The sequence below is a fragment of the Nocardia shimofusensis NBRC 100134 genome (genome assembly GCF_001613125.1).
GTDB lineage: Bacteria > Actinomycetota > Actinomycetes > Mycobacteriales > Mycobacteriaceae > Nocardia > Nocardia shimofusensis.
Window position 1 is genome coordinate 115,344 of the sequence record NZ_BDBT01000007.1, and the last position, 57,671, is coordinate 173,014.

Genomic DNA, 57,671 nt, shown 5'->3' on the forward strand with positions numbered 1-57,671 from the left:
GGTGTTGGAGGTGACGCTGCGGATCTGTCGTTCGCGGAACAGATGGCGTTGGTAGTTCAGCGGCGGAGTATCGGTCAGGTGGATGCCCGCCAAGGCCAGGGTGCCGCCCGCGTCGAGCGCTTCCAGCGCCACCGGCACCAGCTCGCCGGCCGGGGCGAACAGGATCGCGGCGTCCAACGGTTCCGGCGGGCGGTCCGCGGCTTCTCGGGCCGACGCCGCGCCCAGTTCCAGGGCGAGTTCGCGCGCGGCTGCCCCGCGGGTCATCACATGCACCCGCGCGCCGCGCGCCGCGGCCACCTGCGCGGTGAGGTGCGCGCTACCGCCGAAACCGTAGATTCCCAGCACCCCGCCTTCGGGCACCTCGGCACGCACCAACGCGTGGAAACCGATGATGCCCGCGCACAGCAGCGGCGCCAGTTCCTCGTCGCTGTATCCCGAGGGCAGCCGAAGCGCGAAATCCGCCGGCACGGTGGCGTATTCGGCGTATCCGCCGTCGGCGTCCCAGCCGGTGTACAAGGAGTTCGGGCACAAGTTCTCCGCGCCGCGACGGCAGTACCGGCAGATGCCGCAGGTGTGGCGCAGCCACGGGATGCCGACCCGGTCGCCGGGAGCGAAGCCGTCCGCGCCGGTGACGACCTCGGCGACCACCTCGTGCCCGGGGACCACCCCGGCACGGTGCACCGGCAGATCACCCTCCACGACATGCAGATCGGTCCGGCACACGCCGCACGCCAGCACACGGACCAGCAGCTCGCCCTCGGCCGGGGCGGGCACCGGTTCGATGCCCGACCGCATGGGTCCGCCGTCGACCGGTCCCGGGGCGGCGACCCGCCATGCCCGCATCGTCTGCTCCACCGCCATCTGGGGCTCCTCGTCGTTCTTCGTGGCCGGATTCGGTGCGGGAATGTGCTCGAGCTGGGGTCGATTCCGCGCCGGAGACGCCGTCAGCGCTGCGACTCGAGGTCGGCTGCTCGCGCGGTAGGGTGCGCCGGTGGGTTCGGATCGATTGTTGCAGACAGTGGGTACGGCCGCCGCACATGCCAGCTTGAATGTGCCTGTGGCGGGTGTGGACGACACCGTCGGTGAGGTGCTGGCGCGGATGCGCGGCCCGCGATATGTCGAGGCGGGGATCGTCGCGGTGTGCACAGGGCGGAAACCGACCGGGGTGGTGACGATCGAAAGCCTGCTGGCCGCGGACGATTCCGCGCGTATGTCCTCGCTGATGGACGCGGACTTCCCGGTCGTGGCAGGGCAGCAGGATCAGGAACGAGCCTTGTGGAAGGCATTGCACCACGACGAGTCCGCTCTTGTGGTGGTCGACGCGGCGGGCAACTTCCAGGGCGTCATCCCACCGCACCGTCTGCTCGCGGTCCTGCTCGAGGAGCACGACGAGGATGTCGCGCGGCTGTCCGGTTATCTGAAGTCGGCGGCGGGCGCGCGGACGGCGAGTACCGAGAGTGTGGGGCGGCGGCTGTGGCATCGGCTGCCCTGGCTCATGGTGGGATTGCTCGGCGCGATGGTGTCCGCGGGCCTGATGGACGCCTTCCAAGCGCAACTGGAGCGCCAGGTGCTGGTCGCGTTCTTCATCCCCGGCATCGTCTACCTGGCCGACGCTGTCGGAACCCAGACCGAGGCGGTCGTCATCCGTGGCCTGTCCGTCGGCATCGGCGTCGAGCGGATCGTGACACGGGAGATCATGACGGGGCTGACGATCGGGGTACTGATCGCCCTGATGTCCTATCCGGTGACGTTGCTGATGTGGCACCAGAGCCAGGTGTCGGCGGCGGTGTCGCTGTCGTTGTTCGCCGCGTGTTCGGTAGCGGTGATCGTCGCCATGGCGTTGCCGTGGGCGATGTCGAAGTTCGGGGTGGACCCGGCTTTCGGCTCCGGGCCGCTGGCAACGGTCGTGCAGGATCTGCTGTCGATCCTGGTGTACCTCACCGTGAGTACCGCACTGGTGGGGTGACATCGTCGAGCCAGGTCGGGCCGTCCTCGTTCCACACGCGCCTGGCCAGCACGGCCGTGCCGAGGCCGAGCGCGCCGAACGTCGGCTGCAGCCAATGGAAACGGCCGATGATGAACGGCTGGACGGTGACCCATCCCGTCAGCAGCAGACCGCTGCCGACGCCCACCGGGCCGGCCAGCGATCGTGACCGGCCCGCCAGCACCGCGGTCGCGGTCATCGGAATACCGACCAGCGCGGCAAGCGCCGCCCCCGCGAACACCGGGCTGCGGAACGGCAACCGTGCTGTGACCTCGCTGCCAGGGTCCGCGCCGCCGCCCGCGAGACCGACCGCCCCGGCGAAGGCCCAGAAGGCGACGAAACCCGACGTTCCGGTGAGAGCGGCTCGCAAACGTCGACTCTGTCGGCGCTGCGCTCGAGATGGGATCACTGGCCCTCCATTTCCGCCATACTCGGTTGATCGGCGTCTACCCGATTCGGACCGACGAACACCGGAATGAGGTGCTGTCCATGGATACCGAATACGAGTCCGGTTATCCGTTGTCCCTGAGGGGTGACCTCGACCCGCCGCTGTCTCGCTGGCTGTGGCTGATCAAGTGGCTGCTCGCGATCCCCCACTACATCGTGCTGTTCTTCCTGTGGATCGCCTTCTCCGCACTGACACTGGCCGCGGGGGTGGTCATTCTGTTCACCGGCCGCTACCCGCGTGCGATCTTCGATTTCAATGTGGGGGTCATGCGCTGGAATTGGCGGGTCCAGTTCTACAGCTACGCCGCGCTCGGCACCGACCGCTATCCGCCGTTCACCCTCGGATCGGTCGAGTACCCCGCCGACCTGCAGGTGGCCTACCCGCAACGGTTGTCGCGGTGGAAAGTCCTGGTGAAATGGTGGCTGCTGGCCATCCCGCACTACCTGGTCGTGGCCGCGATGACAGCGAGCGGACCGAGCTTCCGCTCCGAGGACGGCGGCGGCTCGATGCTGAGCATCCCGCTGCTCGGCATCCTGGTTTTGATCGCGGCGGTGATATTGCTGTTCACCGGCCGATACCCGCGGTCGGTGTTCGACTTCGTGCTCGGCATCGATCGCTGGTTCTACCGCGTGCTCACCTACGCGGCGCTGATGCGCGACGAATACCCGCCCTTCCGGCTCGATCAAGGGCCGCGGGAACCCACGACGACGGTGCGCGCCGACTGAATACTCGGCCGGCGACCATCCGAGGACACGGAGTCGGTCGTAGGTGACGCACAATGCCCGGGTGAAGTCGGTGCGTGTGTTTCCCGGTCTGCGGCAGTTACAGGGGTACCAGCGCGCCTGGTTGCGCGCGGACGTGCTGGCGGGCGTCACGGTCGCGGCGTATCTGGTGCCGCAGGTGATGGCGTACGCGACTGTCGCCGGACTGCCGCCGGTCGTCGGCCTGTGGGCCGCGCTGGGCCCGCTGGCCGTGTACGTGCTGTTCGGAACCTCGCGTCAGCTGTCGGTCGGCCCGGAGTCGACCACCGCGCTGATGACCGCGGTCGCGCTCGCGCCGCTGGCGGCGGGTGACCCCGCTCGATACGCGGCGCTGGCCGCGATGCTCGCCGTGGTCGTTGGCGTGCTCTGCCTGCTCGCGGCCCTGGGCGGGCTCGGGGTGCTGGCCGACCTGCTGTCCAAGCCGGTGCTCGTCGGTTATCTGGCCGGCACCGCGGGCATCATGATCGTCGGGCAACTCGGCGGGGCGACCGGTGTGCCGGTGGACGGCGAGACCATCCCGGCCCAGTTGCGCTCGTTCGCACAGAATCTGGAGCGCTGGCATCCGCCGACCGCCGCATTGGCTCTGTGCGTGCTGGTCGCGTTGCTGGCGGCGGCGCGGTGGTTGCCGAAGCTGCCCGGGCCGCTGCTGGCGGTACTGCTCGCCGGTGCGGTGGTCACCGTGTTCTCGTTGCGACGCTATGGCATCGAGACGGTCGGGCCGGTGCCCGCGGGCATCCCCACCCCGGGTTTCGCGGCGGTCGATCCGGCCGACCTGGTGCAGCTGGTTCTGCCCGCCGTGGGCATCGCCGTGGTCGCATTCTCCGACAACGCGCTCACCGGCCGCGCGTTCGCCTCTCGGCACGGTCGCCACATCGAGGCCGACGCCGAACTGGCGGCCCTCGGCGCGACCAACCTGGCCGCCGGGGCGCTGCAGGGCTTTCCGGTCAGTTGCAGCGGAAGCCGCACGACCATCGCCGATGCGATGAATGCCAGGACACAGCTCTACTCACTTGTCACGCTCGGCACGGTGCTGATCGTTCTGGTCGGCGCGTCAGGGGTACTCGCGGTGTTTCCGACCGCGGCGCTGGCCGCGCTGGTGATCTACGCGGCGCTGCGGCTGATCGACCTGCCCGAGCTGCGCCGGATCGGGCGGTTCCGGCGCAGCGAGCTGGTGCTGGCCCTGGCCACATTGTCGGCGGTACTGACGCTCGGCGTGCTCTACGGCGTGCTCGTCGCGATCGCCCTGTCGATCCTGGATCTGCTCCGGCGCGTCGCGCGCGCCCACGACGCCATCCTCGGCTTCGTGCCGGGGCTGGCGGGCATGCACGACATCGATGACTACTCGCTGGCGCAGCCTGTCGCCGGGCTGGTGATCTATCGCTACGACGCGCCGCTGTGCTTCGCCAATGCCGAGGACTTCCGGCGGCGCGCGCTGGCGGCTGTCGACCAGCAGACCGAGCGAGACGGAGTCCCGGTGCGCTGGTTCGTGCTCAACGTCGAGGCGAACGTGGAGGTGGATCTGACCGCCTTGGACGCGGTGGAACAGTTGCGCGGCGAATTGACCGAGCGGGGTATCACCTTCGCGATGGCGCGGGTGAAGCAGGATCTGCGTTCCGCGCTGGACGCGTTCGGACTCACGGCCCGCATCGGAGCGGAGCATCTGTACCCGACGTTACCCACCGCGATCGAGGCCTATCGGGCGGTGACCGGCTCAGGGGCGTGAGCGGGCGCTATCCTTCGACCTCCGGTCTCCGGGCAGCTTCCGCCGCCTGCATTTCGGTGGCCGCGAGATGTTCCCCCCAGGCTCGGGCCCGATCGATCTCGCCGTCGACCACAGGCCCTGGCGTTCCGGCGACGAAGAAGTCCTGCGGATCGTCGGTCAGCTGATATCCCAGTGCTTTCAGCCGTTTGCCGATTCCCCGTGCCGCCGAACCCGGCAGCCATGGCGGCTTGCCGACCTTGGTGCCGAACGCCGCGGCGCGTGCCCCCTCGGGAGCGGGGGACGCGTCCTGCAACCACTCGCGGATGCCGATCTCCGTCTCGACCGGTTCGTCGGTCTGCCCGGCGGCATCCAAGCGGGTGCGGGCGCGACTGAGGCCGAAGGCATGGGTGGGGCCACCGACGATCAGCAGATCCACCGGAAGGTCGGGCAACTCCGAGGCCGCGACCACGCCCATCACCTGCACCTCGGCGCGCCCGTCGAAACCCTGGGCTATGGCTTCGGCCACCTCGGCGGTGTTGCCGAACATCGATTCGTAGACGATCCGTACCTGCATCTGGTCGATCCTTCCCGGTCGGGATCTGGTCTGCATGCTGTACCTCCGCGCATCTGTACCGAAACGCCGCCGTAGCGGATCATCGATGGCATGCCGCACAGCGCCGACACCGGCAATCGGACGATTCCGCAGGATTCCCCGTGGCCGCTCCCCCCTCCGTCCGATGCGATACCCGCCGGCGACAGCGTCGCGATCCTGTCGGGAAAACGGCTGTGGCGCCGGTGGTTCGCTCTGGTGACGGTCGGGGAGCTCCTCGGTTTCCTGACACCTTCGGTGGTGGGCGCGCTGGTCGTGGATCGCGTCGACCTGCTCGCCGCCGGCGCGCTGCTCGTGGCGGGAGCGGTGGAGGGCGCGACACTGGGCTGGTTCCAAGCTCGGGCGCTGCGACCGGCGCTGCCGGGATTGCGGAGTTCGCGCTGGATCATCGCGACCGTCCTGGGGGCACTGGTCGCCTGGTCGGTGGGTGCGTTGTTCGTCGTCACCGACGGACTCTCCGGATGGGCGCGGGGGGCGCAGGTGGCGGGATTCGGGGTGGGCGGACTGGTGATTCTGCTGTCCATCGGGGTGGCGCAGTGGGCGGTCCTGCGCGCGCACACCGACCGTGCGGCGCGCTGGATCTCGGCGAACGCCCTGGCATGGCTGGCAGGATTGACCGTCTTCACCGCGTTCACCAGTCCGCTCTGGCAGCCTGGACAAGCGGCGGCCGTGGTGGCGGTCATCGGTGTATTCGGCGGCTTGCTGATGGCCGCCGTGATGGCCGCGGTCACCGGCCTGTTCCTGGTCGGACTGGTGGAAAAGAGTAGACGATGAGCGAACTGGGCCCCCTCGACGCGGGTTTCCTCGAACTGGAGGACACCGATCTGCACGTGAGCGCGCGCATCGGCGTAGTAGCGATTCTCGCGGGCAGTCCGGGAGATCGCGCGGACTTCGAACGCCGGCTCGCGCGCCGCATCGAAGCGAATCCACGAATGCGGCAGAAGATCCAGCGTGGCCGCTGGGACATCACCGCGCCGGTGTGGGTGCCCGATTCCGCGTTCGATCTCGGACACCACCTGACGTGGGCAGCGCTGCCCCGGCCGCGGGACGAGGCCGCGCTGTGGGAGTTCACGGCGAACACGATGGGGCGGCGGCTGGACCGGGATCACCCGCTCTGGCACTTCACCGTCGTCGAGCAACTCGAGGGCGACCGCTGGGCGGTGATCCTGGCCGCTCATCACAGCCTGGTCGACGGCGTCTCCGGGGTCTCCTTGCTGCGGAGCCTCTGTGACTCGCCTGCCGAGGATGCCGGCGCCGCCTCCGCGGGAAGCGGGGCGAGCGAGCCGCCCGCGGAGAGCGCGGACGGTACGACAGCGGACTGGCAGCGCCTGTTACGCGGTGGACTGGAGTTACCCCTACGAGCGCCCGGACTGTTGGCGCAGGCGCCGCGCGCGGTGATCCGTACCGCGCGCGGGATGGCGCCATTGCTGCAGAGCGTGCTCGCCCCGCCGCGTCGCGGCTCGTCGCTGAACGGGCCGATCGGCAGGCAGCGCCGTTACGCGGTCGCCCGCGTCGGGCTCGACGAGATCGACCGGGTGCGGAAAGTGTTGGGCGGCACGGTCAACGACGTGGCGCTGACAGCGGTCACCGCGGCACTGCGCGCCGTCCTGCTGGCGCGCGGCGAGCAGCCGGGGCCGGACTCCGCGCGTGTGCTCACCCCTGTCTCCACGCGGTCGGCGCGCGCCTCGGGGAAGTTGGACAACCGGGTGTCGCTGATGTTGCCCGCTCTCCCGGTCGATCGCGAGGATCCGCTGGATCAGTACACCGCGGTGCGCGAGCAGATGGACAGCCTCAAGAGCGGCGGCGAGTCGGGTGCGGGCCGGATGCTCATCTCCGCGGCCGGGCTCGTGCCGTTCGCGCCGCTGGCATGGGTGGTGAAGACAGCGCTGCGCTACCCGCAGCAGGGTGTCGCAGCCCTGGCCACGAACGTGCCGGGACCGACGCAGACACAGCACCTGTTCGGCGCCGACGTCCTCGAAGTGTTTCCGTTCGCCCCGATCGCGATGCGCTTACGCATCGGCATCGCCATGCTGAGCTATGCGGGCACCCTGAACTTCGGCATCACCGGCGATTACGACGGCGCGCCCGATATCGACTTGGTCGCCCGCACGATCCCGGCCGCAGTGCATCGACTGCTCGAGCGCGCAGGCGTGTGAAGGCGTTCGAGCAGGTATCCGCCACCACCGCATGCCATCGAACGTCGTGCCCTCGTCATGCGCGGCGGTGGGCGAGGTGCTTTCGCACCGCGGTGATGATGCTGCCGGCGCAGACCAGGATCACCGCGATGGCGCCGATGCCGATGGCGATGTCGAGTGCGCGACCCAGATCGCCCTCCTGGCCTTCCTGCAGGTCGGCCAGGAACTCGTCGGAGAAATACGGCCGGTGCACCAGGATCGCGGCGGCAGTGGTGACGGCGAGCAGATCCGCGACGACAGACAGCGCGGTGACCGGCAGAGTCCAGGCGCGCACGACCAACTGCGCGATGGCCACGATCACCCACAGCGCGGCGACGACCGCCGCCAACGGCAGCAGCCGATCGACGATGCCGGGATCGAGATTCTCGGCGGTCTCGGAAAGGAAGGAAGGCGCCAGCGCGGGAGACAGGCACAAGGTCGCGATGAGCACCGCGGTGCCGAACACCAGGTCGGCGATGGCGTCACCGAGCGGGATCTCGTGCCCGCGCGGTACCGCGGGCAGGTCGTCGGGTCGCCACTCGTGCAGGACCGCACCCGGAGCCGTGCGCTCGATGACGGCGAATACCACCGTCACCCAGACGGCCGCGTACACCGCACCGGTGAACGCGGAGGTGAGCGCCTCCTCGAGCACCCCGCCGATCGTCGTCGTCTCGTCGTCGACCACCGCGCCCAGCAGGCTCAGCCCGCCCACGACGCCCGCCACCACACGGATCGCCGGCCACAGCACGCGCAGATAGGTGTCATACAGGCGGGGCCCGATGAGCTGGCGTGGCGCTCCCCGGAAACGGCGCGCCTGATCCTCGGGCGGGCCGAGTTCGACGAGTACCTCACGCGTCGGGCGCCCGGAGGATTCCTTCGCGATCCGTGCCCGGAGTTCCTCGGTCGCCGTCTCCCGCCGCGACTTCGGCAGGTGCGTGAGCACACCGTGCACGTAGCGGTCGATCAGTTCGTCGTCGGACAACGTGTCGGTCATCATCGCTCCCAATTGCCGGTCGGCACGCGTCCTTCGGAGGCGCCACGGCCATCGCCTGGCACTCACATCCGGGCGCGCGTCGCCAGGTTATACCGAACGGGCCGCCGGCACCTGACAAGGTATACGCAGGAAAGGGGCTCCGGTCTGTCCCCGGCCCGCCTTCATCGGATCGAATCCAGGCATCATCGATCGCAACGGCGGAAAGGGGCGTACAACCGAGTCGGAGCAGGCGACATGCGTGACGGAAGGGTGTGTACCGAGTGCGGCTGAAGAATCTGCCCACGTCGTGGGGTCGGACAGCCGACGACCACGGCGCGGTGATCTTCGATATGGACGGCGTGGTCACCGACACCGCAGCGGTGCACGCCGCGGCGTGGAAGAGACTGTTCGACGAGGTTCTGCCCGAACTGGGCCAACCGGATCGCAGCTTCGACGCCGACAGCGACTACCGCGTATATGTGGACGGCCGTAGCCGCGAGGAGGGCGTGCGCGCGTTTCTGGCCTCGCGCGGTATCACCGTCCCGGAGGGCAGCCCGGACGACGCACCCGGCACGCCGACCGTCGCCGGTATGGCCCGGCGCAAACAGGAATTGTTCGGTGACGAGCTCACCCGCGTGGGTGTGCGTGTCTTTCCCGACGCGGCGGAACTGCTCGCCGGGCTGCGTGCGGCCCGGATACCGACGGCACTGGTGACGGCCAGCCGCAACAGCGTCGCCATTCTGCGCACCGCCGGACTGGAAGATCTGTTCACAGTTCGCGTCGACGGCACCGACGCGCTTCGCTTGCAGCTGCCGAGCAAGCCCGACCCCGGCATGTTCCTCGAGGCGGCGCGACGGCTCCGGCTTCCGCCGATCGACATCGTCGTACTGGAAGACGCGACGAGCGGCGTGCGCGCCGCGGCCGACGGCGGTTTCGGGCGCGTGATCGGGGTGGACCGGCACGGCGCGGCCGCGGCGTTGGCGGCCGCGGGCGCCGACCTCGTCGTCACCGATCTGACCCGGCTCGAGCTGACCGGGCCGCTGCCCGGTGTCGACGCCTCGGCGGCAGATCGATGGGGTGGCGGGGCCACCGTCGCGGGACCGGATGGATGGAGCCTGGTCTACGACGACTTCGTCGCGGTCCAGGAAGGTACGCGGGAAGCGTTGTGCACCACGGGCAACGGATACTGGGCCACCCGAGGTTCGGTGCCGGGCAGCGTGAACGACGCGGTGCACTATCCCGGCACGTACATCGCAGGCGTGTACAACCGGTGCATCTCCGACCTCGGTGATCGGATCGTGGAGACCGAGCACCTGGTCAACACCCCGGACTGGACGTTTCTCACCGTGCGTCCGATCGACGGGACGGTATTCGAGCCGGACTCGCCGCAATCCACCTCGCACCGCCGGGAGCTGGATCTGCGTACCGGTGTCACGACCTTCGCCGACACCTACCAGGACGGTGAGGGCCGCCGGACCCGTGTGGTGACGCGCCGCTTCCATTCGTTGTCCGACCCGCACCTGGCCGCGCTCGAGCTCACCGTCGAAGCCGAGAACTGGACCGGAGACGTGGTGATCGCCTCGGCGATCAACGCCGACGTCGCGAATCGAAATGTCGACGCGGACAGTCTCTTGTGCTCGAACCACCTGGGGGCGGGCAGGCATCGTGAACTCGACCGGCACACCGTGCTGTACGAGACCACGACCGAGCAATCCGGGATCACGCTCGCCTTGGCGGCGCGCACCCGTACCGAAGCGCCGGTGTCACACCGCCGAGTACTGCCCGAACGTCTGCGTCCCGGAAGTGAACTGACCGTACAGCTCAAACCCGGTGCGCCGATCGTGGTCGAGAAGATAGCGGCGATCGCGACCTCCCGCGATCGCGGCATCTCCACCCCTGCCCTGGATGTGGCAGCGCGGATCGGGCGCGCCCCGCATTTCCAGGCTCTGCTGGCCGCTCAGGTCGATGCTTGGGCGCGGCTGTGGGAGCGTTTCGGGATCCGGCTCTCCGACGGCAGCACATCGCAGTTGGCGCTCAACCTGCACGTGTTCCACGTACTCCAATCCGTGATCGATGCCGGACCGGATCGCGACGCAGGCGTTCCCGCGCGCGGACTGCACGGCGAGGCCTACCGCGGGCACATCTTCTGGGACGAGATCTTCGTCCACCCGATGCTGACGCTGCGCCGGCCCGAACTCACCCGAGCGGCGCTGTGGTACCGCTATCGACGACTCGACCGCGCACGCGTCGCGGCCAGCACAGCAGGGTGGACAGGTGCGTTGTTCCCGTGGCAGAGCGGAAGTGACGGGCGCGAGGAGACTCCGACCGAATTGTTCAACCCGCGCACCGGCCGGTGGATGCCGGACAACTCTTTTCGCCAGCGCCACGTCGGGCTCGCCCTGGCCTACAGCGTATGGCAGTACTACCAGACCACCGCCGACCAGCGTTTCATGATCGATTGCGGCGCGGAGATCGTGGTGGAGGTCGCGCGCCTGTTCGCCGCGATGGCCGTTCTCGACCCGGCGTCGGGCCGGTTCGACATCGACGGTGTGATGGGCCCCGACGAATACCATGACGGCTACCCGGAGCGACCGGGACGAGGGGTTCGCAACAACACCTACACCAACGTTCTGGCCTCGTGGGTGCTGACGCGAGCGCAAGATGTCGTGCGGCTGATCGACGGCGCCGACTGCGCACCCCTGCGGCAGCGTCTTCGCCTGGGCGCCGACGAGCCGACCCGATGGGATCACATCAGTCGTAAGCTGCGCGTGCCGTTCCACCGCGACGGCATCATCTCCCAGTTCGACGGATACGAGGATCTCGAGGAATTCGACTGGGATCGCTATCGTGCCGACTACGGCAATGTGGAACGGCTCGACCTGATCCTGAACGCCGAGGGCGACAGCACCAACCGGTACAAGCTGTCCAAACAGGCCGATGTCCTGATGTTGTTCTACCTGTTCTCCGCCGAGGAACTCCGCAGGGTGTTCGCCCACCTCGGCTACGCCTTGCCCGGTGAGCTCATCCCGCGAACGGTTTCCTACTATCTCGCCCGTACCAGTCATGGATCCACCTTGAGCAGGCTCGCACATGCCTGGGTGCTGGCCCGAACCGATCGCGCCGCGTCGTGGCAGTTGTTCAGCCAGGCCCTGGCCGCCGATCTCGACGACACGCAGGACGGCACAACGCGGGAAGGCGTGCACCTCGGGGCCATGGCCGGAACGGCCGACATGATCATGCGCTGCTACGGCGGCCTCGAGACACGCGACGACATGCTGCTGCTGCACCCGGTGTTGCCCGTGAAGTTGAAGGAAACGGAATTCACCATCTCCTTCCGTGGCCAGCCGGTGACGATCGTGCTCACCCACACCGACATCGTGCTGCGGCTGCATCCCAGCACCGCGGCGCCGATCCGAGTCTGCGTCGAGGGCGTGGAGCGGGTACTCGGCCCAGGACAGACGTGGACGTTCACCTCGGAAGGACAGGAACGACCTCCCGCCACGGCGGAGTCGCTACCGATGACCGGACAGTGACCTTCTGCTCTGCCGAGTTGCGCCGATCGGTTCGAAGATAGGGAAAGGGCATCGCAGAACCGAGAGGAAGGCAGACAACGACATGACGACTGCATCCGAGATCATGCGACCCGATGTCGCATACATCGGCATCCGAGACTCCATGGAAACAGCGGCGGAGCGCATGCGTCGACTCGGCGTCGGCGCGCTCCCCATCTGTGATGGCGAGAGGCATCCCGTCGGGATCGTCACCGATCGCGACATCGTCGTGAAAGTCGTCGGTGTCGGGGCGAATCCGAAGTCGACGATGGCGGGCGAGCTTGCGCAGGGCGCCGAGAGCATGCACACCATCGATGTCACCGCCGAAGTCGACGACATTCTGGGCACCATGGAGCGCAATCAGGTGCGGCGCCTGCCCGTCCTGGACAACGGTGTGCTCGTCGGTATCATCACCGAGGCCGACCTGGCTCGTCATCTGCCGGGAAGCACGGTGGGCGAATTCGTCGAAGCCGTGTGTGCCGATTCCCTGCCTGCCACCGAGCCCGCCTGAACAACATCGATCCGGAGGGCGGGCCATTGGTCACCGTCGGCCAGAGCATCACGACTCTGCCTGGAGACCTCGCGCAGCGGGGACGCTGAGATGATGACACCGACACCTACGCAGATCGCGGTCCTGTACGCGACCGAGCAGGGATCGACCCGCGACATCGCGGATTTCATCGCCGAGGACCTCGCCGCTCGTGGCGGCGAGGTCGAGGTCAGCGAGGTCACCCACGCTCCGGAGCTGAGCCGATTCGATGCTGTCGTACTCGGCAGCGCGATCCACAACATGAACTTCCTGCCGGAAGCTCAGAGCTATATCCGTGCCCACGACCAGGAACTGCGAGACACCGAGCTGTGGCTGTTCGGTGTCGGTCTCGGCCCCGCCCTGCGCGGCCCGATCGGGCGACGACTCGGTCCCGTCGTGCCACCGGAGATCGCGCGGCTGCGTGATCTGGTCGCGCCACGCGATTATCGGACCTTCGCCGGGGTGTACGAGCGAGCGGGCGTGCCGCTGTCGGCTCGCGTGCGGTATCGGTTGCTCGGTGGTGGCAAGTACGGCGATCTGCGCGACTGGCCGTCGATTCGCGCCTGGTCCGACGAGATCGCGACCACACTGGGACTGCGCTCGGTGTCGATCGACACCGAGCCGAGCACGCACACCCCCTGAGGAGCCGAGATGGGCGAGCGCTATGTGGCCGGGTTCGACGGCCTTCGACTCGGCGATGCCGATCGCGCCGGTGGAAAAGGCGCGAACCTGGGCGAATTGGTGGCCGCGCGGCTGCCGGTTCCGCCGGGGTTCGTCGTGCTGCGTTCCTGCTACGAGCAGTTCATCTCGGGCACGGCGGGCGCGGAGCTGGACAGCCTGCACCAGCAGGCCTTGGAGGCCGTGTCCGACACGACCCGGGTAGCCGACCTGTGTTCCCGGATGCGTGAGATCGTGCATCGGGTCGCGCTCGGCGGCGACGCCCGCGCCGAGATTCTCGACGCCTATCGGGCACTCGGCGACCGTGCGCGCGTCGCCGTCCGCTCGTCGGCGATCGGCGAGGACAGCGCGTCGTCGTCGTTCGCCGGCATGAATCTCACCCTGACCAACATCAGCGGCGAGCCGGAACTCCTCGAAGCGATCGTCGACTGCTGGGCCTCGCTGTTCACCCCGCGCGTGGTGACCTACCGCGCGCGGCGCGGCATGCGCGACCGCCCGGTGATGGCCGTGGTCGTGCAGCGCATGATCGCCTCGATCACAGCGGGAGTCGCGTTCACCGCCGATCCGGCCACCGGGCGGCGCGACCGGGTGGTCGTCGAAGCTGCTCGCGGTCTGGGCGAGGTCGTCGTCTCCGGCAGCGTCGAGCCCGACACCTACGTGTTCGACGCCGCCGGTCCGACACTGCTGGAAACCCACAGAGGCGCACAGAATTTCGCCATCGTCACCGGGCCGGAGGGCGATCGGCGGGTCACCCTCGACGAAGCCGACGTCGCGGCTCCGGTGCTCGACGACGAGCAGGCCACCGCGGTGGCCGCGCTCGCGCTCGCCGTGACCCGGCACCACGCGGGCATTCCGCAGGACGTCGAATGGGCATTCGACGATCAGGCGCTGTGGCTGGTCCAGGCCCGTCCGATCACCACCACGATTGCCGGGCACCCCGCCGAAGCGGCGCCCGTCACGCAGCGGAGCCGGCCGCTGGTTCGCGGTCTGGCGGCCGCTCCGGGAACAGCCTCCGGACCGGTGCGCGTCCTGTCCTCCCCGGCCCAGGCGGCCGAATTGCAGGACGGGGACGTCCTGGTCGCCGCGATGACGAATCCGGACTGGCTGCCGGCCTTTTCGCGCGCCGCGGCCGTCGTCACCGACAGCGGAGGGATCACCTGTCATGCCGCCATCGTCGCCCGCGAACTCGGCGTGCCGTGCGTGGTCGGCACGCGAACGGCGACCACCCAGCTGACCGACGGTGCCATCGTCACAGTCGACGGCACCGCGGGCGAAGTGCGCGCGGGCCGGGCTCCGGCGCCGCAGGTCTCGGCCACCTCGACGGCCGCCGGCGCGGGTGCCGGTACGGGGCGGGCGAGTTCGAACGAAGCGACGGCGACCCGGATCTATGTCAACCTCGCACTCCCCGAGGTCGCCGAGCGCGTCGCCGAGACCGATGTCGACGGCGTCGGGCTTCTGCGCGCGGAGGTTCTGCTCACGCAGGCACTGGGCGGCAAGCACCCCCGCGAGCTGCTCGCGCACGGAGAGCAGCGCCGATTCGTCGACAGCATGGCCGAGTCGCTGTTGCGCATCACCACCGCCTTCGCGCCGCGGCCGGTCGTCTACCGCGCCACCGATCTGCGCAGCAACGAATTCCGCGCACTCGCCGGGGGCGCGGAATTCGAACCGGACGAGCGCAATCCGATGATCGGGTACCGCGGCTGTTACCGCTACATTCGCGATCCCGAGGTCTTCGCCCTGGAGCTGCAGGCGCTGGCACGGGTGCGGGAGCGAACGCCGAATCTGCACCTGATGATCCCGTTCGTGCGTACCCGCTGGGAACTGGAGGCGTGTCTGGAACTGGTCGACGCGAGCCCGCTCGGCCGTCAGCGCGGTATGCACCGCTGGGTGATGGCCGAAGTCCCCTCGGTCGTACACTGGCTGCCCGAATACGTCGGTCTCGGCATCGACGGCGTGTCCATCGGAAGCAACGACCTCACCCAGCTGATGCTCGGTGTCGACCGGGACTCCGAGGAGTGCGCCGAGCTCTTCGACGAATCCGACCCCGCGGTCATGGACGCCATCGACCGCATCATCGGTGCCGCTCGCAAGCACGGCATCACCTCGTCGCTCTGCGGACAGGCGCCCTCACGCCGTCCGGATTTCGCCGAGCATCTGGTCCGGATGGGCATCACCTCGATCTCCGTCACCCCGGACGCCGTTCCGGCAGCCCGCCGGGCGATCGCCTCGGCAGAACGCCGGCTGCTGATCGAGCACGCGCTGTCGGCGAACGCCGCTGCCACCCGCTGACTCGGCGACATCGGGAAGGTTTCTCTGCAGCCATTCGTGGCACACTGGTCACACGGGAAAGACAACAACATCTGCCACGATCCGGGATAGCGACACAGGAGGCTGACCATGGATTGGCCGACAGCAGCAGTGATCATTGCCGTGATATTCGCACTGATGGTGATCATCACCAGTTATTTCGCCTCGCGGAAGTCCGGGTGAGTGAGTGGTGTGAGCGGGTCGGCGGGGATCGGGATCTTCCTCGTCGACGATCACGAAATCGTCCGTCACGGAGTGCGTGAGCTCATCGACGCGGAGCCAGATCTCGATGTCGTGGGCGAGGCGGGCGACTGTTCGCAGGCGCTGTCCCGGATCCCCGCGCTCCGGCCGGATATCGCTGTTCTGGACGTGTTGCTGCCCGACGGCAACGGCGTCGAATTGTGCCGGGAACTCCTGCAGTCGGTTTCCGGCTTGCGGTGTTTGATGCTCACCTCGTTGACCGACGAGCAGGCCATGCTGGACGCGATCCTCGCCGGGGCGAGCGGTTACGTGGTCAAAGACGTCAAAGGCTTCGCGTTGGTCGAGGCGATCCGCGAGGTCGGAGCGGGGAAATCCCTGCTGGACAGCCGCGCCGCCGCGGCCCTGATGGCGAAGCTGCGCAACGAGGCGAACGACGACGCCGGTCCGCTGGCAGATCTGACCGGCCAGGAACGCGCCCTTCTCGCATTGCTCGGTGAGGGGCTGACCAACCGGCAGATCGCCGATCGGATGTTTCTCGCCGAGAAGACTGTGAAGAATTATGTATCCCGTTTGTTGACCAAACTCGGAGTGGAACGCCGGGCGCAAGCCGCGGTGATCGCCACGAAGTGGATCGACGCGTACTAGTGCCGCTCGGCTCATCCCGGTGGCCCGGTGACAATGGTCCGGTGGAGCGCATCTCCGAGATCGTCGATGTACGTGACCGGATGGATCGCCTCATGGAGGCGATGCTGGTCGTCACCACCGGACTGGACATCGACAACACACTGCGCACCATCGTGCACACAGCGGCGGAATTGACCGACGCCCGATACGGTGCGCTCGGTGTCAGGGAGAGCGATGAGGCATGCAGCGAGCTCGCCGCATTCGTGTACGAAGGCATCGACGACCGCACTCGGGTGCTCATCGGTGACCTGCCGCGCGGGCACGGCGTGCTGGGACTGCTGATCCGCCATCCGGAGACCATTCGCTTGACCGATCTCCACGATCATCCGTCCTCGGTCGGCTTTCCGCCGAATCACCCCCCGATGCGGACATTCCTTGGTGTGCCGATCCGGGTGCGCGAGGCGGTGTTCGGCGATCTGTACCTGACCGAGAAGGCGAACGGGCAGGAATTCACCGAGGACGACGAAGTCGTCGTGGGCGCGCTGGCCGCCGCCGCGGGTATCGCGATCGAGAATGCCCGGCTCTACGAGCAATCGCGAATGCGTGAACAGTGGCTGGAAGCGACCAGGGACATCAGCACCGAACTGCTGGCCGGAGGCGAGCCGAACGAGGTCCTGGAACTGCTCACCCGGCGAGCGCTCACGCTGACCCATTCGGCCTGCACGTTCGTGGCGCTGCCCGAAGACCCCGAGATTCCGAACGACGAAGTGGCCGAACTCGCCGTGGTGGCTGCCGCGGGCATCCACGCTGAGCAGGTCACCGGCCAGCGCCTTCCCGTGGAGGGCTCCCAATTCGGACGGGCCTTCCGCACCGGCGAATCCGTTGTGGCCGAGAAACTCACCTACGACCTCTTCGCCCACTCGCGCGCCCGTTTCGGCCCCGTTCTCGTGCTACCGCTGCACGCCCGCAACCAGGTGATCGGCGTCCTCACCACCCTGCGCCCGCCCGACCTCGAGCCGCTCGACGCCTCGGAGCAGTCGATGATGGCCGCCATCGGAGATCAGGCTGCCCTCGCCCTGCAACTGGCCGACAGCCAACGACGTATGCGCGAGCTCGACGTCCTGTCCGACCGGGACCGCATCGCACGCGGACTGCACGATCACGTCATCCAGCGGCTGTTCGCTCTCGGGCTGTCGTTGCAGGGCAGCGTCCAACGCGCACGATCACCGGAAATGCAGGCCCGGTTACTCGGCACCATCGATGACGTCCACGACATCATCCAGGGCATCCGGCACTCGATCTTCGATCTGCAGAGCGTCAACGCGACCGATTCGGCCGAGTTCCGCAAGCATCTGCACGAGATCATCATCGACACGACCGCCGAGAGCGACCTGCGCACCACGGTCCGATTCTCCGGGATCCTCACCATCCTGTCCCCCGCGCTGGCCGAGGACATCCGGGCGGTGCTGCGGGAAACGGTGAGCAATGTGGTCCGCCATGCCGAGGCGACCTCGGTCTCGGTCGACCTGAAGGTGGACGAGGACACGGTGACCATAGAGGTCGGCGACGACGGCGTCGGTGTCTCCTCGGGCTACTCGCCAGGCACCGGATTGGCCAACCTCACGGCACGCGCGCAGCGGTACCACGGAACCTTCACCATCGGTGCCCGGCCCGAGGGCGGCACAGTGGCCTCGTGGTCGGTCCGGCTACCCGAATATCCCTGACCGCCGCCGCCGATCGGATGCGCGCGGGTCAGTCGGGGTCCGAGGGAAGCAGCAGTTCCGCGACCGGCCGCCGCGGGGTCATCGGCAGCGGATGGGCGCTGGTAGGCGCCCATCCGACGCGCAGGAAGGCCTGCGGGAAGGCGGTGTCGTGCAATACCTCCACGCGCAGCGCAGTGCGCTGGGCCGGGATTTCCAGCGGCTCGGTGACCAGGCAGGTGGCCAGACCGATGTTGGTCGCCGTCAGCAGAATCGCGCTGATCGCCTCGCCGGCGCGCAATTGCGAGAGCCGGTCGTCGGTCGATGTGCCGATCATCAGCAACTCGGCGTGATCCGCCTCGACGGCGGGGTCGGCCAGCTCTGATCCGGCGAACACGCGGGCGGGAAGCTCGTCGCCCGGCCGCGGCGCCGTCGTACTGTGCGCGGGTACTCCGTCCGCACTGGAATGCCTTCCTGTCCACATCGCGAGCTCGAACCGATAGGACTCGTCCTCGGAATGCAGCCTGGCGGCCTCTCTCGCCGCCGCGACGATGTGCCGCCGCTCGCCCGCGTCCACGACCCGCACCACCGCGCCCAGCGACCCGGCTCGTTCGCTGAACAGGCTCAGATGGCCCGGTGGGATGGGCCAGGACGTGAAGTGGCGGCGATCTGTGCGGCGGCGGGGAATGGCTCTGCTGAGTGCGACGTCCTGCTCGGTCGGCCGATGCGGGACCAGGGTCACCGCCGCGAGGTGGTCGGGATCGTCCGGGTTCGGCAGCCGGTTGACCACCGCCGCCCAGCCCAAGGCGGTGAACGCGACGGCGAGATGATGCAGTGCGGCGCCGCAGCTCAGCATGATGTCGCGCAGGTCCGGGTCGGTCGAAGGCAAAGTGCGGGTGGAATCCAGATACAAGTGCACACTTCGGTCGCCGACTCGCCAGCGCCACGGCTGCACATTGTGCACCGATGGCGCCCGGCCGGCCAGCGCCAATGCCGTCTCCACTGTGTGTTCGTCGGGCAGTCCGCGCTCCATGATGTCGTCCGTTCGTCGAGCGGATCTCTGTCTTCCACCGTCGCACGGCCGGAACCGGGCCGGTTAGTGCCGGACGTCCCCGGACCCGATGACATCGGGCAGGCGCCCGTGCCGGAAGTCCCTGTCCATCGACGACTTCCGGCCGTGCCCAGAGCATGACCGACTGCGCGATTCTGAGACGAGCGTGGCCCACCATCCCCGCATTCGTCGAAGGGACCAGCCGTGCCGGTCACCGAGCCGCCCCGCGTCATCACTGTCACTCTCAATCCGGCTGTCGACGTCTCGCTGGAAGTGCGCCGATTGGCCGGCGGCGGCAAGAATCGCGCCCTGGTCCGCACGGTCCAGGGTGGCGGTGGAGGCATCAACGTGTCCCGCTGCCTGGCGCGGCTCGGCGTGCCGTCCGTGGCCCTGCACACCGCGGGACAGGAGACCGGCGCCCGTCTGAACCGGTTGCTCAGCGAGGAGGGCCTAGCGCATATCGCGGTGGGCATCGAGGACCAGACGCGGGAAGCGATCGTCATCGACGACACATGGTCCGGACGCAGTTACCACGTCGTGCCACCGGGTCCGAGATTGTCCGAGGCCGAGGAATCGGCGTTCGCCGAAGCGCTCGCCGCCGCCGCGGCCGGGTGCTCCTATCTGGTCTTGACCGGAAGCGGCACGCCGGGTCTGCGAGAGGACTTCTCGGCAGGTCTGCTGCGCGTGGCGCATGCCGCCGGGATCAGAACCGTGCTCGACATCGCCGGTGCGCAATTGCGAGGAGCGCTCCAGGAGAAGTCGTTCCTCATCCGGCTGGACCGCACGGAGGCAGGCGGTCTCATCGGCCGGGCCATCGAGACGTTCGACGATGCTCGCACCGCCAACGACGCCGTTCTCGACACCGGCGCCACCGACCACGTGATCACGACCGCGGGTGAGCTCGGCGCCGTCTACTCCGATCGAGAGCACCACTACGAGATCTCCGCGCCGCCGCTGACCACACCCGCTCGCAGCGATGCGTGCGCGGGCGACAGCCTGGTAGCGGCCGTGACCGCACAGTTGGTGCAGGGCGAGTCGTGTGCTCGGGCCTGCGCCTACGGGGTCGCGGCCGCCGCGGCCACGGTCATGCTGCCGGGCACCGACGTCTTCGACAAGGCAGCCGTCGATCGGCTGGCGCCCGAGGTCGATGTCCGGCGAATCGAGCGACTACCGCACGCGGCGCGCCACTGACCACGCGCCGGTGCAGCCTCTCGATCGGCACGCCGGAATCTCACGCCGCGTAGGGCGTGAGCTTGCCGTCGATCATCTCCAGGATGCGATCGCAGTGCACGAGAACGTCGTGGTCGTGGGTGACCATGATCGTCGCGACCTTCGCGCGGTGAGTCTCCTCGGCCAGCAGGGTCACGACCTCGTGGCTGCGGGTCCGGTCCAGCGCGGCGGTCGGTTCGTCGACGAGCAGAACGGCAGGCTCGGTGACCAATGCGCGGGCGATGCCCACCCGCTGACGTTCGCCGCCGGAGAGCTGTCCCGGCCGCTTGTGCGCACGGTGCTCCATCCCTACCGAGGCGAGCAGTTCGTGCGGATCACGCCCGGGACGGCCGGTGATGGTCGACATCAGCCGCAACTGGTCGATCGCGGTCAGCGAGGGCAGCAGGTTGGCGGCCTGGAAGACGAAACCGATGTGGTCGCGGCGGATTTCGGCGAGCTTCGAGGCAGGGGTGGCCGTCAGGTCGATGTCGCGCAAGCGGACCGTACCGCTGGTGGGCGTGGTGAGCCCGCCCGCCACGGCCAGCAGGCTGGACTTGCCCGCACCCGAGGGACCGACGATGGCGACCAGTTCTCCCGGCGCGACATCGAGGGTGACATCGTCGAGGGCGGTGACGGTGCTCTCGCCGTCGCCGAACTGCAGCGTCACGTTCTGCAGACTCAGCCCGGTGGTGGTGAGGGTGCTCATCGATTCTCTCCCAGTGCACTCAGGGGGTTGATTCGCGTGATGCGCAGGACCGCGAGTCCGGCGCCGACGAGACCGAGCACGATCAGCAGGATCGCGCCCTGGGTGATGGGGCCGGCTTTCAGGGAGAACGGCATCCCCGTGCCGTCGAGTGCCGAGCCGAGACCGAGTCCGACGAGGACGCCGGTCGTCACCGACCCGACGAGAATCACCACGGCCTGCATGAGACTGTCGCGCAGCAGGTAGCCGGTGGAAGCGCCCACTGCACGCAGCACCGCGAGTTCACGCATCCGCTGGACCGTCCAGATGCTGAAGAACGCGCCGACCACCAGCGCCGAGATGGCGTACAGAAAGGCGATGATCATCGACATGGTCATCATCTCCGCGGTGTAGCCGGGCGAAGCGTCGAACGATTCCTCGAGAGTCATGCCGGCGGTGCGTGCCGCGGCGTCGCCGGCGGCGAGGTCGGGCAGGGCGTCGTTCGCGCCGCGGATCGCGACGACGCTGGCCTCGGTGTAGACGCGCGGGTCGATCGTGGAGCCTGCGGGCAGTCCGGTGTTGATCTCCTGCCAGGTGCGCAGTGGCACATAGGCGATGTCCACGTGACCGAAAGTGCGCTTGTCCTCGGTGAATCCGACGACGGTGAGTTCGGTGCCGATACGGTCGAGGACCACGGTGTCGCCGACCACGACGCCCTCGTCCCTGGCGCTCGTGCTCAGGATGACATCGCGGGGACTGCTCAATGCCGCGCCCTCGCCCACCGCGGGCTCGAGGAAGGAGCCGGGGGTGACGCCGAAGACCGTCAGGTCGATCGCGGTTCCGCCGCCGGTGTGCGCGTTGACGATCGTGTTGCCCATCAGCTCGGCGTCGTCGACATCGGGACGGGCGGCCCAGGTGTCGGCCTGTTCCTGGGTCACGACCGAGCGGGAGAACGCGGAGTCGGTCTTGGTGCCTTCGGAGAAGGCGAACGCTTGCACGGGGGTGCGCTGCAGGCCGGAGACACCGTCCTCCACCAGGCCCGAGGACAGTCCCGAGAGAATGACCATGAGGACGGAGATCAAGGCGATGACCGACCCCATGAGCAGGACACGAGTACGCGCGAACAGCAGTTCGCGCAGAGCGAGAAACATCGAGCGGCTCCTGAGAACGATCCGGTCAGGCCGGGAGGGCGTAGGCCGGGAGGGCGTAGGCGAGGCGGGAGAAGACCATGCCGCAGATTTCAGCAGATCCGGACCCGGACTGCCAATTTTTGATGACGTTGTGTCATAAAACTCATGTCCGAGCCGCCGCCGGGCGCTTTCGACGGACGTCCCGGCGTGTACTCTTCGGTCGGTCAGGAAGTTGTTGTCGACCGAGCCTGGAGCAGCACGTGCCTATCCTCAAGGCAGGGCACACCGTTGCCGAACACAAGACGGCCACCCGCACTCGCATACTCGCCGCATTCGCCGAGGTCTTGGCCCGCGACGGCTGGGACGGCACGTCGATCAAGGCCGTCGCCGTACAGGCCGGCCTGACCCGCACCGTGCTCTACAACTACTTCGCGGACAAGTCCCAGATGTTGCTGGCATGGTCAGCGCTCGAGATCGAGCGCTTCCTCGCGCGGATCGATCAGGAAACCGTTTCGCTGGACGACCCGCGTCAGAAACTCGAGGCTGTCGTGGAGCTGGTGCTGCGCGAGTTCGCCGGGCCGTATCCGGTCACCCCGCCGGTGCTGAGCTTGATCCCCAATCAGACCAAGCTCGAGTTCACCTCCCAGCTCAACGAACTCGAGGACGTGGTCTTTCGCATCCTCACCGAGGGTGAAGAGGCAGGGGTGTTCCGGCTGGTCGACGCGCGCTCCGCGAGCCGCTGCATCCTCGGCTGCCTGGATCCGCATCGACAGGCGCTCGCCGAGGGCGGACCCGTCGACGAGGTGATCGCACAGGTCGTGCCGTTCGTCATGGGTGCGGTAGGCGCGGGCCCCACGGGCGTGCCCGACCCGCACCCGGAGGCGTCCGCCGCCGACTGCGGGTGAGCCGCGCCTGCCTCCGGGTCGATCCGTCGAGCGCCTGTCGTCAGGCGGCCGCGATGTTGTTCGTGTCGATGCTCTCGACGAACCGCTCGACGCTGTCGAGGGCGCTTCGTGCCTCCGACAGCCGCGGGTATCCCATCTGGAACACATGGAACATGCCCGACCACACCTCGAGCTCGCATCGTCCGCCCGCTGCGCGCAGGGCCGCGGCATAGTGCTCGGAGTCCGAGGCGAGGACCTCGCTTCCGCCCGTCTGCAACAGCATCGGTGGCAGGTCGGGTCCGACCGCGCCGAGCACGTCCAGGCGCGGATCGCTGAAATCCGCTCCCACCAGATAGGTGTGCGTGATCCGCCGACCCGTCCGGGCGGAGATGAATTGGTCCCACACGAGCCTGTTCCCGGCCGCCGCCAGTCGCCATGTCGGGTCGACGAGGCTGGAGAACCCGACCAGCGCGGCGGGCTGTTCGACACCGAGTTCGCGTAGCTGGACACACAGACCCAGAGCGAGGTGACCACCGGCCGAGTCGCCCATCACGACGATCTCGCCGCCTCGATGTCCCTGCTCGAGCAACCACAGGTAGCCATGGAGAATGTCGTCGTGGGCGGCCGGGAAACGGTACTTCGGCGCTCGCCGATAGCGCACGGCGAAGACAGGTCGATGCAGACGGCGCGACAGTTCCGAAACCAGGCCGCGATGGGTCGCCGGGCTGCAACTGATGTATCCGCTGCCGTGGATGTAATAGATCAACCGGCCGCCGGGCTTCGCCTGCCCGCCCACCCACTCTCCGACAGTCCTGCCGTCGGGCCCCGCGACGTCGACTCTTGTGTGCGGGAGCATCGGAGGGAACCACATCCGACACGCCACGACCTGCGTGAAACGGTAGCCGAGAACCCCGATCAACGAATGCAGCGGAAGTAGCCACAGCGTCGGCCGGACGAAGATCCGCGATGCCCAGATGGTCACGCGCATCGCGAATGAGCGCCGCACGGTTACCACATGATCATGCGCGCCGGTGTGTACAGCCATGTCGATCGAACCCCGATTTCCGTCATATCCCGCCACTGCCATTGTTCTTCGAATCACACTGTCGCCGAACGCTTCTGAACCGGCATCCGAGCACCGGCCTGGCAGGTGCTCACCGACGCCCCGTCCTTCCGGGGCCGACAGACATCCCGATGCCTCCACGGGCGGGTGCGGGGCATCGGATCCGCTTGCCGGCGGCCCGGGTCACCGGGCGGGGACGGTGATGGTGCCGTAGTCCAGTCCGCCGTGGCTGAAGGTCGGCACCACCGGCCACTGCCGCTTCCAGTTCGCGCACTCCGAGGACGGAATGATCTGACGCCACCGCGGGTTTCGCGGCGACGGGGAGGCGAGAGTCTTCTCCTTGACCATGGAGTCGTACTGGTCGAGGGAGTCTTCGAGGGTGTTGGCGTTGAGCACGACTTCGCGCCCGTAGAACTCGGCGGTGCGGCGCACGCCGGGGATCTTCGAGAGTTCGGGCTGCCAGCTGTCGGCGGCCATGCCGTTCTCCGAGGACACCCAGACTCCGTCGGGGGTGTTGAGCACCAGGGAGTGATTGCCGTCGGTGTGGCCAGGGGTCCACAGCAGGCTGACTCCGACGCCGAGTTCGACGTCGCCGTCGAAGATTTCGAGCCGGTCCTCGGGGACGCCGTTCATGCCGCCGTCGACGTACCAGGCCCACTGCATCGGGTGCATCGACTCGAAGGTACCCAGCTCCCTGCGGTGCACGACCAGTTTCGCGTGGGGGAACAACGGCTTCCGCGGCGTGGACTCGCCGTCGATCGGCTCGCTGCTGCCCACGATCATGCGCGGGTCCTGGACGTGGAGGTGGTCGAAGCTGATGTAGTCCACGTCCGCATTGGTCAGCCCGAGACGTGGCAGCACCTGATCGGGGTCGTTGTAGTACTTGACGAACAGTGATTCCAGACCGAGCCTGCGCGCGAAGCGCTGCAGCTGACCGTAGAACGGGGCTTCGGCCGACCCGGCGGCCACGGTGGGTTCCCATACCAGGGTATTGAGCTTCCCGTCGAAGCCGTCGAACTGGATGACGAACATGCGGTTGATGATCGAGATGAAGGGGTTGAGATCGACCGAGTACCCCTGGAAGGCGAAACGTGCCGGATACGGCGCGGCGGCGATATCGAAGCTCTTGACAGCTCGCACCTGCCCCTGGGCGAGGAAGCGTTCCCGGTAGTTCCGGGCTGCCTCACGAATGGCATCGAGCCGCTTTCCGCGCGGCCAGATGTCGTGCACGCCGTCGAATTCCGGGATCGAACGTGGAGCTGCGGATCGAGTGACGGTCATCGGGTCCTCCCCGGGTCGGTGGTGTCGGTCAGGGCACGGCGTTCGTAGTGGTCGCGAGTGGCCGAGTGCGCTACGGCTTCGACTTGATCAGGCACCGTGCCACGCAGCACTCGATCGCGCAGGGATTGCGGCAGCAGGCCGGTCAGGCGGACCAACAGGCCGATCGAGGCAGGCAGGGTGACCTCGAAACGAGGGCGTTGCAGGACCTTCACCACGGCGGCGGCGACATCGGCGGGCTGCAGCCGGGCGGTCGCGCCGCTGGCGGTGCCGATCGCGAGTTCGGTGTCGACCACGCCGGGCATGATCACCGACACGTGCACGCCGCTGCCGCGCAGTTCCTCACGCACGCCGGTGAGATAGCCCAGGACGCCGTGTTTTGTTGCGGCGTAGGTGGCTTCGCCGGGCGGGGCGAGCTTGGAGGCAGCCGAGGCCACCGTCACGATATGCCCGCCGCCGCGGGCGCGCAGGTACGGTGCGGTGAGCTGGACGCCGCGGATCACACCGTGCAGGTTCACCGCGAGCATGCGTTCGGTAGCGGCCTCGGGCTCGGCGTCGAAGGCGCCGACCCACATCACTCCGGCGTTGTTGACCAGTACATCGAGCGACCCCCACAGGCCGGTGACTTCGGCCAGGAATTCCCGAAAAGACCGGGTGTCGGTCACGTCGAGGGGAAACGCGCGCACGTGGCCCGGGAGCTCTGCGGCGGTCACGCGGGCGGCCTCGAGATCACGATCGCCGATCGCGACCCGAGCGCCGGTCGCGGCAAGCTGGCGCGCGATCTCTCGCCCGATGCCCTGGGCGCCGCCGGTGACGGCCACGATGGGCCCGGTCGGGGTTTCCGTCATGGCGTACCGCCTTTCCTGTCGGGGTTTCTGCCGGCTCCCTCCGCCAATATTGGACAATCATGATTGTCGAAATCGGCGCGGCTAGTATTGCACCTCGTCCGCAGAAAGGAAAGGCTCATGACCCGCCCCGGCCCGCGCCCCTCCGGCCCGAAGCTCTCCGGCCGGAAGTACTCGGGCATCGCGCCCGAGGAACGCGTGCGCCGACGTCGTGCCGCGATTCTCGAGTCCGCGCTGGAGCAGTTCGGCACTTCCGGCTACGCGGGCGCCTCGATCAAGCAGATCTGCCGTGGCGCGGGGGTCACCGAGCGGCATTTCTACGAGTCGTTCCCCAAACGGGAGGTCTGCCTTGCCGCGCTGTACGACAGCCTGTCCGAGGCGATGCGCACGGTGACGGCCGACGCGCTCGCCCGCACCGAGCCCGATCTCGACGCACTCACCGCGGCTGGGCTCGAGGCCTTCATCCGCTACCTGACCGACGACCCGCGCCGCGCGCGGGTGGTGCTCATCGAAGTCGTCGGCGTCTCACCGGAAATGGAACAGCGCCGCCACCGGGTGCTGCGCGATTTCGTGGACACAGTGATGGCCACGTGGGCAGCCGACGGCAACCGCACCCTCGCGCGAAGCGAGCGGTTGGCCGCGACGGCGCTGGTCGGCGGTGTCAATCACCTGCTCGTCGACTGGTTGATGGACGGGCGTCGCGACGACCCCGCCGACCTCGTGGCGGTGTGCGTGGACCTGTTCGCCGCCGTCCGCGCACGCTGGGACTCCCCTGCCGCACTGTCGGACACCCCGCGTGCACGATCGTCCGGCACCGCCGGAGGGGCCCCGCCGGACTGATCGGACCTCATTATCCGCACGATATACCGCCTATCCGCCGGCATACCGCCTATCCGCCGGCGACCGCCGGGATGATCATGAGCTCGGTTCCGTCGGCGAGCGGGGTGTCCAATCCGTCGAGTGTCCGGCATTCGTCGTCGCCGACGTAGAAGTTCACGTACCGGCGGAGTTCGCCACGCTCGTCGCGCAGCCTGCGTTCCAGCGCGGGAGAACGCTCCCGCAGCACATCCAGCACGTCACGCAGTGTCGCGCCGTCGACATCGAGTTCCTTCTCGCCTCCGGCGTAGGGCCGCAGAGCCGAGGGCAGGCGCACGCGGGCCACGGCGTCAGCCGATGACTCGGGCGCGGACACACAGTACGTCGGGCAGCTTGTCGGCCACCAGGTGCCAGTGGTCGCCTTCGTCCGGGCTGCAGTAGACCTCGCCGTTGCGGGTGCCGAAGTAGATCCCGGTCGGGTCGGCGTCGTCGGCGCACATGGCGTCGCGCATGACTGCCGCCCAGAACGGCATCTGCGGGAGGCCATCGGTCCTGGCCGACCAGGTCTCGCCGCCGTCGGCGCTGCGGTAGACCGCACAACGCGCGTCGGGCGGGAATCGGAAGCGTTCCATGTCGGCGACCAGCGGGAAGGTGTAGACGACGCCGGGACGTCGCGGGTGCGCGACGATCGGGAATCCGAAATTGGACGGGGGCAGACCGCCGTCGATCGAATGCCAGCTCGCCCCGTCGTCGGTGGTGCGGAAGACCCCGCCGTGGTTCTGCAGGTACATGGTGCTCGGCGTCTCGGCGTCCACGGCGACCTTGTGCACGCACTGTCCCCATTCCGGCAGTTCGCCGGGCAGGAAATCGGCCGTGATCCCTTTGTTCGTCGGCTGCCACGACGCCCCGCCGTCGGTGGTCCGATAAACGCCGCCGGTGGACATGGCGACCGCGATCCGCTGCCTGTCCGTCGGATGCGGAAGGATTGTGTGCAGTGCCAGCCCGCCACCGCCGGGCATCCACTCCGCGCGATGCGGGTGCTCCCACAGGCCCCTGACCAAATCGAAGGTCTTGCCGCCGTCGGCCGAGCGGAACAGCGCCGACGGTTCCGCCCCCGCGTACACCACGTCCGGCTCGGCCTCGGTCGCAGGCGCGATCTGCCACACTCCCTGCAACGCGGCCCCGGTGTCCGCGGGGAAAGCCAGCGGCGCGTCGTCGGGTTCGCTCCAGGTCCGGCCCAGATCGTCGCTGGTCACCAGTGTCGGCCCGAAATGACTGTCCAGCACCGAGGCGAGCAGCCGCGGCGTGTTCCGCCGGGTATCGATCGCCAATGCCTTGACATCGGCGATCGGGAACTGCGGCGGATCCACCGTCCAGCGCGATCGCGCGTTGTCACTGCGCGCCAGGAACAACCCCTTGCGCGTACCGATTCCGAGCAAGATCTCCATGGCCGACCTCCAGTGCTGATCCCCCGCTGCGGCGACGCGTGCGAGCGTACTCCGCGGTCCCGACAGAACCCCGGCACAACACGTCACGCGTTGTCGGGAACTCCCGGCGCGATCGCGCGTTCCACCGCCATCCGCACCAGTTCCCTGGCCTCTTCGTCGGTGAAGACGCCGGGCAGGGTGAGTCGGTCGAGAATGAGCCAGTTCAGGGCGAGGTACAGCAGTACGACGGTGTTCTCGTCGCCGGGCATCCCGTGTTCGAGATGGTTGCCGATGTTGAAGTCCAGGTCGGCTCGCACCCGTTCGGTGAGCAGGGCCTGCAGTTCCGGTCGCCGGGTGGCCTCCAGCCGGAGTTCGAGGATCGCGAGATAGCCGGTGCGGAAACGGGTCACACGGTCGACGACCTCGGTCATGAGTTCGGTGACGGTTTCGCGCGAGCGCGGCCCGTGCAGCTTGGCCATGGCCGTCTCGTCGGGGATCAGTCGCTCGTAGTACCGGTGACCGACCTGGACGAGCAGCGCGTCGCGGTTGGCGAAGTAGTTCGAGGCGGTCCCGGCGGGCACTCCGGCCTCCTTGTCCACCGCGCGAAAAGTGAGGCCGCGGGCCCCTTCTCGGGCCAGGACCTCGATAGACGCGTCCAACAACGCCTGGCGGCGTTCGGGATTGGTACGGACCACTTGACACCACTCCATCTGTAGTACTAAGTTTCAATCACTTCACGCAGAGTACTACATCTGATGTGGAATGCGCGGAGCGATCGCTCGCGTGCCGGCAACACCGAAGAAGGAGTACGACACATGCGTGAATCGACCATCTGGAGCGAAGAGTTCGGCGCCGAGGCGGACGCGCCGATCCTGCTGATCATGGGGTCGATGTCGCAGGGCATCCTGTGGCCGGAGGAATTCGTCGACCGTCTCGTCGCCGGAGGCCGCCGGGTGATCCGCTACGACCACCGGGACACCGGCCTGTCGGACACCGTGGACTTCGCCGCCGAGCCCTACACCTGGCACGACGTCAAGAACGACGTCTACCGCGTCCTCGACGCCCACGGCCTGGACAGCGCGCACCTGGTCGCCCACTCCGCGGGCGGGCTGCTCGCCCAGTTCATCGCGGTGGAACAGCCGCAGCGGGTCCGCTCGCTGACCGTCATCGGCTCCTCCCCGCTCGGTGGCGGTGAAGGTCAGGTGATCATGCGGGCTCTGATGGGACAACCGCAGCCCGAGGGCAGCTTGCCCGAGCCGACACCGGAATTCGTGACCTTCTACCGCGCCCTTGTCGCCACCCCGCCGCCGACGGACCGGCGGGCCCGCATCGAGAGCATGATCGCCGAGCAGCGCGTGCTGCACGGCACCGGGCTGTCCTTCGACGAGCACGCCGCGCGCCGGCTGCAGGAGCGGATCCACGATCGGGCCCGCGACCTGTCCGCGGTGGTCAACCACCGGCTTGCCGCGGCGGCCTGCCCGGACTTCGAACCGGTCGGCGTGCTGCACCAGGTGAAAGCGCCCACCCTGGTCATCGAGGGCAGCCACGAACCGGCCAAGCCTGGTCACGGCGCGCTCATAGCCGAGCAGATCCCGGGGGCACGGCTGATGATCGTGGCGGGCATGGGACACACCTTGCCGCCGGAGGTGCACGAGGAGCTGGCCACCGCCGTCCTCACGCATACGGCCGGGTGAGGTGATCGACCGATCGCGGCTGTCCGCGCGGCGGGGAAAGCTCAGAGGCCGCCGACGGCCGCGAGGACATCGAAGGCGGCGTCCGCGGAGCGCCACAGCAGATCGATCTCGGCGCGCACGGCGGGTCGCAGAGCCGGATCCTGCAGGGCCAGGCCATTTCCGAAGATGACCACATTGGCTCCCGCGTCGGCCAGACGCAGCAGCGGCCCGGTGGCGACCCCCGCACCCAGTACCGCGTCGAGACCTTCGCCGAGGAAATAGAACCGCCACAGCGGACCGAGGTCGGCTCCGTAGACCGCCTTCGTGAGGTCGACGATGAGGAATCCGTTCGTGGCGATGGCGTCCACGATCCGGAAGTAGTCGGCCGCGTTGGCCGGGGTGGCGCGGGTCGCGGCCACCGCCTCGGTGAGGTCGACGGTGAGGTGGGCGTTGTAGCCGGCCATCGCCACCCGGGCCGCGGACAGTTCACAGCGGCGGGTGAGGTCGAAGTAGTGGGCCCACTGGGGATCGGCCGGCGCGCCGGTGAACTCGGCGTGCACGTTGCGAAGGAAACGCAGCAGCAGATCGAGGCTGATCCGGCGCGCCCACTCCGGGTCGTCGAACGCGGCCGAATCCCGTTGCAGCGGCATCACCGCCGACCGCTCCACGGCATCGAGTCCCAACGCCAGCAGTCCGCGCCGGTCCCGATGCTCGACCAAGATCTCGGTGATCCGGCGATGTCGTTCGACCGCGGTCTCCAACCGCTCGAGCGCCGGACCGGTCGACTCGTCGGATACGCCTGAGATATCGGAGATATCGGAGATATCGGAGAGTTCGATGATCTCTGCCAGTTCCGTCGCGGCGAGCGGCGCACCGCAGGCGGTGGTCTCCATCGCCGCTGTCGCCGACGCGGGCAGCACGAGAGCCGGTGCGGTCAGGATCGAGGCCAGCACGGTGGTGACGATCATGCGGGCGGACAGGGACATGGGGTGCTCATCGGTCATGTATCGCGGCGCTTTCGGTTCGGCGGAGAACGTTGACGGGATCGATGGGCGCGCACCCCATCAGGGCGTGGCGGCAGCCTAACGCCGCACTCGGCCCGCATGAGCGAGCGGACCGCCATGTCGTTCAGATGTACGCCGGAATGCCGCGATCCGGCCTACCCTTCCCGCCCTGGGCACGGGCGGGTGGGCCCGCGGCCTGTGGCGGGTAGCCGAACTCGGACGGTCACAGGGTGAGCAGGACCTTGGTGGCGCGACGCTCGTCCATCGCCCGGTAGCCTTCGGCCGCCTCTTCCAGGGGAAGACTCAGGTCGAAGACGTCGCCGGGGCGAATCGTGCCACTGGTGATGAGGTCGATCAGCTCGGGCAGGAAGCGGCGCACCGGGGCGGGGCCGCCGTGCAGATGCACGCTCGAGAAGAACAGCTGCATGCCGTCGAGCGTCACGTCGTGGGCGACACCGACATAGCCGACATGACCACCGGGGCGGGTCGAGCGGATCGCTTGTTGCATCGACTCCTGCGTGCCGACGGCTTCGATCACCGAGTGCGCACCGAGTCCCCCGGTCAGTTCCTTGATCCGCGCCACCCCGGCCTTACCGCGTTCCTCGACGATGTCGGTGGCTCCGAACTCACGGGCCAGTGCCTGACGATCGGCGTGCCTGCTCATGGCGATGATGCGCTCGGCGCCGAAATGGGCAGCGGCCAGTATCGCCAGCAGCCCGACCGCGCCGTCACCGACCACCGCGACGGTCTTGCCCGGTCCGGCTTCGGCCGCCACGGCGGCGAACCATCCGGTCCCCAACACGTCCGAGGCCGCGAGCAGGTGCGGGATCTGTTCGGGGGCCGGTTCGCCGCCCGGCACACGCACGAGGGTGCCGTCGGCCAGCGGGATCCGCGCCCGCTCGGCCTGGGTGCCGATCGAGCCCATCCCCACCGCGTGCACGCAACGGCTCTGATAGCCGGCCAGGCAGATCTCGCAGGTGTTGTCGGAGGCGAAGAACGAGCCGACCACGAAGTCACCGGTTCGCACGGTGCGTACGTCGGAACCGATCTCCTCGACAACGCCGACATACTCGTGTCCCATCGGCGCCGGGCCCTCGACCGCCTCGATCCCGCGATACGGCCACAGATCCGACCCACAGATGCAGGTCGCGGTCACCCGGATGAGCGCGTCGGTCGGCTCGATGATCCGGGGATCCGCTCGGTCTTGCACTCGCACGTCGCCGGGAGCGTGCAGGACGACACCACGCATGATGATCTCCTTCGCAGTTCTGGCCGATGCCTCGAGGATTCACAGCGCTGATTCCCGGATTCGATCGAGCGCGTCGGCCAGAATCCGGGAGACCTGCATGGGGGAGATACCCAACTGCTCGGCGATCTGCGTTTGCGGCAGGTTCCGGAAGAACCGCTGGTACACCACCCAGCGTTCGGCCTCGGACAATACGGCCGATGGCGGGAAGGCGACCGATTTCTGCATGATCATGTCGTATCCCGAGTCGTAGACCACCTCACCGGTGATGTTCGGCGCCGTGGCACAGACGCGACGGCCATGGCCTGCCAGCAGTGCGCGGGTCACTTCCAGCAGGTCCACCTCCAGTTGGACGGCGATTTCCCTGGCGGTGGGAACGCGCGCCAGCCTGTGCGTCATCGCATCCACCGTGGGCCTGACGATCGCCTGGAATTCCTGGACGCGCTGGGTGAGATTCATTGCGAATGCGGGCTCCCGGACGCACCGGCGCACTGCGCCGAGGACGGTCGGCACCGCGAACGCCACGAACTTCTCGCCCCGGGTGGGATCGAATCGTTCTATCGCCAGGGTCAGCGCGCGGCTCGCCGCCTGGAACAGTTCGTCGTAGGTTTCCCCATTGCCGCTGTATCGGCGAGCGATGTGTTCGGCCAGTGGCAGGCTTCGGCCGATGAGCTGCTCACGCAGTGCCCGCGCCTCGGCGCTGTTCGCCGGTATCTGCCTCAGTTCCGCCAGCGCGGACTCGATCCCGTGGTGTAGATCGGCGCGTCGTCGAACATCGTCCGCTGCTCTGTCCCCTATGGTCGTCTCTCCTGTCATCACAACTCCAGTGCCTGGGCTCGGTCCGTGGACGTCAACGGGCCGGCCGGGCATCGGTCCGCGATCACTTCTCCCAGCCTGGCAGCGACGAGCCGCACCCGTCAGTCCGATCAGAGACCGATTCGCCCGCGGACAGGACAGAAAACGAAGACTTCGACCACACCGCGCGTCTCCGCCGGCTTCCGGACGACAGGGTCAGTTACGCAGAGTCGAGCGCGGTGCCCGCCCGTAGCGATCGCGATAGGCGATGGCGAACCGGCCGGGATGGGCGAAACCCCATTCCAACGCGACCCCGGTGACCGTGGTCCCGTCGCCGTGGTCGGCGGCGGCCAGTTTCTCGTGGGCCGCCGCCAGACGCAGCCGGCGCAGGTATCCCAGCGGAGTGGTGTCGAGATGGCGCCGGAAGGCGAGTTGCAGTGCCCGGGGCGTGACGTACGCGGCGGCGGCGATGTCGGCCACGGAGATGTCGTCGCGCAGATGCGTCTCGATGTAGGCGACAGCACGTCGCACTGTGTCCGGGTGCGCGTCGTTGCGGTCTGTGGCTGTCGGCTCCAGCAGTGCCGTGGTCGGCATGGTGTCGAGGACTGTGACGGCGAGATAGTCCGCCGCGGCCGCCGCGGCCAGCTCACTGCCCGCGGTGGCGGGATCAGCGGCGAGATTGTGGATGTGGTCGATCACGTGAGCCAGGCGCCGACCGGCGGCGGGATCGACGGGACGATGCCCGGCGAATCGCAGTGGTGTCGCCTGGTCTGCGGCCGAAGCGACACGGTCGAGCAGGGCGGGATCGAACATGGTGATGCTGTAACTCGCCGAGCGGACGACTCCGGCGAAGGGCAGGTCAGGTGGTGTGAGCAACCCCACCGAGCCGGGCTCGAAAACCCCGGCGCCGGCGCCGTCGGCGTCCTCGATGGCGCCGGTTCGCACAGCGCACAGGCAGACCTTGTCCAGCGGCTCGGTGCTGTAGCGCATGTCGAAGCCGAGGTCGAGCCGATCCACGCTGATCGGGCCGAGTATGTCGCGTCGGATCTGCGCGCTGGACCGAGATGGACTGTCGTTGCGGATACGCGTGGGGCTGTATGCGCCGATGAGGAACTCCTCGGTCGCACCCAGATCATCGCTGTGGAAATCGAAATTCTGCATATCGAGCCATTCGTCCGACCAACGTCATTTCTCCTCGGGTACCACTCGCCGCAAACGTCAAGCCATCGAATGGTGGTCGTCACCCCGCACGGGAAACCGCTTGTGAACGACGCGGTCGTGAGCAGAAGCACTCCCACGGCCACGGCTGCGCCGGTTCGAGCCGCGTCCCGGTTACCTGTCATGAATCGGCAGTAGAATCCGCGACCGCGCCTGGATGTGAGCCGTCGTCGAGGCTGTCGGCATCCCACACACCGAGATCGACCTGCTGCTGGTGAACGGCGAGTCGGTCGACTTCGGGCACCGCCCGCATCCGGGTGACCGGCTCTGCTAAGCCGGCGCCCATCAACAGCGACTGGGCGAACTCGTGGAGCGGATCATGTCCGCGCTGCGGCAGGCAGGCCGACGGGAAGCGGCCACGACGTCGTCGGCCGGCTCGCTGTCCGCATCACCGCGACGCCCCTGACGCGCGGGGCGGGTCAGGGTTTGTGGGCGATCACGGCGAACATCGTCACCGAGAAGTGATAGTCGCCCGCCGCGATCCCGCCTTCGATGTCGGCGATCAGACGATCGCGCTGCTCGGCGGTGACGACCCCGTCCGCGAAACCGCTTTCGGCGATGTCCCGGCACATGGGAAGCACCGTGACCGGATCCCAGACGACGGCTTCGGAGCCGATGTCGTCGATCGCGAAGCCCGCCCCGGCCAGCAGGCCACGCAACCGCCGCCCGGAACGGGGATTCGGGATACCCGAGTCCATCCGTTCCCGCAGCGCCGCGAGAACCTGCGGTTCCCCCGGATGGAAGATCGCGGTCGACCAGTCGCTGTCGACCACGGCCACCCGTCCGCCCGGCCGCAGCACCCGGGCGATCTCGGCGGTGGCCCGCGCAGGGTCGTCGAGATGCTGATACACCCGTTCGCAGCGCAGGACATCGACGACCTCGGCCGGCAACGGCAGCGCGTAGGCCGATCCCTCGATGAACTCGGCCTGCGTCTCGCCCGCGCGATCCCTCGCCAGGGCGAGTAGCGACGGATTCGGATCGATGCCGATCGCCCGTCCGGCCTCCCCGACCAGCCGGGCCAGTTCCACGGCCTCGGTGCCGGTGCCGCAGCCGAGATCCACCGCCGTCTCCCCCGGCCGAACGGCCAGCGCGTCGCGGACCCAGCGACGCATCCGAACGACGCCCGGCAAAGCGGCCTGATCGTCGAGGAGCCGCACGATCGGTTCCTGTTCGGAATGGTGAACCTGGTCGATGTGGAAGGAAGGAACGCCATGGCGATCGCTCACTCTGTCAGTATGCGCGCTGCTGACAACGCTGTGCCGAAGCCCGCCAGGCCCCGGCCACAGCGCGGAGTCGTGCCGGAGCCGGGGCACTGCTCAATGGTGAGCGACAGGCGTCGGCACGATCTTGTCGGGACGGAGATCGAGTCGCCGGAGGAGCTGGGCGTTGACGGCGACGACGACCGTGGAGGCGGACATGAGCAGGGCGCCGATCTCCATGGGCAGGGTGATGTTCCAGTGGGCGAGAATGCCCGCGGCGAGGGGCACGGCGACGACGTTGTACCCGGCGGCCCAGATGAGGTTCTGGATCATCTTGCGATAGGTCGCGCGGGACAGGGCGATGATCGACACAACCGAACGCGGGTCGTTGCCTGCCAGTACGACGCCCGCGGAGGCGACGGCGACGTCGGTGCCCGCACCGATGGCGATGCCGACATCGGCGCGAGCCAGGGCGGGAGCGTCGTTGACGCCGTCGCCGACCATGGCCACGGTGCGACCGGCGTCTTGAAGTGACTTCACCTTCGCGCCCTTGTCCTGGGGCAGGACGCCGGCGAAGACCTCGTCGATGCCCAGACGTGCGGCGACCGTGCGGGCGACGGGCTCGGCATCGCCGGTGATCATGGCGACGTGGATACCGCGGGCGTGCAGGGCCTCGACGGCCTGGGCGGACTCGGGGCGGATCTCGTCGGCGAGTGCGATCGCGCCGACGATCCGGCCGTCGCGCAGAACATGCAGCACGGTGGAGCCCTGCTCGGCCCAGGCTTGGGTTTCGGGGAGGGCGGTGAGCCGGTGGTCGGCCAGCATGCCGGGGCCGCCGACCGAGACGGCGGCGCCGTCGACCCTGGCGGTGACGCCGATGCCGTTGCGGGCGGTGAAGTCGGTAGCGGCCGGGATGGGCAGACCACGCCCGGCTGCTGCGTCGACGATGGCGCGGCCGAGGGGGTGTTCGCTGTCGGACTCGGCAGCCGCGGCGAGGGCGATGACCTCATCCTCGGTGGCGTCGGCGACGACGGCGACATTCATGAGAGCGGGTTCGCCGCGGGTGAGGGTGCCGGTCTTGTCGAACAGGACCGCGTCCACGGTGCGCATGGCTTCCAGCGCACGCCGGTCGGTGATCAGGACGCCCGCCGTGGCGGCGCGTTCGGTGGCGATGGCGATCACCAGCGGGATGGCCAGGCCCAGCGCGTGCGGGCACGCGATGACCAGCACGGTGATCGTGCGGGTGACGGCGGACTCCGATTGACCGAGACTCAGCCAGACGACGGCGGTGACCACGGCGGTGATCGAGGCGAACCAGAACAGCCACGCGGCGGCGCGATCGGCCAGGACCTGGGCGCGGGAGGTGGAGGTCTGGGCTTCGGCGACCAGGCGCTGAATACCCGCCAGAGCGGTGGCGGCCCCGACAGCGGTGACGCGCACTCGCAGACCGGAATCGGTGCTGACCGTGCCCGCGACGACCCTGTCCCCCGGCCCGCGGCGCACCGGCGTCGACTCACCGGTGATCATGGACTCGTCGACGTCGGCGGCACCTGCCTCGACGGTGCCGTCGGCGGGAACGCGCCCACCGGGGCGGACCATGACGAGATCGCCCGCACGGAGCTCACTGAGAGCCACCGTGGTCACGGTCCGGTCCTCGTCGAGGCGTTCGGCTTCGTCGGGAAGCAAGGCCGCCAGCGATTCCAACGCACTGGACGCTGCACCGAGAGAACGCATCTCGATCCAATGCCCCAGCAGCATGATCACGATGAGCAGCGCCAGTTCCCACCAGAAGTCCAGATCGTGGGCCAGGATCCCGAGGGTGGCGCCCCAGGAGGCGGCGAAGGCCACGGTGATCGCCGACGCGATCAGCAGCATCATCCCGGGCTGCCGTGCGCGGATCTCGGCGCGGGCGCCCGAGAGGAAGGGGCGCCCGCCCCAGAAGTACATGACGGTCCCGCCCAGCGGAGAGACCCATGACAGGCCGCCCGGGACGCGGTAGCCGAGCAGATCGGCGAACATCATGCTCGTCGTGACCACTGGCACCGACAGGACCAGCATCACCCAGAACAGGCGCCGGAACGTCGCCACATCGTGCCCCGCGTGACTTCCGCTGCCGTCGTGAGCGGCGTGCGTCTCGTCGTACCCGGCATGGTCGATGTGATGCGCGCGCGTGGTGATCGCGGCAGGGGCGTCGCCGTGGTCGTGCGGGGAAGGGCCGTGATGGGCCTCGTCGTGGCTGTGCCCGCTGGGAGTATCGGCGTGGGACATACACGGAACATATACCCCCATGGGGTATATGTAAAGGGCTCCGTACTCCAGATTTCGTAGGCACAGATCGATACGCAGGGCGTAGATTCGAGAACGGTGACGCTTCGACGAGAGGTTCGTCATGGTTCGTGCGCCGTCTTCCGGCCCGGCGCCCGTTCGAGAATTGATTCGACGTGAGAATTGCCGGACCGCAGGTCTGATTTCACCTGAAGGAATGATGCGCCGGAGCCGTGGATCCGTTTCGGCCCGGCATCAGCCGAGGAGGTACCGCAGTGACGTACCGATCGCAACCCAGTCCGGCCCCGCCCGCGGAGCCCATGCAGAAACAGAGCATCGCCACCGGCATTTCTCTCGTCGCGGCGATCATGCTGATGGTCCTCGCCGCGCTCTCGATTCTCGAGGGCACCGTGGCCATCTCCGGGGACGAGATCTACGTCGCCGGCGTCGACTACATCTACGCCTTCGACACGACCACCTGGGGCTGGATCCATGTGGTTCTCGGCGTCATCGGGCTGGTCTGCGGCACAGGATTGTTGTTCGGCACCACCTGGGGCCGCTACGCCGCCATCGCCGTTGCCGCGCTGGTGATGGTCGCGAATTTCCTCTCGCTGCCCTATTACCCGGCGTGGTCACTGATGGTCATCGCGCTGAGCATCGTGGTCGTCTGGGCCGTGGCCACCTGGCAGCCGCGACACCCACGACTACAATAGCCGTGGTGAATTTCGCTGCACAGTCTTCGGTACGAGCCAGCTGATTCGGGGAATCCCCGTCAATTCGTGCATTCCGGTGGGCCCACGGACTCGAGGTCGGGCCACACCCCGGGAGAGAGGCTTCAGACCATGTCGGCAACTGATGACCGTTCGGTACAGCAGGCCGTAGCGGCCGGGACTTCGATCGGCGCCGCGGTGCTGTTGACGGCCGCCGGCTTTCTATCGGTCTTCCAAGGGATCTCCGCCATCGCCGAGGATGAGATCCTGGTGGCCGGTCCGAATTACATCTACGAATTCAATACGACGACATGGGGCTGGATCCACCTCGTGCTCGGCATACTCATCGTCGTGACGGCGCTCGCCCTGATGGGTGGCGCCATGTGGGCGCGGGTGGTGGCGGTGATGCTCGCCGCGCTGTCGCTGCTGGGCAACTTCCTGTGGCTGCCCTACTACCCGTGGTGGTCGATCGCGGTCATCGCCGTGGACGTGGTGGTGATCTGGGCGGTGACGACCTGGCATCCGGACCGGGTCTGAACCGGTTCGTTCAACGGCCTTTCCCCGCGGCGGACGCCGAGGCCGCGGGGATCGTGCCGGGCAGCATGGCCGCCGCGACGAGCCCCACGAATCCGAGGGCAGCGATCGTGATCATCGCCGCGGCGTAGGCCTGTCCGGTGAGGTTGGCGACGAGAATGGTACCGGCGAGCGCGGTTCCCAATGAGGACCCGAGGTTGGACACGCTACGGGACAGGCCGGAGATCTCGCCCTGCAGTTCCTCTCCGAAGCTCGATTGCACCACCGTGACCGAGGGGGTCAGCATCACCCCGAGACCGACGCCGATCAGGAACAAGCCGGGTGCGGCCGCCCACGGCTCGGCGGACCGGCCCGCGATGCCCAGCAACAGACCGACACCCGCGATGGTCACCACGAAGCCCGCCATGATGAGTGTGCGCGGTGCGCGGCGCCGGGCGAACCGCTCGGCCGACAACGACGTGATGAGTAGGCCCGCCGTGGCCGCGGTGAAGATCACCCCGGTCTGGATCGCGTTGTAGCCCCGTACGACCTGCAGGTAAGCCGCGACGACGAACGACGTTCCCATCAGCATCAGCCATTGGATGTTCTGGGTGACCAGACCGAGATTGGACGTGCGGTTGCGGAACAGACCGGTCGGCAGCAGGGGGTCGCGACCGGCGCGCTCTTTCGCGCGGATGGAGAGGAAGAACAGGGTCAGCACGAACGCTCCGAGCGTCAGCAACACCACCATCAGCACGAAGTTGTCGTCGGCGGCCAGGATGCCGGTGACCAGCATGACGAGTCCGAGCGCCGACAGCACGGCGCCGACGAGATCGAAGGATCGATCGGCATTCGGCGGCAGCGGGTCGATGATGCGGCGGCTGAGCAGGATGATGACGACGATGACCAACGCCTGGAAGCCGAATGCCGCCCGCCAGCTCGACCAGGAGGTGATCAGCCCGCCGATCAGCGGCCCGGCGGCCGCGCCGATGCCGCCCATGGCCATGATGGCGCCGAATGCCTTGGCGCGAGAGGTCATTTCGGTGAACAGCAGGGTGGTGAGGATGTAGACGGGCGGGATCAGCAGGGCGGTGCCGATACCCTCGAGAATGGAATTGCCCAGGATCAACCAGCCCAGGTTCGGTGCGAGTCCGCTGACCACGGCGCCGATGCCGTAGACGGCCAGCCCGAGAACGAAGCACCGCTTGCGACCATACCGATCGGTGAGCTTGCCGCAGGGAATCATCAACGCGGCCATCACGAGCAGGAACAGCGTGATCGCGACCTGCACGCCCTGCACCGTGGTGTCCAGGTCGGTACTGATGTCGGAGATCATCACGTTCATGCTCGAGCCGGCGAAGGAGCAGATGAACTGGGCTGCCGCGAGGGGGAGCAACACCCAGCGGGGGCGGGTGATCTCGGTCGTCGCCGCCATCCGCGCCGCCTAGCGGAGGTGGCCTGCCCGTTTTTCGGCGCGGTCGAGCTCCTCGTCCAACGCCATCGCCGCGGCCACCAGGGCCAGGTGGGTGAAAGCCTGCGGGAAGTTGCCCAGTTGCTCACCCGAGGGGCCGATCTCCTCGGCGAACAACCCGACATGGTTGGCGTAGGTGAGCATCTTGTCGAACGCGTATCGGGCCTGGTTCAGTCGTCCCGCTCGGGCCAGTGCCTCCACATAGAGGAAACTGCAGAGGTTGAATGTGCCCTCCGAGCCACGCAGACCGTCCGGTGACGCTTCCGGATCGTATCGATAGACCAGGCTGTCGCTGACCAGTTCCTCGTCCATCGCGTCGAGAGTGCTCAACCATGCCGGGTCGTTGGGCGCCAGAAACCCCATGCGAGGCATCAACAGCAGCGAGGCGTCCAGCACCTCGGTCGTGAAGTGCTGGACGAAGGCCTGACGCTTCGCGCTCCAGCCCCGCTCGATGATCTGCGTGAACACCTCGTCACGAGCCTTCCGCCACCGTGCGATGTCGGCTGGTCTGGAATGCTTGACGGCGAGAGAGATACCGCGATCGAACGCGACCCAGGTCATCAACCGGCTGTAGGTGAAATCCTGTCGGCCGCCGCGGGTTTCCCAAATGCCCTCGTCGGGGCGGTCCCAGTGCTCGGTGAGCCAGTCGAGCATCTTCGCGAAGGCCAGCCATCCGGTGATACCGCCGATATCGGACGCCTGAGCCAAGGCGTCGGCCACCTCGCCATAGATGTCGAGCTGGATCTGATCGGCGGCTGCGTTGCCGACCCGGACCGGGCCCGAGCGCCGATAACCCTCCAGATGGGTCAGAATCTCCTCGTCGAGGCGCGGTTCACCGTCGATGCGGTACATGATCTGCAACGACTCGCCGGAGAGGGTGCCGCCCGCGTCGACGCGGTCGTGCAACCACCGCCGGAACGCGCGCGCCTCCTCGGTGAAGCCCAGGTCGATCATGGCCCGTACCGACAGCGAGCCATCGCGGATCCAGGTGTACCGGTAGTCCCAGTTGCGTTCGCCGCCGACCTGCTCAGGCAACCCCATGGTGGCCGCGGCGATCGGCGCCCCGGTCGGAGCGTAGGTGAGCAGCTTCAGGGTGATCGCCGACCGGTTGACCATGTCCTGCCACCGCCCCCGGTAGGTGGACGAGCGCAACCACGACAGCCAGAACTGCCGACAGGCCTCGAACTCCGCGACCGCGTCGTCGGGCTCGGGCGGGGTGGGGGCGGGACCGTCGTGGTCCATGGTGGTCAGCACGATCATCGCGAGCTGCCCTTCGGACAGGGTGAACCGTGCGGAGACATCGTTGCTCTCGGCCTCCAGTCGCACCGGGCCTGCCACCTGCAGGTGCAGGTCGATGCCGGGCCCTTCGAACGTCGCCCACGCGGCATCGCGCATCGTGAGCGTGTGCGCGGCGCGCGCGTAGTCGAAGCGGGGACGGCAGGTCAGCGTGAACGGCAGAGTTCCCCGCACCACGCGCACGATCCGCACCAGCCGGTGTCTGTCGGTGGCATGGGGACTGTCGATCGGGTGCATGAAGTCGACGACTTCGCCGACACCTTCCTCGGCCATGAACCGGGTGACCAGGACCGCGGTGTCGGACAGGTAGAGCTGACGAATCATCATCCGCTCCCCCGGTGGATCGGCGCTGATCCGGCAGCTCCCGCCGCGTTCGCTGTCGAGCAGCGAGGCGAAGATGCTCGGCGAATCGAACCGTGGGGTGCACCACCAGTCGATCGTGCCCGTGGCGGACACCAGGGCCGCGGTCTGCAGATCGCCGATGACGCCGTGGTCCGCGATCGGCGGATATGCGTTCACAGGGATTCTCCTTCGGGGTTCAACGACCTGACCGGTTACCGCGTCACAATCCGAAAGGCTGCACTCCCAGTGTGCTCCACCCGGACGGGAAAAGGGAACAGCCTCGATCCCGCAACCACAGCCGTGTGTCGCCTCAGCCGTCGCCGCCGATTCCGGCGAGTACGCCACGCAGCCGGTCCTTGTCGGCCGGGGTCCAGCCCTCGGGAGGCAGGATGGCGCTCCATGCGTCCGCGATATCGGCGACGTAGGTGTGACCGTGGCCGTCGGGCACGCTCGTCGACACCGCCATATCGGCGGCGACCTGGAGAAACGTCACGAACGGATACCAGCGGGTGCTGTCGAGGACGTCGTAACCACGGGCTTCGCGCAGCCAATCCGGCTTGTTCAGAATCAGTTCCGGCGACCACCAGACGATCGGGTCCGAGGCATGTTGCAGGTACACCATCCGGGGACGCTCCCATGGTGCGTCGGGCCGCGACAGATCCTGCGGGGCCCGAGCTCCGAATCGCACGGTCGCACCGCGCTCGTAGATCGGCAGCCACTCCGGCGAACCCGGGTCCCGGTTCGTGGTGACGTCGGTCCATATCTTGTTGGCGTTCGGTGGTCCGGTGAACAGCACTCCGTCGCTACGGGTTTCGACGTTCTCGATGTCTCCGAAGGCGCTCTCGCCGCCGAACGACCCGAGGCTCTCCCCCATCACGACGAGCTTCGGGCGGGTCTCGGGCGGCAGGTTCTTCCATATGTCGTATACCGCGTCGAACTGCGCTTCACCGGCCTGCCGCGCCCGTTCCCGGTCCACCAGGAAGGACAGCCAGCTGGGCAGATAGGAATACTGGACCCCGACGATGGCGGTATCGCCGTTGTACATGAATTCCAGGGCAGAGGACAGACTTTCGTTGATCCATCCGGTTCCGGTGGTGGTGGCGATCGCGATCACGGCGCGGTCGAACCCGCCTGCGCGCTGGAGGTCCTGGACGGCCAGCCGGGCGTCCTCCTCGATCGTCTCGCCACCACTGGCCAGGCCCGCGTAGGCGCGGATCGGCTCGATGGCGGGCCGATCACCGTTGAACGCGGACAGTTCTGCCACGGAGGGACCACGGGCGACGAACGCACGCCCCTGCCTGCCCAACGAGTCCCAGCTGACCAACGAGCCCGGTCCGCCCGAGCGCAGCGGGCTGGCCGGAGGGTCGTCGCCCGCCTTGGTCTCTTGATTCACCGCGGCGAAGCTGTCGTTGAGCCCGGACATGATCACCCGCACCGCCGCGCCGTTGACGAACAGCACCAGCAATACCACCGCCAGGACACTGATCACTGAGGCGGAGATTCGTCGCGGCACCACACGGCTGACCTTGCCTTCGACCCACGCCGTCGTGCGAATGAGCACCCGGACCAATGCCACCAGCCCGACGAAGAACACTGCCGCCACCGCCACGGTGACGAGGTAACCCCATCCGGGAAACGGTGCGGCATCCATCAACACCCGCAGTCGGGACTGCCAGCTCCGGAACCACGCGAGCATCCCCAGAGTTCCGGCCAGGCCGATCGCCCAGACCGCCCGATGCATGATCGTTCGCGTTCGGGGCGAGATCTCCCGCCGGACGAGAACACGAATCCATTTCGCGAGCAGGACGCCGACGCCGTAGCCCATGGCGGCCGAGACTCCCGTCAGCACACCCTGGAAGAACGGGCCGCGCGGCAGCAGCGTCGGCGTCAACGACAGCCAGACGAACAGCAGCGCGGCCACTTGCCCGCCGAAGCCGTACGGGTGCGGTAGCCAGCGGCGATGTGACTCGCCCTGAGTGATTCGATCAGCTCCGCGAGCAGGCGCGCCCGTGGTCGGCATTGTCGACACAAAGGGCATCGTAGCCGTCGCCGTGCGCACGCTGGACGATTCTCGCAAACGAGCGGCAAACCGCGACACGCGCGCTCCATGAGGGCTTGGTCGGCTTCGGGCTTGTCGCAGGTGTCGTCGGCTACGGCGACGGCGACGCTTGCGGCGACGAATCGTTGAGCGTGACGACGCCGACCGCGAAGGCGACGCTCGCGATCGCGAAGAAGATGATCGGCGGCGGGGGCAGCAACGTGATCGACAGCGCGAGCAGGACCGATGACGCCGCGAAACCGACCATTGCGGCCGGACGGTTCTGGCCGGGCCGCGTCGCTGAGCGCTCGAGCATCAGAAGCATGACGCCCACCAACCCGATCGCGAGACCCATCGCGAGACTGAAGCCCATGTACAGGTCGTAATAGCTGGTTTGCGCCCCCATCAGCTCGAACGGATGGTCGCGCAACATGTCGTCGAACGCACTGTCGGCTTCCGGTGGCGAGAGCCGCAAGGCAATGTCGCCGACGGTGTGCCCGAGGCCCGTCGCGATCCAGCACCACGCGCCTACTCGGTAGAAGGGGATGCGCATTGAGGAAACCTCCGACTTTTCGACGCTACATCTGTAGTAGATGCTACATCTGTAGCATCGTCGTGTGAACGGAAGTGACTTGGATCGCAAGACAGTGCTTGCCGACGCGGCCATAGAGGTCATCGGCGGTGGTGGACTGCGCGGGCTCACCCATCGCGCGGTCGAGTCGCGCGCGGGCCTGCCGCCCGGGACGTGCAGCCACCATTTCCCGACCAGGCACGCGCTACTGGCCGCGGTTCTGCGCCGCATCGCCGAACTCGACCGCCTCGACATCGAGCGGTTCAGCGCCGGACAACTGTCGCCCGAGATGGATCCGGGTGTCCTCGTCGACAGCGCCACAACGACTTTGGCGCACTGGCTCGGACCGGCTCGCACGCGAAGTCGCGCGCGCCTGCTGCTCGAACTGGACCCGCCGAGCAGGCAGCTGACCGCGTCGACCGTCGACACCGTCGCCGCCGATTTCATCGCGATGACCTCGACCGTCACCGGCGACGATGAACGTGCCCGGCTCGTGGTCGCGCTCATCGACGGCATCGTCCTCGACGAACTCACCCGTGGCACGACACCGGTCGATCTCGATCGGCTGCGAACGAAAGTGGCGGCGGTGGTCGCGCTGACGCTACCCGCCGGCCCGTAACCGGGCGTGATCGATCGGGCGGCTACTCCGTCCGCGACCCGGTAGCGGCTCCCCGCGCGGGCTGTGCCCTATCCGATTCCGACCGACCGCGAGAGGTGTGTCCTCGAGTGGCGGTGCGCCCTTCACGGTGACGACGCCGCAACCAGGCATGGAGCCGCGGGGGCCGGCGTTCCGGCTGTGGAGGGACGGGCGTCGTCGACGTGGCGTCGGGATAGAGGAGCACTTGGACGGCTTCGGGCTTGTCGCCGGTGTCGTCGGCCACGGCGAAGACCACCGGCTGTCCGGCGACGAGGGTCTTGTACCCGGGAGCGGCGATGGCGGTGTAGCGGACGAATACCGATTCACCGCCGTCGTCGGGATCGACGAAGCCGAAGCCCTTTTCGGCGTTGAACCAGGCGACGTGTCCGTGCTGCCAGGTCAGCTGCCGGGCGCGATGGGGGTCGAGCCTGGTCGGGTCGGTGGGTGAGGTAGCTGCGGGTGAGGTGATTGTCGTCGTCATCATCGGTACTCGGTGATCCACTCTCGGTCGATACGGTGGGTGACGTCGGCAACGATTTCCGGAGGGCTGCGCTGTCTCGGGGCGCCCGGCTCGAGTTCGCGACCCCGGGGGCTCCCCGGTGCCGAGATCCGCGCAGCGCCGATGTGCGGTGACAGGGCCGAATCGGGCGGGCGGGGGATCCGTTGCTACCCCGCGGCGTCGGATCCCTGCTGCGTCGAACGGTCGAAGTCGCAGAACGGACCGGTTCGCATCGGCATGGTCGCCACCCCTCCTTGTTCCATTCTCTTCGTACTTCGCGCCAGCTAATCTATGCCAGCTGACATAGATTTTTTACCACCGGGGGGTGCGCTCGCGCAAGGATCGATCACAATTGACCCGCATCGAACACAGGAATGGAGCGAGGAGTACCTCATGCCCGTTCACCAGGACGACAACGTCGGCAACGAGGGCGTGGCGCCGCCCGCCGCGGGGCGACCGGTGTATGCGATCTCGGTGGCCGCCGAACTCACCGGGCTGGGAGTGCAGACCCTGCGCCTGTACGAGGCGCGCGGGCTCATCACCCCGGCACGGAGCGCGGGCGGAACCCGCTGTTACAGCGGTGCGGACCTGGCGCGGCTGAACCGCATCACCGCGCTGAACCAGCAGGGCATCAACCTGACCGCCATCGCGCGCATCCTGGAACTCGAGGACGCCAACGCGGACCTGACCGCTCGATGCGACCGGCTGCAAGCCCGCCTCGACGAGGTGGATACACCCCCGAGCCGGTGACCGAACCACGGGGCGGGCAGTGAACTCCCCCGCCGCCTACATCATGCAGAGCGGACGGATATCGGTCGCGCCGCCCGGGGTCGGCGAGGTCAGCAGGAAGCACGGGTTGTAGCCCCGCTCGGCAACCACCCTCTTGATCTCCTGCCACCGCGCCGCGTCGACGGCGGTCGAGCGGGACAGCACGAATCCGGAGAAGCGCACCGGATCGCCTACCAGCGCCCAGGAGTAGTCCTCGGCGAGGTAGGAGACGATGTAATTGGGCGGCCCGTCGAGGGAATTCTGGAACGGCACCTCGGGAAAGCTGACGCGCAACTGGGCATTGCTGACCGGATCGACGACCCGGGCATTGCCGACAATGCGATTCCGCCCCCCGTTCCAGGTGGTGCAACTGTTCTCGACACGGATATTGCTCGCATCGATCAACTGATAGTTGGCGGCGGTGTCGCGTGCACAGGCCAGGTTGTACGGCTGCGGCACCGCTGCGACCTGGTTCCAATCCCCCAGGTAACGCTGCACGTCCAGGGTCGGGATCGGGGCCAGCGGTTGCCACTGCGCGCCCGCGGGCGCGGCGGAGGCCATGGCGGTGACCGCGCCCGCGGCTACCGCGAGCGCGGCGATCCTGCGGCCGGTTGTCCATGACTTTCGTGCGTCTCTGCCGAACACTGAGCTCACTGTGGCTCCCTCGGTCGCGAATCGATAGTTTCCTTTACCGCGAAAATCTCCCTCCCGCCGATCGGCGGAGGCAGAAAGAGAACCTGACGGATACTACTCTCGATCGAGGCGGGATCGACACGTTCGCGCCATATCGAATCCTCGATGTTCGCTCACGACCGCGTGGGTATCCGGGGTGTGGAGCCGTCGCCTGCAGGTGCGACCCAGCTCTCGGCAAGCGCCCAGCACACAGGAGAACGGGGATCGGATATGCGGTGTGTAGTTTTCGGAGCCACCGGCTACATCGGCGGCCGATTGGTGCCGGAGTTGGTGGCGGCCGGTCACCAGGTCCGCGTGGTGGCCCGGACGCCGGACAAGCTGGCCGAGGTCCCGTGGCTCGACAAGGTCGAGGTGGTGCGCGGCGATGTCACCTCCGAAGAGGACATGCGTGCGGCCGTCGCGGATCAAGAGGTCGTCTACTACCTCGTCCACTCGCTGACCGAACGCGACTTCACCGGGATCGACCAGCGTGCCGCGCATATCGTCGCCGCGGCGGCCCGGTCGGCCGGTGTTCGGCGCATCATCTACCTGGGTGGAATCGTCCCGAGGCAGACCCCGTTGTCGCGGCATCTGGCTTCCCGCGCCGAGGTCGGTGAGATCTTCCGGGAGTCGGGAGTGCCCACGGCGGAACTGCGCGCGGCGGTCATCATCGGCTCCGGTTCGGCCAGCTTCGAGATGCTGCGCTACCTGTCCGAGCGGCTGCCCGCCATGATCACCCCACGCTGGGTGCACAACCGGATCCAGCCCATCGCCGTGCGCGACGTCATCTACTACCTGGTGCGCTCGGCCGAACTGCCCGACGACGTCAACCGCGCGTTCGACATCGGCGGGCCCGACATCCTGACCTACCTGTCGATGATGCGGAAGTTCGCGACCGTGGCCGGGCTGCCGCGGCGCATGGTGCTGCCGGTCCCGGTACTCACCCCGTGGCTGTCCGCCCAGTGGGTCAATGTGGTGACTCCGGTGCCGCGCGCGCTGGCGATTCCGCTCATCGAATCGCTGGTGCACGAGGTGGTGTGCGGCGAACACGACATCAACACCTACATCCCCGAGCCCGAAGGCGGGCCGACCACCTTCGAAACGGCCGTCGAACTCGCGCTGGCCCGGGTCCGCAATGCGCAGGTGCCTACCCGGTGGTCGGACGCGGGCATCGGCGGCGCGCCCTCGGATCCGCTTCCCAGTGATCCCGAATGGTCCGGCGGGTCGCTCTACGAGGACATCCGCGAGAAGCGCACCTCCGCGAGCCCGGTCACCCTGTGGGCGGTCATCGAATCGATCGGCGGCGAGAACGGGTGGTATTCGTTCCCGCTGGCATGGTCGCTGCGCGGCTGGATCGATCGCCTCACCGGAGGGGTCGGTCTGCGGCGGGGCCGCAAGCATCCCCACACCCTGCACACCGGCGAAGCCCTCGACTGGTGGCGCGTCGAGTACATCGACCGTCCGCGCTTGCTGCGGCTGCGAGCCGAGATGCGGGTGCCCGGGCTGGCGTGGCTGGAACTCGGCGTCGAGCCGGAACCCGACGGCGGAGCGCGGTATCGGCAGCGTGCGATCTTCCAGCCGCACGGTCTGGTCGGTCACCTCTACTGGAAGGCCATCGCGCCGTTCCACGGGATCGTTTTCGGCGGCATGGTCCGAAACATCATCGGCACCGCCGAATCGGGAACACCGGTCGACTTGCCGCCCGCGGACGACCGGCTCGTCACGACGCCGGAAGGGTCCGGTGGCCGCTGAACCCTGCCGATCGGCTCGGCTGCGGGCATTCACGCGGCGAACAGGGAATGCTGGGCCCCAGGGACGACCGTGGACGGAAGGCTGGTGGCACATGACGGTGGCGATGGCACTGTTCACCCGCGACCTGCGGGTGCGCGACAACCCGGCGCTGTCGGCTGCCGCGCGAGAGACCGAGGTGCTTCCCGTCTTCGTCGTGGACGAGGCCATCTGCTCGACCGACTATCTGACGCCGAACAAGGCGGCGTTCCTGGCCGGGGCGCTGGCCGACCTGGACGAGGGGTTGCGGCGCGCGGGCGGCCGGCTGGTCCTGCGCCGTGGTGACACCGTGCGGGAGGTGTGCCGGCTGGTCGAGCGGTATTCGGTCGCGGAGGTCCATATCGCCGAGGATGTCAGCGGCTACAGCCGTCGCCGCGAGGATCGACTGCGCGATGAACTGAGCAAGCGGGATTGTCGCCTGCGGGTGCACGCGGGCAGTGTCACGGTCGTCGCGCCCGGCCGGGTCGTGCCCGGCGGTGGCAAGGACCATTTCGCCGTCTTCACCCCGTACCACCGCCGCTGGTCGCAGATCCCGGTGCGCGCTCCTCTCGCCGCGCCGAAACACCTCCGGCTCCCGCGCGGGGTCGGGCTCGAGCCGATTCCCGCGGCATCGGACCTCACGACCGGCACCACGGCGCCCGACGTGGCGACCGGCGGCGAATCGGCCGGGCGGCAAGCGGCCGAAACATGGTTCGGCGACGGCATCGACGCCTACGCCGACCGCAACGACGACCTCGCGGCCGACGCGACCTCCCGGCTCTCGCCGTACCTGCACTTCGGCTGTGTCTCCGCCACCGAACTGGTGCACCGATCCGATCTGTCGACCCCTGGCGGCGCCGCGTTCGTCCGCCAGCTGGCCTGGCGCGACTTCCACCACCAGATGCTGGCTGTCCGCCCCCGGATCACTCACCGCGACTATCGCCCCCGCCACGATCGCTGGACCGACGACAACGCGCTGCTGACCGCATGGCGCGAGGGCCGCACCGGCTACCCGATCGTCGACGCCGGCATGCGCCAGCTCGCCGCGCAGGGCTGGATGCACAACCGGGCCAGGCTGATCACCGCGAGCTTCCTGACCAAGACCCTGTATGTGGACTGGCGCCTGGGCGCGAAGCACTTCCTGGACCATCTGGTCGACGGCGACATCGCCAACAATCAACTGAACTGGCAGTGGGTGGCGGGCACCGGGGCCGACACCAGACCCAACCGGGTGCTCAACCCGCTCCGCCAGGCCGAGCGCTACGACCCGGACGGTGCCTACGTCCGTCGATGGGTCCCCGAACTCGCTCATCTCCTCGGCCGCGATATCCACACTCCATGGCAGCTGGATTCGCAGGCCGCGCAGGGGTATCCGGCTCGGATCGTCGACCACGAGCAGGCCGCGCGAGAGTTCCGCGCGGCCAGGGAGAACCGATGAACGGCAGCGGGTCTCAAGTTTCGCTCTCCGAAACATAGTCGGCGGATATGACTTCCTTGCAGTACTATTCGCTGGTAGTCGATGCCGCTTGTGAACCCTGTCGTTTCGCTGAATGAAACGATCCGCGCGGCAGGGAGGAGTCGCGACATGGGCGGACCGCTGTCCGGGATCCGGGTGCTCGACGTGGCCACATTGTTCGCCGGGCCGCTGGCGGCGACCCTTCTGGGAGATTTCGGCGCCGAGGTCGTCAAGATCGAGCATCCACGGGGTGACCCGGTGCGCAGCCATGGCGCCCAGCGCGCGGGCGTCGGGCTGTGGTGGAAGATGCTCGGGCGCAACAAGAGGTCGGTCACGCTGTATCTGGGCTCCGAGCAGGGGCAGGAGATCTTCCGGCGGATGGTCGCCGAGGCCGATGTGGTGATCGAGAACTTCCGGCCCGGCACGCTGGAACGCTGGGGCCTCGGCTACGAGGAACTCGGCGCGATCAACCCGGGACTCGTCCTGGCCCGGGTCACCGGCTTCGGCCAGATCGGCCCCTACGCGCACCGCCCCGGATTCGGCACCCTCGCCGAGGCGATGAGCGGTTTCGCCGCCGTGACCGGCGAGCCGGACGGCCCGCCCACCCTGCCGCCGTTCGGCCTGGCCGACGGGATCGCCGCCCTGACAACAGCTTTCGCCGTCATGACGGCCCTGCGCGCCAGGGATGCCTCCGGGCGAGGACAGCAGATCGACATGGCGATCATCGAGCCCATCCTCACCCTGCTCGGCCCGCAGATCATCGCCTACGATCAGCTCGGCGAGCTACAGACCAGGATGGGCAACCGTTCGGTCAACAACGCTCCGCGCAATACCTACCGCACCGCCGACGGCGGCTGGGTCGCGGTGTCGACCAGCGCGCAGTCGGTGGCCGAGCGTGTCATGCGACTGGTCGGACGCCCCGACCTGATCGAGGAACCGTGGTTCGCCTCCGGCGCCGAACGGGCCGCCCACGCCGACGAACTCGACGAGGTGGTCGGCGCCTGGATCGCGCAGCGCGCGACCGCCGAAGTGGTGCGGGCCTTCGACAAGGCCGAAGCCGCCATCGCGCCCATCTACACGGCGGCCGACATCATGGTCGACCCGCAGTTTCGAGCACTCGGCACCATCGCCGAGGTGCCCGACGACGAATTGGGGCTCATCCGCATGCAGAACCTCGTCTTCCGGCTGTCGGAGACGCCGGGTGCGATCCGCTGGGCCGGTCCGCCGCTGGGCGCACACACCGCCGAAGTCCTCGGCGATTACGGCGTCGACGCCGAGCGACTGCGCCGGCTACGCGCCGAGGGAATCGTCCGATGAGCGATCCGCTGGTGGAGCTGGTGCGCGGCGGTGTCAGGATGATCGAACTCGGTCAGCCGCTGTTCACCGGCATGCCGTGCTCGCCCAACCATCCCGGTTTCCGCATGACCCTGGCTCGCAGGCACGGAGACACGATCCGGCCCGACGGGGGGTCGGCGGCGGCGGAGATCATCGTCACGGGTGGGCATGTCGGCACACACATCGACGCGCTGTCGCATGTCAGCCAGGACGGGATGCTGCACGGCGGGGTGGATGCCGCCGAGGCGCAGCGCGGTGGGCGGTTCAGTATGCATGGGGCCGAACATCTGCCCGGCTTCCTGTGCCGGGGGGTGCTGCTCGATGTCGCGGCCGTGCACGAGACCGACACGCTCCCAGGGGGTTACGAAGTCACCGTCGCGGATCTCGAGGCGGCCGCGAGCGGACTGGCGATCGGCCCCGGTGACGTGGCGCTGGTCCGCACCGGTTGGGCCCGCACATTCGACGATGCCGCTGCCTACCTCGGCAAGGAATCGGGAGTTCCCGGACTCGGCGTGGCCGCGGCGCGATGGCTCGCCGCCCGAGGCATCGCCGCCACCGGGTCGGACACCACCGCCTACGAATGCCTGGCCCCTGGCGCGGGACACAGTGTGCTGCCGGTGCATCGGGTGCTGCTGGTCGAGTCGGGGATCTTCATCCTCGAGCATCTCGCGCTCGAGGAACTGGCCGCGCAGAACCTGCGGGAGTTCGTCTTCGTGCTCGCTCCCCTGCGCATCGTCGGCGGCACCGGATCTCCGGTGCGCCCGCTCGCGGCGGTGACCCGGTGACGGCGCCGACGGTGGCGCGGCAGCTCGCGGAGTTCGCCGCCACCGCACGTGAGACCGGCGTCGGCGAGTTCCGGGACGACGCCGCTCGCCGGGTGCTCGACGTGCTCGGCAACAGTCTCGCGGCGCTCCGCACGCCCGCGGCCGCCTCGGTACGCGCGGTCGTCGAGGAATGGTCCGGCAAGCCGGAGTCCACTGCTCTCGGCTCGGGTCGGCGCCACCCGGCGGCCGCCGCCGCGCTGTTGAACGGGACTCTCGCGCACGCCATGGATTTCGACGACACCCAGCTGCCCTCGGTACTGCACCCCTCCGCCTCGGTCGTGCCCGCCGCGCTCGCGGTCGCGGAGGCGGCCGGGGCATCGGGTGCGGCCCTGCTGGACGCGGTGGCGGTCGGCATCGAGATCACCGTGCGGCTCGGCATGGCCGGATACAGTGCGGAGCTGGGCAATTCGGTGTTCTTCGAACGCGGTCAGCACGCCACTGCGATCTGCGGAACGGTCGGAGCCGCCGTCGCGGCGGCCATGCTGACCGGGCTGGAGGCCGACGGGATCGCGCACGCGGTGGGCATCGCCTCGAGCATGGGTTCGGGTCTGCTGGAAGCCAATCGGACCGGCGGCACCGTGAAGCGGGTGCACTGCGGCTGGGCGGCGCACTCGGCGGTCACCGCGGGGTCGCTGGCCGAGCACGGTCTCACCGGCCCGCCGACGGTGATCGAGGGCCGGTTCGGCCTGCTCCAGGCGTTCTGCGGGGAGTACGGCGATCCCGCCGTGGTGACCGCGGGCCTCGGCGAGCACTGGGAATTGCCCGGTGTGTTCTTCAAGCCCTATCCCTGCAACCATTTCACCCACGCGGGCATCGACGCGGCACTGCGCCTGCGCGCCGACGGTGTCACCGCCGACCTGATCGACACGCTGGTGCTGGGCGCGCCGACGCCGGTCCTGCGCACCATCGGTGAGCCGACGGAATCCAAGCGGCGACCGGAGTCCGGGTATCACGCCGCCTTCTCCGGCCCCTACACGGTCGCCGCGGCGCTGCTCGGCGGCGGCGGGCTCGGTCTGTTCCACGAGGACTTCACCGATGCCGCGGCCGCCGACCCGCGGCGGCTGGCACTCGCGGCGAAGGTCGAGTGCGTGCCGGATGCGCACTGCGACAGCATCTTTCCGTATCAGTTTCCGGCGGTGCTGACCGCACACCTACGGGACGGCCGAACGCTCGTCGAGCGAGTGGACGTGAACCGAGGTGGTCCGGGTAACCCGCTGTCGGCGGAGGAGTTGACGGCCAAGTTCCGGCTCAACACCGCCGAGGTCTTCGACGCCGAACGGGCTGGGAAAGTAGCCGACCTCGTCCTCGCTCTCCCCGGTCACGCGGACCTGAGCGGGCTGTTCGAACTCCTGCCGAGCACGGACGAAGGTCGGCGTGGCGCTCGACCGGTCATCCCGGATTCCGCCCGGTGAGACCGATGATGCGATCGAGCAGTGGCGTATCGGCGGCCACCGGCACCTCCGGTCCGTAACTCCCCACCTGCCGTCCCGTGCACCACCATCTCGGTGGCGACCATCCCGCCGATGAGGGCGGCCGGAAGATCCCACCCAGCCTGGTGGTGCCGTGCCATGCCTCCGGTCTGCTCCACGCCGAGGTCGTCCGCCGCAGTTGGGCCGTGAGATCACCTGCCCAGTCGCCCTCGTGCTGCGCGACCATCTGCCGAGGCCGGACCGAAAATCGGCCTGGCCTGCGAGGTGCTCGCCGAGCAGTACGGGACGACGCCCCGGCAGTTGCAGCGGCTCTTCGCCGAGTACATCGGAGTCGGGCCGAACTGGACGATCCGGCGGTTCGGCCTCGAGGAGCCCACCGACCGGATGGCGAGCGGGGTGAGGGTCGACTGGCCCGCACTGGCGGCCGAGCTCGGGTACGCCGACCAGGCGCACTCGGTCCGGGATTTCGCCCGATTGTTCGGCGAGTCCCCGACCCGGTACGCCGAACGCTACCGAACTCGGCGCCTGCGGAACCTGGGCGGAAGTGGTGCACCCGCCGCGCGGTCCTCGTGCACTTGACCTTGACCTGAGGTCAAGGTGCACGCTCATCGTATGACTGCCTCTTCGTCCTCACGCAACTCGAAGCACTCGGCCTGGACCGGCATGGTGCCGGTCGACGACACCGCACTGGCCGTAGCAGACACCGGCGGCCCCGGCCTTCCCGTGGTCTATCTGAACGGCTCTTTCGCCGGCCGGAGGCACTGGCGGAATGTCATCGCCGACCTCGGCCCCGGCTATCGGCACATCACCTACGACGAGCGAGCCCGCGGCAAATCGAAGCGGTCGGCGGACTACTCCTTTCAGGCGTGTCTTCGCGATCTCGATGCCGTACTCGCGGCCAGGGGCGTGGCGCGTCCGTTGTTGGTGGGCTGGTCCTACGGTGCGCTGTTGGGGGTGTGCTGGGCCGACCGCAACCCCGGCCGGGCGCTCGGCGTGGTCGGGGTCGACGGCCCGTATCCGGTCGGCTGGACCGACGAGGCCGACCTCGAGCGGGTTCGTAAGCTGTTCAGGCGGTTGCGGTTTGTGCTGCCACTGGCGGCCCCACTGGGTCTCACCGCGCGGATGTCCGCTGCCCGGCACGCTGAGGTGGCCATCGAGGCCCACGCACTCCATGCCGCCCTCGGTCCGGTCCTCGAGGAGCTGACCGTCCCGGTCCGGTACGTGGTCGCCTCGGGTGATCACATGGGCGACGCGGGCGGTGAGATGGATCGGGCTCGCGCGACCCTCGCCCCGCTGCTGGCTCGCAACCCGAACCTGACGATGAGCGCGAAGGTCGCGAGCAACCACGAAAAGGTCTTGGCCGAGGACTCTCCCGCCGTCGCCCAGGCCGTTCGAGAGCTGGCCGCCGCCGTCGGTCGCGAGGTCGGCTGAGCAGATGACGAACGGAGTCACGATCGGGCAGGCGGCGGCGTTCGCCGGCGTCACCATCAAGACCGTGCGGCATTACCACAAGCTCGGTCTGGTCGAGGAACCGGAACGTGACATCTCCGGTTACCGGAGGTACGGGTCGGTGGAGTTGCTGCGGTTGGTCCAGGTCAGGACCCTGGCCGCCGCCGGGGTGCCACTGGCCGAGATCGGGCCGATACTCCAGGCCGACACCACACCGTTCGCCTCCGCCCTCGCCGATGTCGAACGGCACCTCACCGAACGGATCGAGGAGCTGATCGCGCGGCGTGACACGCTGCGACGGCTCGCCGATGGCGACCGGGCGTTGCTGGGCGACCGCGCCGTGGCGCTGCTCGAGCGGATGCGCGGCCTCGGTCTCCCCGCAGACGACGTGGCAACTGCCCGAGAGGGCTGGGTGCTGGCCAAGGCTCTGGTCCCCGAGGGCTTCGACGACTACCTCACCCACGTCGAGCACGCACTCGACGACCCCCGATTCGTCGCGTTGAACAAGCGCGTCGCAGAAGCCGCGGCGTGGGAACCGGACGACCCCCGCATCGCCGAACTCGCCACCGCCTTGGCCGACCACTACATCGCCAACCCCACACTGCTGAAGATCGTGACCAGCTTCCAAGCCTCCACCGAGGCCGCGACCCGGTACACACTGATCCGCCGATACGGCGTAGATCAAGCACCGGCGTTGGCGCGGCTGGCCCAACTCGGCGAGGCCGAACTCCGCAGTGCCGGGATCGATCTCCCGGACCAGAGCCTGACCGACTGAATTCTGTGCCCTCGGCTGATGGCATTCCCCTTTCCTGCCAACGCACCCATCCACGAACGATCAGAGGAAAATCCATGCTCGCCTCCGAAGACACGCGACTGAACAAAACAGTCGATCGACTGTTGGGCGACCGCCACTGCCTGCCGCTGTCGGTCGCGTTGCATCTCGTCCCCGGCGCTCTGATCGTCGTCGTCTATCTGCTCATCGCCGAGCCATTCGTCGAAGCCGTCGGTTATCCAGCCTTCCTCGGCTGGGCGATCGCCTTGTTCCTGGTGCTGATTCCGGTCCTGGCGGGGCTGCTGTGGCTGGGGCTCGAACGCAACGGCCACCTCTCGTTGCGCGGCGTGCTGCACTACATCGACCAGCCGCTCCCACGCGGGAAGCTCATGGTGATGGTCATCGCGCTCATCGTGTGGATGATGGTGCTCGGGTTCGCGCTGGCACCGGTGAACAACATCGTCAAAGACTTCTTCACCTGGCTCCCCTACGCGAATACCGGCGACAGCGGCAACAACACCTACCTCGACCTCGACGGATATCCACACTCGGTCGTGCTCACCACAATGGTGATCTGTCTGCCACTGACCGGAGTCTCCTTGCCGCTCATCGAGGAGCTGTATTTCCGCGGTTTCCTGCTTCCCCGCATCGCCCACCTGGGCGGATGGGCGCCGGTGGTCAGCACGGTCTTGTTTTCGCTGTACCACTTCTGGTCACCTTGGGCTTTCCTGTCGCGGCTGATCTTCACCTTCCCGGGGTTCTGGTCGGTCTGGCGGTACAAGGACATCCGGCTGTCGATCGGGATGCACGTGGGCGTCACTTCTGCCCTGGCGACAGTCGGCACCATCGCAGTCGCGCTGAACCTCGTGTGAAGCCCAGCCGAGAAGTCAGTAGACCGGCCGCATTCCGCCTTGCCGCACTGTTTCTCTCAGGGATACAGTGTATCCGTTCTGCTCGCCCTCGACGGATGGAGTGCCATGCCCGCCGACCAGACCACCTCGAACGGCCCGTTGGTCGGCTTGCGAGTCATCGAAATGGGCCAGCTGCTCGCCGGTCCGTTCTGCGGGCAACTGCTGGGCGACTTCGGCGCCGAG

General features: G+C 68.1%; 53 protein-coding genes and 3 pseudogenes (2 of these 56 cut by a window edge). 31 read left to right on the forward strand and 25 right to left on the reverse strand.

The window, feature by feature from the left end:
• Positions 1-843, reverse strand: partial view of a zinc-binding alcohol dehydrogenase family protein gene (locus tag NS3_RS10000; RefSeq protein ID WP_218018217.1) — the 5' portion only. It extends 147 nt beyond the left edge of the window; the window shows 843 of its 990 coding nt (coding positions 1-843); it begins with the start codon at positions 841-843; its stop codon lies off the left edge, out of view.
• 148 nt (positions 844-991) lie between these two features.
• Here NS3_RS10000 and NS3_RS10005 point away from each other — a divergent pair, with 148 nt between their 5' ends.
• Complete coding sequence (locus NS3_RS10005; RefSeq protein WP_067857208.1) at positions 992-1,966, forward strand: magnesium transporter; 975 nt, start codon at positions 992-994, stop codon at positions 1,964-1,966.
• Here NS3_RS10005 and NS3_RS10010 read toward each other — a convergent pair.
• A complete protein-coding gene (locus NS3_RS10010) occupies positions 1,938-2,354 on the reverse strand; it encodes a hypothetical protein (RefSeq protein ID WP_067857209.1) in 417 nt (138 codons plus the stop codon). The two genes, NS3_RS10005 and NS3_RS10010, sit on opposite strands and share 29 nt — an antisense overlap.
• A 143-nt stretch (positions 2,355-2,497) precedes the next feature.
• Here NS3_RS10010 and NS3_RS30650 point away from each other — a divergent pair.
• From NS3_RS30650 to NS3_RS10020, 3 genes and pseudogenes are all read left to right on the forward strand, one after another.
• A pseudogene (locus NS3_RS30650) lies at positions 2,498-2,885 on the forward strand (DUF4389 domain-containing protein); the annotation flags it as partial.
• A gap of 53 nt (positions 2,886-2,938) precedes the next feature.
• Positions 2,939-3,157: a DUF4389 domain-containing protein gene (locus tag NS3_RS30655; RefSeq protein ID WP_444980675.1), complete on the forward strand. Its 219-nt coding sequence runs from the start codon at positions 2,939-2,941 to the stop codon at positions 3,155-3,157.
• Positions 3,158-3,227: 70 nt separating this feature from the next.
• A complete protein-coding gene (locus NS3_RS10020) occupies positions 3,228-4,916 on the forward strand; it encodes a SulP family inorganic anion transporter (protein WP_067857588.1) in 1,689 nt (562 codons plus the stop codon).
• A gap of 7 nt (positions 4,917-4,923) precedes the next feature.
• Here the strand turns inward: NS3_RS10020 and NS3_RS10025 are convergent, their stop codons facing one another.
• Entirely contained in the window at positions 4,924-5,469 is a 546-nt protein-coding gene (locus NS3_RS10025; protein WP_067857211.1) for a flavodoxin family protein, read from the reverse strand.
• A gap of 90 nt (positions 5,470-5,559) precedes the next feature.
• Between NS3_RS10025 and NS3_RS10030 the strand changes: the two genes are divergently transcribed.
• Positions 5,560-6,279 carry a hypothetical protein gene (locus NS3_RS10030; protein WP_245649547.1) on the forward strand — a complete coding sequence of 240 codons (720 nt, stop codon included), beginning with the start codon at positions 5,560-5,562 and terminating at the stop codon, positions 6,277-6,279.
• Positions 6,276-7,661 (forward strand): wax ester/triacylglycerol synthase family O-acyltransferase, encoded by a 1,386-nt coding sequence (locus tag NS3_RS10035; RefSeq protein ID WP_067857213.1) that lies wholly within the window; start codon positions 6,276-6,278, stop codon positions 7,659-7,661. Before NS3_RS10030 ends, NS3_RS10035 begins: the two co-directional genes overlap by 4 nt.
• Positions 7,662-7,716: 55 nt before the next feature.
• Here NS3_RS10035 and NS3_RS10040 read toward each other — a convergent pair whose 3' ends face one another.
• Positions 7,717-8,673: a hypothetical protein gene (locus tag NS3_RS10040; protein WP_067857594.1), complete on the reverse strand. Its 957-nt coding sequence runs from the start codon at positions 8,671-8,673 to the stop codon at positions 7,717-7,719.
• A 260-nt stretch (positions 8,674-8,933) separates the two neighbouring features.
• On the opposite strand from NS3_RS10040, the gene NS3_RS10045 reads away from it, so the two are divergent.
• From NS3_RS10045 to NS3_RS10070, 6 genes are all read left to right on the forward strand, one after another.
• Positions 8,934-12,185, forward strand: coding sequence for a beta-phosphoglucomutase family hydrolase (locus NS3_RS10045; RefSeq protein ID WP_245649548.1), 3,252 nt, complete (start codon positions 8,934-8,936; stop codon positions 12,183-12,185).
• A gap of 82 nt (positions 12,186-12,267) precedes the next feature.
• Positions 12,268-12,714, forward strand: a complete 447-nt coding sequence (locus NS3_RS10050) for a CBS domain-containing protein (RefSeq protein WP_067857215.1) — start codon at positions 12,268-12,270, stop codon at positions 12,712-12,714.
• Positions 12,715-12,807: 93 nt separating this feature from the next.
• Positions 12,808-13,374 carry a flavodoxin domain-containing protein gene (locus NS3_RS10055; protein ID WP_067857597.1) on the forward strand — a complete coding sequence of 189 codons (567 nt, stop codon included), beginning with the start codon at positions 12,808-12,810 and terminating at the stop codon, positions 13,372-13,374.
• Between the two features lie 9 nt (positions 13,375-13,383).
• Positions 13,384-15,699 (forward strand): phosphoenolpyruvate synthase, encoded by a 2,316-nt coding sequence (gene ppsA, locus NS3_RS10060; RefSeq protein WP_067857217.1) that lies wholly within the window; start codon positions 13,384-13,386, stop codon positions 15,697-15,699.
• A gap of 201 nt (positions 15,700-15,900) precedes the next feature.
• On the forward strand, positions 15,901-16,563 hold the full coding sequence (locus NS3_RS10065; protein WP_281205298.1) for a response regulator: 663 nt from the start codon (positions 15,901-15,903) through the stop codon (positions 16,561-16,563).
• A 41-nt stretch (positions 16,564-16,604) separates the two neighbouring features.
• A complete protein-coding gene (locus NS3_RS10070) occupies positions 16,605-18,266 on the forward strand; it encodes a sensor histidine kinase (RefSeq protein ID WP_307609596.1) in 1,662 nt (553 codons plus the stop codon).
• A gap of 28 nt (positions 18,267-18,294) precedes the next feature.
• On the opposite strand, the gene NS3_RS10075 is transcribed toward NS3_RS10070, so the two are convergent.
• The gene (locus tag NS3_RS10075) at positions 18,295-19,275 is read right to left on the reverse strand and encodes an Acg family FMN-binding oxidoreductase (protein ID WP_067857224.1); all 981 of its coding nucleotides are present in this window, start codon (positions 19,273-19,275) and stop codon (positions 18,295-18,297) included.
• A gap of 222 nt (positions 19,276-19,497) precedes the next feature.
• On the opposite strand from NS3_RS10075, the gene NS3_RS10080 reads away from it, so the two are divergent.
• Complete coding sequence (locus NS3_RS10080; protein WP_067857227.1) at positions 19,498-20,484, forward strand: 1-phosphofructokinase family hexose kinase; 987 nt, start codon at positions 19,498-19,500, stop codon at positions 20,482-20,484.
• 40 nt (positions 20,485-20,524) lie between these two features.
• Here the strand turns inward: NS3_RS10080 and NS3_RS10085 are convergent, their stop codons facing one another.
• Positions 20,525-21,208, reverse strand: coding sequence for an ABC transporter ATP-binding protein (locus tag NS3_RS10085; protein ID WP_067857229.1), 684 nt, complete (start codon positions 21,206-21,208; stop codon positions 20,525-20,527).
• The gene (locus tag NS3_RS10090; protein WP_067857231.1) at positions 21,205-22,335 is read right to left on the reverse strand and encodes an ABC transporter permease; all 1,131 of its coding nucleotides are present in this window, start codon (positions 22,333-22,335) and stop codon (positions 21,205-21,207) included. Before NS3_RS10090 ends, NS3_RS10085 begins: the two co-directional genes overlap by 4 nt.
• A 239-nt stretch (positions 22,336-22,574) precedes the next feature.
• Between NS3_RS10090 and NS3_RS10095 the strand changes: the two genes are divergently transcribed.
• Positions 22,575-23,219, forward strand: a complete 645-nt coding sequence (locus NS3_RS10095; RefSeq protein WP_067857234.1) for a TetR/AcrR family transcriptional regulator — start codon at positions 22,575-22,577, stop codon at positions 23,217-23,219.
• 40 nt (positions 23,220-23,259) lie between these two features.
• On the opposite strand, the gene NS3_RS10100 is transcribed toward NS3_RS10095, so the two are convergent.
• From NS3_RS10100 to NS3_RS10110, 3 genes are all read right to left on the reverse strand, one after another.
• Positions 23,260-23,994, reverse strand: a complete 735-nt coding sequence (locus NS3_RS10100; protein ID WP_245649549.1) for an alpha/beta hydrolase — start codon at positions 23,992-23,994, stop codon at positions 23,260-23,262.
• 450 nt (positions 23,995-24,444) lie between these two features.
• Positions 24,445-25,542, reverse strand: a complete 1,098-nt coding sequence (locus tag NS3_RS10105; RefSeq protein WP_067857237.1) for an MBL fold metallo-hydrolase — start codon at positions 25,540-25,542, stop codon at positions 24,445-24,447.
• On the reverse strand, positions 25,539-26,387 hold the full coding sequence (locus NS3_RS10110) for an SDR family oxidoreductase (RefSeq protein WP_067857240.1): 849 nt from the start codon (positions 26,385-26,387) through the stop codon (positions 25,539-25,541). The genes NS3_RS10105 and NS3_RS10110 overlap by 4 nt, the downstream gene beginning before the upstream one ends.
• Before the next feature lie 117 nt (positions 26,388-26,504).
• Here NS3_RS10110 and NS3_RS10115 point away from each other — a divergent pair, with 117 nt between their 5' ends.
• Positions 26,505-27,224, forward strand: a complete 720-nt coding sequence (locus NS3_RS10115; protein WP_067857243.1) for a TetR/AcrR family transcriptional regulator — start codon at positions 26,505-26,507, stop codon at positions 27,222-27,224.
• A gap of 49 nt (positions 27,225-27,273) precedes the next feature.
• Here the strand turns inward: NS3_RS10115 and NS3_RS10120 are convergent, their stop codons facing one another.
• From NS3_RS10120 to NS3_RS10130, 3 genes are all read right to left on the reverse strand, one after another.
• Positions 27,274-27,546: a ubiquitin-like small modifier protein 1 gene (locus NS3_RS10120; protein ID WP_067857245.1), complete on the reverse strand. Its 273-nt coding sequence runs from the start codon at positions 27,544-27,546 to the stop codon at positions 27,274-27,276.
• Between the two features lie 4 nt (positions 27,547-27,550).
• Complete coding sequence (locus NS3_RS10125; RefSeq protein WP_067857247.1) at positions 27,551-28,648, reverse strand: WD40/YVTN/BNR-like repeat-containing protein; 1,098 nt, start codon at positions 28,646-28,648, stop codon at positions 27,551-27,553.
• Between the two features lie 83 nt (positions 28,649-28,731).
• Positions 28,732-29,322, reverse strand: a complete 591-nt coding sequence (locus tag NS3_RS10130; RefSeq protein WP_067857249.1) for a TetR/AcrR family transcriptional regulator — start codon at positions 29,320-29,322, stop codon at positions 28,732-28,734.
• Between the two features lie 120 nt (positions 29,323-29,442).
• Here NS3_RS10130 and NS3_RS10135 point away from each other — a divergent pair, with 120 nt between their 5' ends.
• A complete protein-coding gene (locus NS3_RS10135; protein WP_067857252.1) occupies positions 29,443-30,321 on the forward strand; it encodes an alpha/beta fold hydrolase in 879 nt (292 codons plus the stop codon).
• 41 nt (positions 30,322-30,362) lie between these two features.
• Here the strand turns inward: NS3_RS10135 and NS3_RS10140 are convergent, their stop codons facing one another.
• The 4 genes from NS3_RS10140 to NS3_RS10155 all read right to left on the reverse strand — a co-directional run bounded on the left by NS3_RS10140 (position 30,363) and on the right by NS3_RS10155 (position 34,506).
• Positions 30,363-31,286, reverse strand: coding sequence for a DUF5995 family protein (locus NS3_RS10140; protein ID WP_174550452.1), 924 nt, complete (start codon positions 31,284-31,286; stop codon positions 30,363-30,365).
• A gap of 241 nt (positions 31,287-31,527) precedes the next feature.
• Positions 31,528-32,553 carry a zinc-dependent alcohol dehydrogenase family protein gene (locus tag NS3_RS10145; protein WP_067857255.1) on the reverse strand — a complete coding sequence of 342 codons (1,026 nt, stop codon included), beginning with the start codon at positions 32,551-32,553 and terminating at the stop codon, positions 31,528-31,530.
• 39 nt (positions 32,554-32,592) lie between these two features.
• Positions 32,593-33,420 carry a sigma factor-like helix-turn-helix DNA-binding protein gene (locus NS3_RS10150; RefSeq protein ID WP_084495280.1) on the reverse strand — a complete coding sequence of 276 codons (828 nt, stop codon included), beginning with the start codon at positions 33,418-33,420 and terminating at the stop codon, positions 32,593-32,595.
• 141 nt (positions 33,421-33,561) lie between these two features.
• Positions 33,562-34,506, reverse strand: coding sequence for an AraC family transcriptional regulator (locus NS3_RS10155; protein ID WP_067857260.1), 945 nt, complete (start codon positions 34,504-34,506; stop codon positions 33,562-33,564).
• A gap of 223 nt (positions 34,507-34,729) precedes the next feature.
• On the opposite strand from NS3_RS10155, the pseudogene NS3_RS28395 reads away from it, so the two are divergent.
• Positions 34,730-34,831: pseudogene (locus tag NS3_RS28395) on the forward strand (ubiquitin family protein); the annotation flags it as partial.
• Positions 34,832-34,982: 151 nt separating this feature from the next.
• Here NS3_RS28395 and NS3_RS10160 read toward each other — a convergent pair.
• Both NS3_RS10160 and NS3_RS10165 read right to left on the reverse strand, forming a co-directional pair.
• Positions 34,983-35,789 (reverse strand): methyltransferase domain-containing protein, encoded by an 807-nt coding sequence (locus NS3_RS10160; protein WP_245649550.1) that lies wholly within the window; start codon positions 35,787-35,789, stop codon positions 34,983-34,985.
• Between the two features lie 90 nt (positions 35,790-35,879).
• Positions 35,880-38,030, reverse strand: a complete 2,151-nt coding sequence (locus tag NS3_RS10165) for a heavy metal translocating P-type ATPase (RefSeq protein WP_084495282.1) — start codon at positions 38,028-38,030, stop codon at positions 35,880-35,882.
• Between the two features lie 317 nt (positions 38,031-38,347).
• On the opposite strand from NS3_RS10165, the gene NS3_RS10170 reads away from it, so the two are divergent.
• Positions 38,348-38,740: a DUF7144 family membrane protein gene (locus NS3_RS10170; protein ID WP_067857265.1), complete on the forward strand. Its 393-nt coding sequence runs from the start codon at positions 38,348-38,350 to the stop codon at positions 38,738-38,740.
• A gap of 129 nt (positions 38,741-38,869) precedes the next feature.
• Entirely contained in the window at positions 38,870-39,274 is a 405-nt protein-coding gene (locus NS3_RS10175) for a DUF7144 family membrane protein (protein ID WP_067857268.1), read from the forward strand.
• Positions 39,275-39,284: 10 nt separating this feature from the next.
• On the opposite strand, the gene NS3_RS10180 is transcribed toward NS3_RS10175, so the two are convergent.
• The 4 genes from NS3_RS10180 to NS3_RS10195 form a co-directional block, all read right to left on the reverse strand.
• Complete coding sequence (locus NS3_RS10180) at positions 39,285-40,685, reverse strand: MFS transporter (RefSeq protein WP_067857271.1); 1,401 nt, start codon at positions 40,683-40,685, stop codon at positions 39,285-39,287.
• 9 nt (positions 40,686-40,694) lie between these two features.
• Positions 40,695-42,536, reverse strand: coding sequence for a glycoside hydrolase family 15 protein (locus NS3_RS10185; RefSeq protein WP_067857275.1), 1,842 nt, complete (start codon positions 42,534-42,536; stop codon positions 40,695-40,697).
• Between the two features lie 133 nt (positions 42,537-42,669).
• On the reverse strand, positions 42,670-44,397 hold the full coding sequence (locus tag NS3_RS10190; RefSeq protein WP_373865289.1) for an alpha/beta hydrolase: 1,728 nt from the start codon (positions 44,395-44,397) through the stop codon (positions 42,670-42,672).
• 112 nt (positions 44,398-44,509) lie between these two features.
• Positions 44,510-44,950 (reverse strand): LIC_13387 family protein, encoded by a 441-nt coding sequence (locus tag NS3_RS10195; RefSeq protein WP_067857281.1) that lies wholly within the window; start codon positions 44,948-44,950, stop codon positions 44,510-44,512.
• A gap of 64 nt (positions 44,951-45,014) precedes the next feature.
• Between NS3_RS10195 and NS3_RS10200 the strand changes: the two genes are divergently transcribed.
• Complete coding sequence (locus NS3_RS10200; protein WP_084495283.1) at positions 45,015-45,587, forward strand: TetR/AcrR family transcriptional regulator; 573 nt, start codon at positions 45,015-45,017, stop codon at positions 45,585-45,587.
• Positions 45,588-45,840: 253 nt separating this feature from the next.
• On the opposite strand, the pseudogene NS3_RS30660 reads toward NS3_RS10200, so the two are convergent.
• A pseudogene (locus tag NS3_RS30660) lies at positions 45,841-46,008 on the reverse strand (cold-shock protein); the annotation flags it as partial.
• 489 nt (positions 46,009-46,497) lie between these two features.
• Between NS3_RS30660 and NS3_RS10210 the strand changes: the two are divergent.
• Positions 46,498-46,854, forward strand: coding sequence for a MerR family transcriptional regulator (locus tag NS3_RS10210; protein ID WP_067857286.1), 357 nt, complete (start codon positions 46,498-46,500; stop codon positions 46,852-46,854).
• A 36-nt stretch (positions 46,855-46,890) separates the two neighbouring features.
• On the opposite strand, the gene NS3_RS10215 is transcribed toward NS3_RS10210, so the two are convergent.
• Complete coding sequence (locus tag NS3_RS10215; RefSeq protein ID WP_084495340.1) at positions 46,891-47,433, reverse strand: lipocalin family protein; 543 nt, start codon at positions 47,431-47,433, stop codon at positions 46,891-46,893.
• Between the two features lie 342 nt (positions 47,434-47,775).
• Between NS3_RS10215 and NS3_RS10220 the strand changes: the two genes are divergently transcribed.
• The 10 genes from NS3_RS10220 to NS3_RS10265 form a co-directional block, all read left to right on the forward strand.
• The gene (locus NS3_RS10220) at positions 47,776-49,296 is read left to right on the forward strand and encodes an SDR family oxidoreductase (protein WP_067857293.1); all 1,521 of its coding nucleotides are present in this window, start codon (positions 47,776-47,778) and stop codon (positions 49,294-49,296) included.
• A 91-nt stretch (positions 49,297-49,387) separates the two neighbouring features.
• The gene (locus NS3_RS10225) at positions 49,388-50,749 is read left to right on the forward strand and encodes a cryptochrome/photolyase family protein (RefSeq protein WP_067857296.1); all 1,362 of its coding nucleotides are present in this window, start codon (positions 49,388-49,390) and stop codon (positions 50,747-50,749) included.
• Between the two features lie 147 nt (positions 50,750-50,896).
• Positions 50,897-52,084 carry a CaiB/BaiF CoA transferase family protein gene (locus NS3_RS10230; RefSeq protein WP_067857298.1) on the forward strand — a complete coding sequence of 396 codons (1,188 nt, stop codon included), beginning with the start codon at positions 50,897-50,899 and terminating at the stop codon, positions 52,082-52,084.
• Positions 52,081-52,887: a cyclase family protein gene (locus tag NS3_RS10235; RefSeq protein ID WP_067857301.1), complete on the forward strand. Its 807-nt coding sequence runs from the start codon at positions 52,081-52,083 to the stop codon at positions 52,885-52,887. Before NS3_RS10230 ends, NS3_RS10235 begins: the two co-directional genes overlap by 4 nt.
• Positions 52,884-54,338, forward strand: a complete 1,455-nt coding sequence (locus NS3_RS10240) for an MmgE/PrpD family protein (protein ID WP_067857304.1) — start codon at positions 52,884-52,886, stop codon at positions 54,336-54,338. The genes NS3_RS10235 and NS3_RS10240 overlap by 4 nt, the downstream gene beginning before the upstream one ends.
• A 282-nt stretch (positions 54,339-54,620) precedes the next feature.
• Complete coding sequence (locus NS3_RS28405; protein ID WP_218018214.1) at positions 54,621-54,935, forward strand: helix-turn-helix domain-containing protein; 315 nt, start codon at positions 54,621-54,623, stop codon at positions 54,933-54,935.
• A 33-nt stretch (positions 54,936-54,968) separates the two neighbouring features.
• A complete protein-coding gene (locus NS3_RS10250; protein WP_067857307.1) occupies positions 54,969-55,787 on the forward strand; it encodes an alpha/beta fold hydrolase in 819 nt (272 codons plus the stop codon).
• A 4-nt stretch (positions 55,788-55,791) separates the two neighbouring features.
• Positions 55,792-56,580 carry a MerR family transcriptional regulator gene (locus tag NS3_RS10255; protein ID WP_067857312.1) on the forward strand — a complete coding sequence of 263 codons (789 nt, stop codon included), beginning with the start codon at positions 55,792-55,794 and terminating at the stop codon, positions 56,578-56,580.
• A 74-nt stretch (positions 56,581-56,654) separates the two neighbouring features.
• Positions 56,655-57,449: a CPBP family intramembrane glutamic endopeptidase gene (locus tag NS3_RS10260; protein WP_067857315.1), complete on the forward strand. Its 795-nt coding sequence runs from the start codon at positions 56,655-56,657 to the stop codon at positions 57,447-57,449.
• A 105-nt stretch (positions 57,450-57,554) separates the two neighbouring features.
• Positions 57,555-57,671, forward strand: partial view of a CaiB/BaiF CoA transferase family protein gene (locus NS3_RS10265; RefSeq protein WP_067857318.1) — the beginning only. The gene runs 1,098 nt beyond the window's last position; only the first 117 of its 1,215 coding nucleotides appear in the window; it begins with the start codon at positions 57,555-57,557; its stop codon lies beyond the right edge, outside the window.

Coding starts and splice junctions, on each gene's coding strand:
- NS3_RS10230 (WP_067857298.1), top strand. CDS start 50,897: ATGGGCGGACCGCTGTCCGGGATCCGGGTGCTCGACGTGGCCACATTG.
- NS3_RS10050 (WP_067857215.1), top strand. CDS start 12,268: ATGACGACTGCATCCGAGATCATGCGACCCGATGTCGCATACATCGGC.
- NS3_RS10210 (WP_067857286.1), top strand. CDS start 46,498: ATGCCCGTTCACCAGGACGACAACGTCGGCAACGAGGGCGTGGCGCCG.
- NS3_RS10165 (WP_084495282.1), bottom strand. CDS start 38,030: ATGTCCCACGCCGATACTCCCAGCGGGCACAGCCACGACGAGGCCCAT.
- NS3_RS10035 (WP_067857213.1), top strand. CDS start 6,276: ATGAGCGAACTGGGCCCCCTCGACGCGGGTTTCCTCGAACTGGAGGAC.
- NS3_RS10105 (WP_067857237.1), bottom strand. CDS start 25,542: ATGACCGTCACTCGATCCGCAGCTCCACGTTCGATCCCGGAATTCGAC.
- NS3_RS10175 (WP_067857268.1), top strand. CDS start 38,870: ATGTCGGCAACTGATGACCGTTCGGTACAGCAGGCCGTAGCGGCCGGG.
- NS3_RS10125 (WP_067857247.1), bottom strand. CDS start 28,648: ATGGAGATCTTGCTCGGAATCGGTACGCGCAAGGGGTTGTTCCTGGCG.
- NS3_RS10140 (WP_174550452.1), bottom strand. CDS start 31,286: ATGTCCCTGTCCGCCCGCATGATCGTCACCACCGTGCTGGCCTCGATC.
- NS3_RS10145 (WP_067857255.1), bottom strand. CDS start 32,553: ATGCGTGGTGTCGTCCTGCACGCTCCCGGCGACGTGCGAGTGCAAGAC.
- NS3_RS30655 (WP_444980675.1), top strand. CDS start 2,939: ATGCTGAGCATCCCGCTGCTCGGCATCCTGGTTTTGATCGCGGCGGTG.
- NS3_RS10220 (WP_067857293.1), top strand. CDS start 47,776: ATGCGGTGTGTAGTTTTCGGAGCCACCGGCTACATCGGCGGCCGATTG.
- NS3_RS10090 (WP_067857231.1), bottom strand. CDS start 22,335: ATGTTTCTCGCTCTGCGCGAACTGCTGTTCGCGCGTACTCGTGTCCTG.
- NS3_RS10135 (WP_067857252.1), top strand. CDS start 29,443: ATGCGTGAATCGACCATCTGGAGCGAAGAGTTCGGCGCCGAGGCGGAC.
- NS3_RS10250 (WP_067857307.1), top strand. CDS start 54,969: ATGACTGCCTCTTCGTCCTCACGCAACTCGAAGCACTCGGCCTGGACC.
- NS3_RS10055 (WP_067857597.1), top strand. CDS start 12,808: ATGACACCGACACCTACGCAGATCGCGGTCCTGTACGCGACCGAGCAG.
- NS3_RS10215 (WP_084495340.1), bottom strand. CDS start 47,433: ATGGCCTCCGCCGCGCCCGCGGGCGCGCAGTGGCAACCGCTGGCCCCG.
- NS3_RS10075 (WP_067857224.1), bottom strand. CDS start 19,275: ATGGAGCGCGGACTGCCCGACGAACACACAGTGGAGACGGCATTGGCG.
- NS3_RS10115 (WP_067857243.1), top strand. CDS start 26,505: ATGACCCGCCCCGGCCCGCGCCCCTCCGGCCCGAAGCTCTCCGGCCGG.
- NS3_RS10155 (WP_067857260.1), bottom strand. CDS start 34,506: ATGCAGAATTTCGATTTCCACAGCGATGATCTGGGTGCGACCGAGGAG.
- ppsA (WP_067857217.1), top strand. CDS start 13,384: ATGGGCGAGCGCTATGTGGCCGGGTTCGACGGCCTTCGACTCGGCGAT.
- NS3_RS10195 (WP_067857281.1), bottom strand. CDS start 44,950: ATGCGCATCCCCTTCTACCGAGTAGGCGCGTGGTGCTGGATCGCGACG.
- NS3_RS10150 (WP_084495280.1), bottom strand. CDS start 33,420: ATGCCCGGCCGGCCCGTTGACGTCCACGGACCGAGCCCAGGCACTGGA.
- NS3_RS10260 (WP_067857315.1), top strand. CDS start 56,655: ATGCTCGCCTCCGAAGACACGCGACTGAACAAAACAGTCGATCGACTG.
- NS3_RS10180 (WP_067857271.1), bottom strand. CDS start 40,685: ATGGCGGCGACGACCGAGATCACCCGCCCCCGCTGGGTGTTGCTCCCC.
- NS3_RS10170 (WP_067857265.1), top strand. CDS start 38,348: ATGCAGAAACAGAGCATCGCCACCGGCATTTCTCTCGTCGCGGCGATC.
- NS3_RS10110 (WP_067857240.1), bottom strand. CDS start 26,387: ATGACGGAAACCCCGACCGGGCCCATCGTGGCCGTCACCGGCGGCGCC.
- NS3_RS10255 (WP_067857312.1), top strand. CDS start 55,792: ATGACGAACGGAGTCACGATCGGGCAGGCGGCGGCGTTCGCCGGCGTC.
- NS3_RS10040 (WP_067857594.1), bottom strand. CDS start 8,673: ATGACCGACACGTTGTCCGACGACGAACTGATCGACCGCTACGTGCAC.
- NS3_RS10025 (WP_067857211.1), bottom strand. CDS start 5,469: ATGCAGGTACGGATCGTCTACGAATCGATGTTCGGCAACACCGCCGAG.
- NS3_RS10235 (WP_067857301.1), top strand. CDS start 52,081: ATGAGCGATCCGCTGGTGGAGCTGGTGCGCGGCGGTGTCAGGATGATC.
- NS3_RS10030 (WP_245649547.1), top strand. CDS start 5,560: ATGCCGCACAGCGCCGACACCGGCAATCGGACGATTCCGCAGGATTCC.
- NS3_RS10225 (WP_067857296.1), top strand. CDS start 49,388: ATGACGGTGGCGATGGCACTGTTCACCCGCGACCTGCGGGTGCGCGAC.
- NS3_RS10085 (WP_067857229.1), bottom strand. CDS start 21,208: ATGAGCACCCTCACCACCACCGGGCTGAGTCTGCAGAACGTGACGCTG.
- NS3_RS10190 (WP_373865289.1), bottom strand. CDS start 44,397: ATGCCCTTTGTGTCGACAATGCCGACCACGGGCGCGCCTGCTCGCGGA.